The organism is Rheinheimera sp. (assembly GCF_037442345.1).
GTDB lineage: Bacteria > Pseudomonadota > Gammaproteobacteria > Enterobacterales > Alteromonadaceae > Pararheinheimera.
This window is the reverse complement of record NZ_JBBIQL010000027.1, coordinates 1-57,671: the sequence shown is the minus strand read 5'-3', so window position 1 is coordinate 57,671 and position 57,671 is coordinate 1. Positions and strand designations below refer to the sequence as shown.

Annotated in this window: 42 protein-coding genes (1 of these 42 running past the window's edge); 26 read left to right on the top strand and 16 right to left on the bottom strand. The window is 53.8% G+C overall.

Annotation, left to right across the window (positions count from 1 at the left end):
- Positions 1-1,253, bottom strand: partial view of an aminodeoxychorismate synthase component I gene (gene pabB / locus WKJ04_RS15720; RefSeq protein WP_337881279.1) — the 5' portion only. Its footprint begins 145 nt before the window's first position; only the first 1,253 of its 1,398 coding nucleotides appear in the window; it begins with the start codon at positions 1,251-1,253; its stop codon lies off the left edge, out of view.
- A gap of 170 nt (positions 1,254-1,423) precedes the next feature.
- Here pabB and WKJ04_RS15715 point away from each other — a divergent pair, with 170 nt between their 5' ends.
- The 4 genes from WKJ04_RS15715 to WKJ04_RS15700 all read left to right on the top strand — a co-directional run bounded on the left by WKJ04_RS15715 (position 1,424) and on the right by WKJ04_RS15700 (position 10,024).
- Positions 1,424-2,947 carry a fumarate hydratase gene (locus tag WKJ04_RS15715; RefSeq protein ID WP_337881278.1) on the top strand — a complete coding sequence of 508 codons (1,524 nt, stop codon included), beginning with the start codon at positions 1,424-1,426 and terminating at the stop codon, positions 2,945-2,947.
- Positions 2,948-3,004: 57 nt separating this feature from the next.
- A complete protein-coding gene (locus WKJ04_RS15710) occupies positions 3,005-5,026 on the top strand; it encodes a S9 family peptidase (RefSeq protein WP_337881277.1) in 2,022 nt (673 codons plus the stop codon).
- 79 nt (positions 5,027-5,105) lie between these two features.
- Positions 5,106-5,477, top strand: coding sequence for an MmcQ/YjbR family DNA-binding protein (locus WKJ04_RS15705; RefSeq protein ID WP_337881276.1), 372 nt, complete (start codon positions 5,106-5,108; stop codon positions 5,475-5,477).
- Positions 5,477-10,024 (top strand): EAL domain-containing protein, encoded by a 4,548-nt coding sequence (locus tag WKJ04_RS15700; RefSeq protein ID WP_337881275.1) that lies wholly within the window; start codon positions 5,477-5,479, stop codon positions 10,022-10,024. The genes WKJ04_RS15705 and WKJ04_RS15700 overlap by 1 nt, the downstream gene beginning before the upstream one ends.
- A gap of 32 nt (positions 10,025-10,056) precedes the next feature.
- On the opposite strand, the gene WKJ04_RS15695 is transcribed toward WKJ04_RS15700, so the two are convergent.
- Positions 10,057-12,018: a hypothetical protein gene (locus WKJ04_RS15695; protein WP_337881274.1), complete on the bottom strand. Its 1,962-nt coding sequence runs from the start codon at positions 12,016-12,018 to the stop codon at positions 10,057-10,059.
- Positions 12,019-12,221: 203 nt separating this feature from the next.
- Positions 12,222-13,886, bottom strand: coding sequence for an asparagine synthase B (asnB, locus tag WKJ04_RS15690; RefSeq protein WP_337881273.1), 1,665 nt, complete (start codon positions 13,884-13,886; stop codon positions 12,222-12,224).
- Between the two features lie 173 nt (positions 13,887-14,059).
- Here asnB and WKJ04_RS15685 point away from each other — a divergent pair, with 173 nt between their 5' ends.
- From WKJ04_RS15685 to WKJ04_RS15660, 6 genes are read left to right on the top strand one after another with little or no spacing between them, the layout of a single operon-like run.
- Entirely contained in the window at positions 14,060-14,902 is an 843-nt protein-coding gene (locus WKJ04_RS15685) for a DUF3025 domain-containing protein (protein ID WP_337881272.1), read from the top strand.
- Positions 14,902-15,687: an ATP-binding cassette domain-containing protein gene (locus tag WKJ04_RS15680; RefSeq protein WP_337881271.1), complete on the top strand. Its 786-nt coding sequence runs from the start codon at positions 14,902-14,904 to the stop codon at positions 15,685-15,687. The genes WKJ04_RS15685 and WKJ04_RS15680 overlap by 1 nt, the downstream gene beginning before the upstream one ends.
- Entirely contained in the window at positions 15,688-16,890 is a 1,203-nt protein-coding gene (locus tag WKJ04_RS15675) for an ABC transporter permease (protein ID WP_337881270.1), read from the top strand. It begins immediately after the preceding gene.
- Positions 16,891-16,943: 53 nt separating this feature from the next.
- Positions 16,944-17,702 carry an NUDIX domain-containing protein gene (locus tag WKJ04_RS15670; RefSeq protein WP_337881269.1) on the top strand — a complete coding sequence of 253 codons (759 nt, stop codon included), beginning with the start codon at positions 16,944-16,946 and terminating at the stop codon, positions 17,700-17,702.
- 40 nt (positions 17,703-17,742) lie between these two features.
- Complete coding sequence (locus WKJ04_RS15665; protein ID WP_337881268.1) at positions 17,743-18,282, top strand: NAD(P)H-dependent oxidoreductase; 540 nt, start codon at positions 17,743-17,745, stop codon at positions 18,280-18,282.
- A gap of 1 nt (position 18,283) precedes the next feature.
- Positions 18,284-20,071, top strand: coding sequence for a cation:proton antiporter (locus WKJ04_RS15660; RefSeq protein WP_337881267.1), 1,788 nt, complete (start codon positions 18,284-18,286; stop codon positions 20,069-20,071).
- On the opposite strand, the gene WKJ04_RS15655 is transcribed toward WKJ04_RS15660, so the two are convergent.
- A complete protein-coding gene (locus tag WKJ04_RS15655) occupies positions 20,056-20,832 on the bottom strand; it encodes a transporter substrate-binding domain-containing protein (protein WP_337881266.1) in 777 nt (258 codons plus the stop codon). The genes WKJ04_RS15660 and WKJ04_RS15655 overlap by 16 nt on opposite strands.
- 271 nt (positions 20,833-21,103) lie before the next feature.
- On the opposite strand from WKJ04_RS15655, the gene WKJ04_RS15650 reads away from it, so the two are divergent.
- The 5 genes from WKJ04_RS15650 to WKJ04_RS15630 all read left to right on the top strand — a co-directional run bounded on the left by WKJ04_RS15650 (position 21,104) and on the right by WKJ04_RS15630 (position 24,309).
- Positions 21,104-21,910, top strand: a complete 807-nt coding sequence (locus WKJ04_RS15650) for a hypothetical protein (RefSeq protein WP_337881265.1) — start codon at positions 21,104-21,106, stop codon at positions 21,908-21,910.
- Between the two features lie 83 nt (positions 21,911-21,993).
- Entirely contained in the window at positions 21,994-22,341 is a 348-nt protein-coding gene (locus tag WKJ04_RS15645) for a hypothetical protein (protein ID WP_337881264.1), read from the top strand.
- Between the two features lie 58 nt (positions 22,342-22,399).
- A complete protein-coding gene (locus WKJ04_RS15640; protein ID WP_337881263.1) occupies positions 22,400-22,780 on the top strand; it encodes a DUF1761 domain-containing protein in 381 nt (126 codons plus the stop codon).
- Entirely contained in the window at positions 22,780-23,634 is an 855-nt protein-coding gene (locus WKJ04_RS15635) for a DMT family transporter (RefSeq protein ID WP_337881262.1), read from the top strand. Before WKJ04_RS15640 ends, WKJ04_RS15635 begins: the two co-directional genes overlap by 1 nt.
- Positions 23,635-23,859: 225 nt before the next feature.
- Positions 23,860-24,309 carry an energy transducer TonB gene (locus WKJ04_RS15630; protein ID WP_337881261.1) on the top strand — a complete coding sequence of 150 codons (450 nt, stop codon included), beginning with the start codon at positions 23,860-23,862 and terminating at the stop codon, positions 24,307-24,309.
- Positions 24,310-24,366: 57 nt separating this feature from the next.
- Here WKJ04_RS15630 and WKJ04_RS15625 read toward each other — a convergent pair whose 3' ends face one another.
- The 4 genes from WKJ04_RS15625 to rimO all read right to left on the bottom strand — a co-directional run bounded on the left by WKJ04_RS15625 (position 24,367) and on the right by rimO (position 29,186).
- Positions 24,367-25,128: a gluconate 2-dehydrogenase subunit 3 family protein gene (locus WKJ04_RS15625; RefSeq protein WP_337881260.1), complete on the bottom strand. Its 762-nt coding sequence runs from the start codon at positions 25,126-25,128 to the stop codon at positions 24,367-24,369.
- The gene (locus tag WKJ04_RS15620; RefSeq protein WP_337881259.1) at positions 25,129-26,817 is read right to left on the bottom strand and encodes a GMC family oxidoreductase; all 1,689 of its coding nucleotides are present in this window, start codon (positions 26,815-26,817) and stop codon (positions 25,129-25,131) included.
- Positions 26,817-27,512, bottom strand: a complete 696-nt coding sequence (locus WKJ04_RS15615) for a DUF1080 domain-containing protein (RefSeq protein ID WP_337881258.1) — start codon at positions 27,510-27,512, stop codon at positions 26,817-26,819. The genes WKJ04_RS15620 and WKJ04_RS15615 overlap by 1 nt, the downstream gene beginning before the upstream one ends.
- A gap of 270 nt (positions 27,513-27,782) precedes the next feature.
- A complete protein-coding gene (rimO, locus tag WKJ04_RS15610) occupies positions 27,783-29,186 on the bottom strand; it encodes a 30S ribosomal protein S12 methylthiotransferase RimO (RefSeq protein ID WP_337881257.1) in 1,404 nt (467 codons plus the stop codon).
- Positions 29,187-29,411: 225 nt separating this feature from the next.
- Between rimO and WKJ04_RS15605 the strand changes: the two genes are divergently transcribed.
- The 4 genes from WKJ04_RS15605 (at position 29,412) to WKJ04_RS15590 (ending at position 35,651) form a co-directional block, all read left to right on the top strand.
- Entirely contained in the window at positions 29,412-31,061 is a 1,650-nt protein-coding gene (locus WKJ04_RS15605) for an amidohydrolase family protein (protein ID WP_337881256.1), read from the top strand.
- Positions 31,062-31,141: 80 nt separating this feature from the next.
- The gene (locus WKJ04_RS15600; protein WP_337881255.1) at positions 31,142-32,485 is read left to right on the top strand and encodes a DUF2252 family protein; all 1,344 of its coding nucleotides are present in this window, start codon (positions 31,142-31,144) and stop codon (positions 32,483-32,485) included.
- 205 nt (positions 32,486-32,690) lie between these two features.
- Positions 32,691-33,332 carry a TetR/AcrR family transcriptional regulator gene (locus tag WKJ04_RS15595; RefSeq protein WP_337843319.1) on the top strand — a complete coding sequence of 214 codons (642 nt, stop codon included), beginning with the start codon at positions 32,691-32,693 and terminating at the stop codon, positions 33,330-33,332.
- Between the two features lie 21 nt (positions 33,333-33,353).
- On the top strand, positions 33,354-35,651 hold the full coding sequence (locus tag WKJ04_RS15590) for an acyl-CoA dehydrogenase (protein WP_337881254.1): 2,298 nt from the start codon (positions 33,354-33,356) through the stop codon (positions 35,649-35,651).
- A 75-nt stretch (positions 35,652-35,726) separates the two neighbouring features.
- Here WKJ04_RS15590 and WKJ04_RS15585 read toward each other — a convergent pair whose 3' ends face one another.
- On the bottom strand, positions 35,727-36,947 hold the full coding sequence (locus tag WKJ04_RS15585; protein ID WP_337881253.1) for an alanine racemase: 1,221 nt from the start codon (positions 36,945-36,947) through the stop codon (positions 35,727-35,729).
- A gap of 171 nt (positions 36,948-37,118) precedes the next feature.
- On the opposite strand from WKJ04_RS15585, the gene WKJ04_RS15580 reads away from it, so the two are divergent.
- The 4 genes from WKJ04_RS15580 to WKJ04_RS15565 are packed head-to-tail and all read left to right on the top strand — an operon-like array spanning position 37,119 to position 41,361.
- Entirely contained in the window at positions 37,119-37,982 is an 864-nt protein-coding gene (locus WKJ04_RS15580; RefSeq protein WP_337843316.1) for a MurR/RpiR family transcriptional regulator, read from the top strand.
- 9 nt (positions 37,983-37,991) lie between these two features.
- Complete coding sequence (locus tag WKJ04_RS15575; RefSeq protein WP_337881252.1) at positions 37,992-38,384, top strand: RidA family protein; 393 nt, start codon at positions 37,992-37,994, stop codon at positions 38,382-38,384.
- A gap of 1 nt (position 38,385) precedes the next feature.
- A complete protein-coding gene (locus WKJ04_RS15570) occupies positions 38,386-39,879 on the top strand; it encodes a sodium:solute symporter family protein (RefSeq protein ID WP_337881251.1) in 1,494 nt (497 codons plus the stop codon).
- A gap of 9 nt (positions 39,880-39,888) precedes the next feature.
- Complete coding sequence (locus WKJ04_RS15565) at positions 39,889-41,361, top strand: M81 family metallopeptidase (RefSeq protein WP_337881250.1); 1,473 nt, start codon at positions 39,889-39,891, stop codon at positions 41,359-41,361.
- Here WKJ04_RS15565 and WKJ04_RS15560 read toward each other — a convergent pair.
- The 5 genes from WKJ04_RS15560 to WKJ04_RS15540 form a co-directional block, all read right to left on the bottom strand.
- Entirely contained in the window at positions 41,353-43,689 is a 2,337-nt protein-coding gene (locus tag WKJ04_RS15560; protein WP_337881249.1) for a family 20 glycosylhydrolase, read from the bottom strand. The genes WKJ04_RS15565 and WKJ04_RS15560 overlap by 9 nt on opposite strands.
- Positions 43,690-44,009: 320 nt before the next feature.
- Positions 44,010-44,666, bottom strand: a complete 657-nt coding sequence (locus tag WKJ04_RS15555) for a 3'-5' exonuclease (protein WP_337881248.1) — start codon at positions 44,664-44,666, stop codon at positions 44,010-44,012.
- A complete protein-coding gene (locus tag WKJ04_RS15550) occupies positions 44,667-46,487 on the bottom strand; it encodes a putative nucleotidyltransferase substrate binding domain-containing protein (protein WP_337881247.1) in 1,821 nt (606 codons plus the stop codon).
- Positions 46,488-46,610: 123 nt separating this feature from the next.
- Positions 46,611-48,326 carry a sodium:solute symporter family protein gene (locus WKJ04_RS15545; RefSeq protein WP_337881246.1) on the bottom strand — a complete coding sequence of 572 codons (1,716 nt, stop codon included), beginning with the start codon at positions 48,324-48,326 and terminating at the stop codon, positions 46,611-46,613.
- Between the two features lie 10 nt (positions 48,327-48,336).
- Positions 48,337-48,603, bottom strand: coding sequence for a DUF4212 domain-containing protein (locus tag WKJ04_RS15540; protein WP_337881245.1), 267 nt, complete (start codon positions 48,601-48,603; stop codon positions 48,337-48,339).
- Between the two features lie 179 nt (positions 48,604-48,782).
- Between WKJ04_RS15540 and WKJ04_RS15535 the strand changes: the two genes are divergently transcribed.
- Both WKJ04_RS15535 and WKJ04_RS15530 read left to right on the top strand, forming a co-directional pair.
- Positions 48,783-52,322: a PAS domain-containing hybrid sensor histidine kinase/response regulator gene (locus tag WKJ04_RS15535; RefSeq protein ID WP_337881244.1), complete on the top strand. Its 3,540-nt coding sequence runs from the start codon at positions 48,783-48,785 to the stop codon at positions 52,320-52,322.
- A 39-nt stretch (positions 52,323-52,361) separates the two neighbouring features.
- Positions 52,362-53,402 (top strand): AI-2E family transporter, encoded by a 1,041-nt coding sequence (locus tag WKJ04_RS15530; protein ID WP_337881243.1) that lies wholly within the window; start codon positions 52,362-52,364, stop codon positions 53,400-53,402.
- A gap of 20 nt (positions 53,403-53,422) precedes the next feature.
- On the opposite strand, the gene WKJ04_RS15525 is transcribed toward WKJ04_RS15530, so the two are convergent.
- Positions 53,423-54,094, bottom strand: a complete 672-nt coding sequence (locus WKJ04_RS15525; protein ID WP_337881242.1) for a response regulator transcription factor — start codon at positions 54,092-54,094, stop codon at positions 53,423-53,425.
- Positions 54,095-54,175: 81 nt separating this feature from the next.
- Positions 54,176-56,125, bottom strand: coding sequence for an acetate--CoA ligase (gene acs / locus WKJ04_RS15520; RefSeq protein ID WP_337881241.1), 1,950 nt, complete (start codon positions 56,123-56,125; stop codon positions 54,176-54,178).
- A gap of 185 nt (positions 56,126-56,310) precedes the next feature.
- Here acs and WKJ04_RS15515 point away from each other — a divergent pair, with 185 nt between their 5' ends.
- Positions 56,311-57,537 carry a DcaP family trimeric outer membrane transporter gene (locus WKJ04_RS15515; protein WP_337881240.1) on the top strand — a complete coding sequence of 409 codons (1,227 nt, stop codon included), beginning with the start codon at positions 56,311-56,313 and terminating at the stop codon, positions 57,535-57,537.
- The last annotated feature ends 134 nt before the right edge of the window (positions 57,538-57,671 follow it).

Here is a 57,671-nt window from a genome sequence, read left to right as displayed (position 1 = left end):
GCTTCACCTTCAGCCAGCACCAGGGTGCGTATGGCGATATTGCTGTCCATATCGCCATTCTGGTTGATATAGCCGATAGCGCCGCAATACACAGAACGGGGCTGAGGCTCCAGCTCGGCAATAATCTGCATGGCCCGTACTTTGGGCGCACCGGTAATAGAGCCCCCCGGAAAAGCGCCCCGCAGCAAGTCAAAGGCGTCAGCGTTGGGGGTGAGCTGGCCCGTCACCGTACTGACCAGATGGTGCACGGCCGGAAAGGATTCAATGGCAAACAGGGAGGGCACTTTCACCGAACCCGGCACACAGTGTTTGCCTAAATCGTTACGCAGCAAATCGACAATCATCACGTTTTCGGCGCGGTTTTTTTCTGACCGCTGCAGCTCTGCTGCATTGGCGGCATCCTGCGCCGGGTCGCTGCTGCGGGGCAACGTGCCTTTAATAGGTTTGGTCTCCACCCGGCCTTGTTTCACTTCAATAAAACGTTCAGGTGAGAGCGACAGCACACACCCTTGTGGCAGGCGCATAAACGCAGAAAAAGGCGCGCCGTTTTTGGCACGTAATTTCAGGTAAGCCTGCCATTCATCGCCCTGGTAACGGGCCGAAAACCGCTGCGCCAGGTTAATCTGGTAACAGTCGCCGCTTTTCAGGTACTGCTGCACTTTGTCGAATTTTTCGTGGTACTGCTGTGCATCCATATTGGCCGTCCAGTCGCTGCACAATGAAAATGGTGCCGCCTCAGGGGGGCTGTTAAACAGCGCTTTGCGTGCTGGCCAGCTGTGGCTGGCGTCGCCTGTGGCATCCACATACCAAAGCTCGCCCTGTTGCTGGTCCAGCACCAAAGCCCACAGATAGACCCCAACCGCTAAATCGGGCAGGGCACGGGCAGGTTCCGCCACGGCGGGCACAGGTTCCAGCAACTGGCCCAGTTCATAACCAAAAAAGCCCGCCAGTCCCCCGGCAAAAGGCAGCGCCAGCGTGGTTTGTGGCGCAGGAAAATAGTCCTGATGCAATTGCTGCAGCGTCGCAAAAGGGTCGGCACGAAATGAGCTCACTTCGCCGTTTTGGCGTAAAGTCAGCTCGCCGTCGCTGCAGGTCAGGGTGGCAACAGGTTGTGCCAGCAGAATATGGTAGCGGCTGTTGATATGGGCGGCGGCGGCGGAGTCGAACAACAGCGCCCAGGGCTGACCGGCCACAGCGGCAAAATAGCGGGTTAAATCCTGGGGCGACTCGGGTAATAACAGGGCAGTGGCCATGCGGAACTCATCTTCATCAATCGTCAATTTCCAGCAAAACGACCTGGGTCGACTAGCCGCTGGATCGGTTGCGCGGTATCATAACAGCCTGACCACTATTAGTTAATCCCGACGCTTCCGCCTGTGCAGGGGCTGAAGCGTCGTCTGAACCTGACAGAAAAGGGCACAACATGACGGTAATTCGCCAGCAAGACTTTATCGACAGCATCGAAGATGCGTTGCAGTACATCTCTTATTATCACCCGCTGGATTTTGTACAGGCGTTGGAAAAGGCCTACCACAAAGAGCAGAACCAGGCGGCCAAAGATGCAATAGCCCAAATTCTGATCAACTCACGCATGTCGGCCGAAGGCAACCGACCTATCTGTCAGGACACCGGCATTGTCACCTGTTTCGTCAAAATCGGTATGGATGTGCGCTGGGACAAAACCGACATGACAGTGCAGCAAATGGTGGACGAAGGTACCCGTCGTGCTTACCTGAACCCACACAACCCGCTGCGCGCTTCTATTGTGGCTGACCCTGCCGGGAGCCGGAAAAACACCAAAGACAACACGCCATCCGTGGTGCACATTGATATGGTGGCAGGCCACCATGTGGAAGTGATGATTGCCGCCAAAGGCGGTGGCAGTGAAAACAAAACCAAAATGGTGATGCTGAACCCGTCCGACTCTGTGGTGGAGTGGGTGCTGGAAACCCTGCCGAAAATGGGGGCGGGCTGGTGCCCGCCGGGTATGCTGGGGATTGGCATTGGTGGCACCGCCGAAAAGGCGGCTGTACTGGCCAAAGAAGCCCTGATGGAACCGGTGGATATTCAGGATCTGCTGGAAAAAGGCGCTGAAACGGCCGACGAAAAACTGCGTCTGGAACTGTACGACAAAGTCAACAAACTGGGCATTGGTGCCCAGGGTCTGGGCGGTTTAACCACAGTGGTCGATGTCAAAATTAAATCTGTCGCCACCCACGCCGCGTCCAAGCCGGTGGTGATGATCCCGAACTGTGCGGCCACCCGCCATGTGCATTTCCACCTCGATGGGTCAGGCCCGGCCCAGTTAACACCCCCCAAGCTGGAAGACTGGCCGCAGGTAACCTGGGAGCTTGGCACCAATGTGCGCCGGGTTAACCTGGACACTGTGACACCAGAGCAGGTACTGGACTGGAAAGCCGGTGAAACTGTGCTGCTGTCGGGCAAAATGCTGACCGGCCGTGATGCGGCGCACAAACGTATTGCCGATATGCTGGCCAAAGGCGAAGGCTTACCGGCTGGTGTCGACTTTAAAAACAAATTCATTTATTACGTAGGCCCGGTGGACGCCGTAGGGGATGAAGTGGTGGGCCCAGCCGGTCCGACCACAGCCACGCGGATGGATAAATTTACCGACATGATGCTGAGCCAGACCGGCTTACTTGGCATGATTGGTAAATCGGAGCGTGGTGATAAAACGGTGGACAGCATCAAAGAGCACAAGGCGGTGTACCTGATGGCGGTGGGTGGTGCAGCCTATCTGGTGTCCAAAGCTATTAAAAAAGCCCGTGTGGTCGCGTTTGAAGATTTGGGAATGGAAGCCATTTACGAGTTTGAAGTGGAAGACATGCCTGTGACTGTGGCTGTTGACAGCAACGGAAATAACGTGCATAAACAAGGACCTGCAATCTGGAAAGTGAAGATTGCCGAGCTTGAGCCAAGCGCCTGAATCTTATAATTACATCGAAAACGCCCTGATCTTCAGGGCGTTTTTTCAGGAGACTGTATGAAAGCCTTATCTTTGGTTGCTTTAGCTCTGATGAGCACTGCAGCTGTTGCCAAGTCACCACTGACCATTGAACACTTAAATAAATTCAACAAGTTATACGACGTGCATGTGTCGCCTGACGGCCGATACCTGGTGTACGGCCAGAAAAACGGCGGTTTAAACCCAGCCGATACCAGTGCTGATTTGTACCTGATGGACCTGCAGCAAGGCAATAAAGTCAGCCGTCTGACCTATAACGATGACCGTGAACACCATGTGCAGTGGTCAAAAAATTCTGACGCCTTGTATTTTATCGCAGGGCGCAGCGGTTCAGCGCAAATCTGGCGTCTGCCGTTAACCGGTGGGGAAGCCCGGCAAATCACCGAGTTACCATTGGATGTGGATGGTTTTGTGTTGTCCGGTGACGAAAACTATCTGGCACTGCAGCTGGCCAGTAAACCAGGTTGTGACACTGTGGCCTGTACAGTGGAAGCCAAACAGGTGAAAGCCGGTCAAAAAGACAGTGCCATGGTGTTTGACCAGCTGATGGTGCGGCATTGGGACACCTGGAGCGACGGTTTTCGCAGTCAGCTTTATATAGCCCGTATCGGGCAGGACAAGGTCACTGAAGCGAAAAACCTGATACCGGAGTGGAATACCGATATCGCCGGTATTGACCAGGTGGCTTTTACGCCAGACGGTAAAAACCTGGTGTTCAGCGCCAAAATTCCTGGGGTCGATCAGGCCTGGCATACCAACTTTGATATTTTTCAGGTGTCGGTCAATGGCGGCGAAAAGGTCAACTTAACCCGTGAAAACGCCGCCTGGGATGCCAGCCCGAAGTTCTCCGGCGATGGCCGTTATATGGCCTATCTGGCAATGAAAAAGCCGGTGTATGAAGCCGACCGCTTTGGCCTGATCCTGCTGGATATGGTGACAGGGGAGCGCAAGGAGCTGGCGTCTGAATGGGACCGCTCTGTCAGTGATTTCGCCTTTGGGCCGGACAGCCGCACTATTTATGTCACAGCACAGGACACAGGCCAGCACGGTATTTTTGCCATTAATACTCAGTTTGGTGATATTGCCAAAGTTTATGCCGACGGCACAGCAGGCGATTTGAATGTGCTGAAAAACAAGCTGATATTTACCAACCATAGCCTGAACAAACCGACAGACATTTACGAGCTGGCCACTGAAACCGGCATGCCCAAAGCACTGACCAACGTGAATGCCGACAACCTGAAAGACGTTCAGCTGGCCGAGTTTGCCCAGTTCAGCTTCCCCGGGGCCAATGACGAAACCGTGTTTGGCTACTGGATGAAACCCTGGAATTTCAAAGCCGGCCAGCAATACCCCATCGCCTTTATTGTGCATGGTGGCCCGCAGGGCAGCTTTGGCAATATGTTTAACTACCGCTGGAATGCCCAGCTGTGGGCGGCACAGGGCTATGGGGTGGTGATGATCGACTTCCATGGCTCTACAGGTTATGGTCAGGCCTTTACCGACTCTATCGCGCGGGATTGGGGGGGGAAACCTTTGGTTGATTTACAAAAAGGCCTGGCTTATATCACCGAAAAAGAGACCTGGCTGGATAAAAACAACGCCTGTGCATTGGGGGCCTCTTATGGCGGCTTTATGATGAACTGGATTGCCGGCAACTGGCCGGACGGCTTTAAGTGCCTGGTCAATCATGCCGGTTTGTTTGATATGCCAAGTTTTTACGGCAGTACCGAAGAGTTGTGGTTCCCAGAGCATGACATGGGCGGTATGGTCTGGACCAAAGAAGCCGACTACCATAAATTTAATCCGGCCGCTTTTACCGAGAACTGGAAAACACCTATGCTGGTGATCCATGGCTTAAAAGATTACCGTGTGCCTTATGCGCAGGGCTTGGGGGCCTTTACCACACTGCAACGCAAAGGTATTGAGTCGAAATTGGTGATTTTCCCGGATGAAAACCACTGGATCTTAAAACCGCAAAATGCCGAGCGCTGGTACAACGAAATTTTCAGCTGGATGAAGTTACAGACAGCCAAATAACGCGGGATAAGCGACGACAGGACAAAGGCTGCCCTGGGCAGCCTTTTGCATTAAACACACTTGATTTGATGGGAGCTGCATGGATTTTCTGCAGGCGCAACAGCACTGTCAGTTACAAACCGGGGCTGAGCTGGATTTTCCTTTTGGACCGGATCTCTATGTCTACAAAGTGAAAGGCAAGGTGTTTGCTATTTTATTTGCCGACAAAACACAGTGCAGCATCAACCTCAAATGCGACCCGGACCAGGCACAGGCGCTGCGCGACCTGTTCAGTGCGGTGCGCCCTGGCTACCATATGAATAAAAAACACTGGAATACTGTGGTGCTGGATGGGTCTGTACCCGCTGGTGAACTGCAACGCCAGATTGAGCATTCCTGGCAACAGGTGGTGGCGAAACTGCCACGACTGCAACAAAAGGCGCTGGCGCTGCAAGCCAGTGAACGCCTCTGATGACGAAAACCGCTTTTCCACTGACTGCCATACGTATTGTGATTCTGTACAGCCTGTTTTCGTTGCTGTGGATTTTTGGTTCTGACCGGGTATTGCACCTGATGGTGACGGACCCCTGGCTGGTGTCTGTGCTCAGTACCCTGAAAGGTTCTGCTTATGTCGCTTTAAGCGGTACTTTGCTGTACCTGCTGCTGACCAGCTGGCGCAAACAACAGTTTTACGACAATCCGGTGAATACCCGGATGAAGCAGTGGCGTCTGCTGGCAGTGGTGCTGGCCTTTATCCTGGCGTTGCCCGGCCTGACTGTGGTGACCAAAATGATGTATTCCAGTCAGTTGAAATCCCGTGCTTATGCCGATTTACACACCATCAACGAAATTAAAAAACAACAGCTGGAACAGTGGCTGGCGGAACGGCGCTATGACATCAGTGGTGTGGCCAAAGACAACGGTTTTCGTCAGCAGCTGAGTGCGTCAGAGCGCAGTGAAGAAGCCCGCCATAACCTGAGATTACGCCTGAGTAGTCTGATTGCCAGCCATGCCTTCAGCGCCATCCGTCTGTACAACCACAACCAGCAATTGCTGCTTGAAGTAGGGCAGGTGCATCCTGGTTTTCATGGGATCAACTGGTCAGGTCCGCAGCCGGTCTTTCATTGTTTCAGCGCAGAACTACAGGAGTTTTGTAGCCTGAACTGGCGTTTGCAACTGGCGGCGGATCAGCAATTGTATCGGCTGGAATTGCAGGCCGACGCCAGTCAGTTTTTGTTTCCTGTGCTGCAGACCTGGCCGGTCAGCAGCCCGACAGCAGAAGTGCTGCTGGTCAAAAAACAGGATGCACAGGTGCAGTTTCTGAACCCGTTGCGGCATGCAAAAGCCGGACAGGAGAGGCAGTTTGACCTGAACGAAGAAATATTGACCGCCAAAGCCTTGCGTCAGCGTCAGCCTGGTGCTGCTGAAATCAGCGACTACCGGGGGGCCGCAGTGCTTGGCGCTTATGCTCCCGTGGCGAACACCGACTGGATGCTGGTGACCAAGGTGGATACGGCCGAAGTGCTGGCCCCCATTGACACCCTGTTATTGTGGCTGGCCCTGGTGGCTGGCAGTTTGTTATTGGTGCTGCTCCTGCTCGTGTTGTTTTACTGGCGTGAGCTGATGCAAAACCATTATCTGGAGCTGCAAAACCGTCAGCAGATGCAGGACAAACAAGTGCGGGCTTTTTTCGATTTGCCATTTTTGGGCATGGCCGTGCTGCACCGTATTCATCAGCCTTTTTTACAGGTGAACCAGCGACTGGCTGAGATCCTGGGGTATTCGCAGGACGAGCTGCTGCAGTTGTCGTTATGGGATTTGCTTGCGGAAAACCAACTGGCCAATTTACCTATGGACCAGTTGCGGGAGGGGCAGCCCCTGACGCTGGATTTGTCCCTGAAACACAAATCGGGCCGTTTACGGGTGATCCGGCTGATGATCCAAAAGCAGCAAGGGAAAGCGCAACAGGACTGGATCCTCGCCAGTTTTGATGATGTGACCGAAAAACGCCAGCTCTATGCCGACCTGACCCAAAGCAATCAGCAGCTGCAACACAGTGCGCAGCAGCTCGACAGCATTCTCAATGCCAGCTCTGCTGTCCTGCACCGGATAGAACTGGACGGTCAACACTGCAGCACCACCTGGGTCAGTGCCAATGTCAGCCGGGTGCTGGGTTTTGAACCTGGCTTGTGTCTGGTACCGGGCTGGTGGGAGCAGCAGGTCCACCCGGACGACCTGGGGAGGGCAACCCTGGCCTTGCAGCAAACCATGGAAAAGGGGTACTACAGCCACGAATACCGCTTTTATGCCGCCGACGGTTCGCTGAAATACATTCGGGATGATTTGCGGTTGTTGCCTGCCGGGCGTGATGGCCAGCAACTGGTGCTTGGCGCCATGCTGGATCTGACAGAGCTGGTGCACAGCAGGCAACAGCAGCAAGCCACGGTCAACCGCTTGCAAACCTTATTTAACACCATGTCAGAGGGGTTAATTCTGTACGACGAGCAAGCCTGTCTGCTGGACTGTAACCCAGCAGCGGAACGTATTCTGGCCCGCAGTAAACAGCAGTTGATCGAGGAAAACAAACAGGGCGATCGCTGGATTTTTGTTGATGAAGAGGGGAATGCGGTTCCGCTTGGGTTACTGCCGAGCCGTCAGGTGCTGAGCACCGGAGCCTCAGTGCGAGACCGCGTGTTGGGCTTTTACAACGGTACTGAGCTGCGCTGGCTCAGCAGCAACGCAGAACCTTTGCTGGAAGATGGTGTGCTCAAAGGAGCACTGGTGACCATTGAAGACATCAGTCAGAGTATCAGCACCCGTCAGGAGTTAAAGCAGCGCGCACAAATCATGGCGCAACAGGCTGATTTGGCTGCTTCTTTATTGCAACACAGCGACTGGCTGAGTCTGTTGCAGCAGAGCCTGCCGGCGATGGCGCAAACCCTGGGCGCTGACGCTATGTACCTGTACCAGAACAAAAGTTCTGAACACTGTGAGCAACTGGCGTTATGGCAACAAGACACCAGTTACTGCTTCAACCCTTTACAGCTGAGCACAAAAGACAGTCAGGCCTGTGCTTACCTTGTCGCAGAGCTGAGCGCCGGACGCAGCGTTGCAGGTGCTGTGGCGCAGCTGCCGGGGCCGGTTCAGCAGCCGTGGCGTGACCTGGGGGTGACGGCCATTGCGCTGTTGCCGGTGATGCTGGACGGCCACTGGTGGGGGGTTCTTGGCGTAGAGTCTGGAGTGGCCAACAGGCAGTGGAATACGGTGGAAATGGACGCGCTGAAAATGCTGGCGTCAGCTTTGGGGTATGCGGTCAGACGCCAGCGCTTTGAATCCTCGTTGCGCCAGGCGGCCGCGGTGTTTCAGAGCACCCGCGAAGGCATTATGATCACCGACTCGGACAACCGCATTATTCAGGTGAACCAGTCATTGCTGCGGATGTTGGGTTATGAAGAACAGGAAGTGTTGGGGCAGACACCGGCTATCTTTGCTTCTGGCCGACACGATGCAGCCTTTTACCGGCAAATGTGGCAGGAGCTGAAGGAACGGGGCTACTGGCAAGGCGAAGTCTGGAACCGCCGTAAAAATGGCGAGGTGTATCCTGAGCTGCTCAGCATCAGCACCATTCGTGATCCGCAAAATACGCTGAGCCACTATGTGGCCGTATTTGCCGATATTACCCAGTTAAAGGCGTCGGAGCAGGAACTGGAGTTTCTTGCCCACCATGATGTACTGACTGGTTTGCCAAACCGGTTGCTGATGAATTCCAGGCTGCAGAATGCAGTGCAGCAGGCTAAACGTGACCAGCAGCAATTTGCCGTGCTGATGCTGGACCTGGACCGCTTTAAATACATTAACGACAGTTTCGGCCACCCAAGCGGGGACGAATTGCTGAAGCTGGTGTCGACCACCTTAAGCCAGCGGCTGCGCAGCACTGACACTGTGGCCCGGTTTGGTGGCGACGAGTTTATTATTCTGCTGGAGCGGTTGCAGCATGCGGAAGATGCCGCGCGTTTCGCCAGTGAACTGATCCAGTTGCTCAGTCAGCCCTGGTTGTTGAGCAATGATGTGGAGGTTCGTATTGGTGCCAGCATTGGTATCTCAGTCTTTCCGGATCATGGTGAAGATGGCGCCGTGCTGCTCAGCCATGCCGACGCCGCCCTGTACCGTGCCAAAGAGCAGGGCCGTGGCCGTTTTGCTTACTATTCAGACGATTTAACCCTTTATGCCAGAGAGCGCATTGCACTGGAAGGACGGCTGCGTGGCGCTTTGAAAGCCAATCAGTTCCGGGTCTATTACCAGCCTCAGGTAGAGCTGAAATCTGGCCGTATTGTCGGCGCGGAAGCGTTGATCCGCTGGCTGGACCCGGTGGAAGGCTTAATTCCGCCCGGGCGTTTTATTCCAATTGCCGAAGACACAGGCCTGATTGGCCCTATCGGCGACTGGGTGCTGGCCGAAACCTGCCGTCAGGGGGCGGCCTGGTTGGACGCCGGGTTGACGCCGGTAAAACTTGCGGTCAATTTGTCGTCTCATCAGTTCAGTCAGGGCAATATCCACGAACGCACAGCCCAAATACTGCAGCAGACAGGTTTCCCTGCACAGTGGCTGGAGCTGGAACTGACCGAAAGCGCCATTATGGACAGAGAGCTGGAAGCCTCTGTGCTGTTGACCGAATTGCACCAGATGGGGGTCAATCTGGCCATTGACGACTTTGGCACCGGTTATTCGTCCTTTGCCTACTTACAGCGTTACCGGCTGGACGTGCTGAAAATCGACAAGAGCTTTATGGACGATGTGGAATTTAACCCGGAAAGCCGGGCCATTGTCAGTGCCATTATTTCCATGGCGCATATTATGGGGCTGAAAGCGCTGGCTGAAGGGGTGGAACGCGCCAGTCAGGTCGAGTTTTTACTGGGACAGGGCTGTGATTATTACCAGGGCTACTATTGCAGTAAACCCGTTCCAGCCCAGGACTTTGCCGCTTTATTGTCTGCCACAGTCACAGAACAGCCCGCATAAAGCGGGCTGTTCTGTGATAAAACAACGAAGACTTACTGAACTGTCCCGTAGGGGCTCAGGCTGGTTTTTTGTAGGGGCCGGATCACGCCCTGGTAGTTTTCATCATCTGAACCAATGAGGAGTGCGGCTTGCTCCTGGCCTTGTGCCGGTAGTGCCATGCCTTCCACTTTCAGACCGTCCAGCCGCCAGAACACCGGGCGTTGTGCCATCAGGCTGACAGGCTGCGTCTGGGCCGGGTTGACCAGCGCCAGCGGGTAAATGACTGAATGAAAAGGACCATTGTCGCCGTTATCGGCCACTGCACTGGCCCAGAGCACATCGTTTTGTAAAAACAGGTCGGAAATTTTGCGTGGGTAGACGGCGCTGTCCACCCCTGTTGGCCCCGTGACCTGCAGTTTCTGGCTGTTCCAGCTCAGGGCTGAACTGGCTAAATTCAGCTCTCCCCATTGCAGGAACCCCGGGGTTGTAGCGCTGCCGCGTTCGCCCAGTATCAGCAGGTACTTTTGTTCAGCTTTGGCGCTGCACGCCAGGCCTTCAAAGTTATCGCCTTCCAGCTGTGGGTTATTATCCCGCTCCACCGGCAGCTCATAAAACGCCAGCACCTGAGCGTAAGACGGAAACACTTTCAGGTGAAACAGGCGGCCAAAAGCCCCTTGCCAGGTGCCGCTTTCAGCGGCCAGGTATTCACCGGGCCGGCCAGGCAAAGCACACAAAGCTTCAAGATCGCTGGCCATCTGACCGGCCGGCCAGTTGGTGACAAAAAGCGGCTGATGCACAGGGGACTGATCGGCACTCACTTGAATACTGACCAGCCGGTCGCCGGGTCGCTGGATTTTTTTATCCTGTACCGCCAGATAGCTGACGCCATCATGACTGGCTAAACCGCTGATGGCGGGCAATGCATTCTGTATTTTGTTACGCAGCGGGCTGAACCAGCGTGGGTCCAGGTTCAGCTGGAACAACAAAGGGGACATCGACTTAAATTTGTCGGCATGGGTGCCACATTGAATATTGTCGCTGTAATGCTGCTTCCAGGGGTCGTTGACCAGATACAGGGTGCCATCTGCGTAGGTTACGGCTTCGATGGCGGTTTGCACCAGCTTGTCGTAGGGCTGGCACAGGCCTGAATCGTCGGTGCTGACATAGAAACTGAGTTTCTGTACATAAGGCGGTACCCTGTTGGTCAGGTCAAACACCCAAAGCTCGTCGTCATTCCGCGCCACAGCGGCCAGATACCCCGGATGGCCCTGCAGCGGGCTTGGAATAAACTCAATGCCATTGATCGGGTGGTCAGCGTCATCCAGCGGTGGCATGGTCAGATTGGCGTCTATCACTTTGACCAGGTTGTCACGGGCCCAAAAGTCTGAGGTTAAGCGGGTTTTAAAAATACGGGGTTTATTCGCCATATCCTGCTCAACCGCCAGGTACAGGTTCAGATGGCTGTCCACCGCCAGGCCTTCCACACCGTCATTGGGGAAATTGCCCAGTTTGGCTTCAGGCGGAAACTGCACCGGCCGCACTGCGACAATCTCTGCGCGGGTCAGCGCTGGGTCCACCTGAATTTTCAGCAGCAGCGTGGGGTAGAGCGTGGAATTGGTTTTGGCAAACTTACGGCTGCAGTCCGGGCTCAGGCTGTAGTTGGACGCATCTTCGGTCACAGTGATCAGGGTTGTCTCATCAATGCGGTCCCAGGTCAGGGCTTCCAGATCCGGTTTTTCACTCAGGTACTGATAAAAACAGCTGGATTTCAGCGAATCAGCCACAGTGATCGGGATTGGCGCTGTGATCGCCTGGCCGGTTTGTGGGGTGAGCCGGAACAGTTTCATCCGGGTGCTTTCATCGGCGCTTTGATCGCCAAGAGCGACCAGCTCACCTTTGCGAAAGGTCAGGCCGGAGGTTTGTGGGTCCAGCAAAGGTTGCTGGGCTAAATCTTTAATCCAGCGCCCGGTCAGCGCGGTTTCGGCAACAGCGTGCTGGCACAGGCTTGACGCCATCACGACTGCCAGTACAACAGAAAAGCATTTCATAAACTCAAAGGCCCAATCTCAGGGGGTCATTTGGCGCTTAACATACGATCTGTACTGACTTTTCGCCAGTGCAAACCCGATGAAAAAACGAATTTAACGCTCAATATGCATTTTGTGCTGGAAAAAACAACGGCCGCAAAAGCGGCCGCTGGGGATTGGCTGAGCCAGGCTCAATAACCCTGCTCGTGCACGTCACGTACAGCACGGCCTGACGGGTCAGTCAGTTGGGCCATTTTAGCGTCCCAGGCCAGGGCTTCAGGCGTGGAGCAGGCGACTGACTTACCGCCCGGAACGCAAGCGATAGCGGCCGGGTGTGGGAAATGCTCTTCAAAAATGGTGCGGTACAGGTACCCTTCTTTGGTGTCCGGTGTGTTGACCGGGAAGCGGAAGCTGGCGGTGGCCATCTGCTGGTCTGTCACTTCTTTTTCCGCATAGGCTTTTAAGCTGTCAATCCAGCTGTAGCCCACGCCGTCGGAGAACTGCTCTTTCTGGCGCCATAAAATTTCTTTGGGCAAAGCGCCTTCAAAAGCTTCACGCAGAATGTGTTTTTCCATTTTGCCGCCACCGCACATTTTGGCCTGCGGGTTTAAGCGCATGGCGGTGTCCATAAAGTGCTTGTCGAGGAAAGGCACCCGGGCTTCAATGCCCCAGGCCGACATGGCTTTGTTGGCGCGGTTGCAGTCGAACATATGCAAACGGTCCAGCTTCCGCAGCGTTTCTTCATGGAACTCTTGGGCGTTTGGCGCTTTGTGGAAATACAGGTAACCGCCGAAGATTTCATCCGAGCCTTCGCCGGACAGCACCATTTTAATGCCCATGGCTTTGATTTTACGCGCCATCAGATACATAGGGGTGGACGCCCGGATGGTGGTGACATCGTAAGTCTCGAGGAAATACACCACGTCACGCAAAGCATCTATGCCTTCCTGCACGGTAAAATGCACTTCGTGGTGCACTGTGCCAATGGAATCTGCCACTTTGCGGGCCGCCGCCAAATCCGGTGAGCCCTGCAGGCCGACCGCAAAAGAGTGCAGCCGTGGCCACCAGGCTTCGGACTGATCGTCATCTTCGACCCGGTTACGCGCAAACTGCTGGGTAATGGCGGAGATTAAGCTGGAATCCAGACCACCAGACAGCAACACACCATAAGGCACGTCGGACATCAGGTGGCTCTTCACGCTGTGCTCCAGCGCCGCTTTCAGCTCAGCCAAATTGGCCGGGTTGTCTTTGACGGCGTCATAGCTCATCCAGTCACGCTGGTAGTACTTCACCAGTTTGCCCACTTTGCTGTCAAAAAAATGGCCTGGCGGGAATTCCTGCATTTGTTTACAGACAGGCACCAGGGCTTTGAGCTCAGACGCCACATAGAGCTGACCATGTTCGTCATAACCGTAATAAAGCGGAATAATGCCGATATGGTCACGCGCCACCAGATAACGCTGCTGCTCAGCGTCATACAGAATAAAAGCAAACATGCCCTGCAGCTGGTCGATAAAGTCGCTGCCATGCTGCAGGTACAACGGCAGAATCACCTCACAGTCCGACTTGGTCTGGAACTGATAGTCGACGGTCAGGTTTTTCTCTAAATTCTTGTGATTATAAATTTCACCATTCACTGCCAGAATGTGATTTCGATTCGGATTAATCAGGGGCTGGGCGCCATTTTCAGTATCTACAATAGCCAGACGCTCGTGCACTAAAATGGCATTGTCGTCGTTCCATACACCGGACCAGTCCGGACCACGATGGCGTAATAACTTAGATAACTGTAGCGCCTGTTGGCGCAAGGCTTTAACATCCGTCTTGATGTCAAGCACCCCAAATATCGAACACATGATAACCTCTTGTTTAATTCAATCCGATGTAAAATTCACTAGTTTTGGCAGTATGTACGTCTATACGTACCCTTTGACTCTGCCAGTTGCATCAGAAAAAGCAAGAGGTTTTTTCGGCAAAACCGGAGGTAAGGCCTGGCTGAAGTTTTCAGAGCGGGCCACAGGATAACCGCATGACCCCAACAGAAAAACCTGGCCGATTTTTGGCACCGCCTCAGTGGCAGAGCGATATTTTTCTTACAAATCCGCTGTTTAACGATCTTGCTTTACGCTTTCCCCTGGCTGACTGCCGCCAGTTTCCGGATTGCCGGCAACTGACGCAGTGGCTGCATCAACAGACCGGATTAACGGACTGGCGTTTTGTGGACCAAAGCGTGCTGGAACAGGACGGCCGTTACTACGAAGACTTTATTTTTGACACCCGGCAAATTCCGCTGCGGGCCAACAACTGGCATGACTTATTTGGTGCACTGATTTGGTGTTTGTTTCCTGCCACCAAGCAGCAGATCAACAGGCTGCACCGCACCGAACTGCAGGCGCATGGCCAGAAAGTACGCAGTAAAATCCGTCATAAGCTGACCTTGCTGGATGAATGTGGCGTGGTGTTGTGCCTGACACCAGAACAGGCTGAACTGGCGCAGTGGCTGCGGCAACATCAATGGCAAAAAGCGTTTTATCAGCAGCGGGATCTCTGGACTCAGCTAAAACCGATGATCTTCGGCCACGCCAATTATGAAATGGCCACCCGGCCCTTTATTGGCCTGACCGCCAAGCTGTGGCTGCTGGAAATAGATGCTGACCGGCAGCAAGAATTTGATACAGAGCGTTACAGTTTTGTAGATGAATTATTAGCAAAACAACTTGCCAAGCCTGAGCAACTGCTGAATCATCAGCAACTTAGCCCATTGCCTTTGTTAGGTGTACCTGGGTGGTTTGCGGGCCAGGACCTGGCGTTTTATCAGGACACCAGTTATTTCCGGCCAAAACGGCAACAGACAGAACAGGGAGTTTCCTGATGATTGAAATCAGCGGACTGGCAAAATCCTTTGCCATCAGTCGCGGCCAGAAAGTATCCGACAGTGAAAAACAGGATGTGCGTTACAGCAAAGACGCTTTTCATTCGGTGCGTCATGTCAGTTTTCACTGCGGTGCAGGGGAAGTGCTGGGCCTGCTGGGCCCCAACGGGGCGGGTAAAACCACCACCTTACGTATTTTATCTACCGCGCTGCAGCCGGATGCCGGCTCTGTGGTGATTGATGGTGCCGATGTGCTGAAAAAGCCGGTGCAGGCACGGAAGAAAATCGGCTTTTTGTCCAGCAATACCGGTTTGTATGGCCGGCTGACCGCGCTGGAAAATGTCGCCTATTTTGGCCGTTTGCATGGCATGAGCGAAGCCGCGCTGAAACAGCGGATTGACGAGTTGTTCACTCTTTTGAATATGCATGACTTTGCCAACCGCCGTGCCGACGCCATGTCGACCGGGATGAAACAAAAAACCGCCATAGCCCGGGCCGTGGTGCATTCCCCTGCCGTGGTGATTCTGGATGAACCGACGACGGGCCTCGATATTATGACGACTCAGACGGTCCTGGATTTTATCCAGTCGCTGAAACAACAGGGCACGCCGGTGATTTTTTCGACGCACCATCTGGATGAAGTGTCGTCCCTGTGCGACCGGGTGGTGGTGATTGATAAAGGCATCAGCGCTTTTGCTGACAGCCTGGATGCCTTTAAGGCATTGAGCCCAACCGGCGATTTACGTCAGTCCTTTTTGGCTGTGATTCAGAAGGAGCAGAATTAAATGTGGCAGGTGTATCTGAAAGAACTGACCGAGCTGGTCCGTGATAAAAAAACCATGTTTTTTGTGATCCTGTTGCCTATTCTGGTGTTCCCTGTGCTGTTTGGCATTATGGGGGCTGTGATGGCCAATGTGGTGAAAAAGGCCGAATCGGAAGAACACCGGTATGTGATTATCAATGCAGACAAGGCCCCTGAATTGAAGGAGGCGTTGTTTTACCACAAAAACTTTAAACAGGTGGAGTCTGAGCTGACCGAAGTCGACCAGCTGAAGCAAGCCATTCGTGACAATAAGTTTGATCTGGCCATTATGATTCCGGCTGATTTTGACCCCTCGGCGGAACAGCTGAACCAAAGCACCTGGACTGTGGTGTACAACATGTCGTCGCAGCTGGACATGATTGATAAGTACTTCAACGACCTGTTAAATGAGTACGGCAAGCAACTGCAGCTGGCCAAAATGGAAAAGCTGGGGGTGGCCAAAGAGCAGGTGAACGCCTTACTGCAGCCAGTGAAGCTGGACAAGGTGAACACCGCGGAAAGCCGGGAAAACCTGGGTGAAAAGATTGGTGGTTTTATTGCCTACATACTGATCCCGCTGTGTCTGATGGGCTGCTCCTATCCGGCCATCGATATAGGTGCCGGCGAAAAAGAGCGTGGTACGCTGGAAACCCTGCTGATTTGCCCCATCAGCCGGACGGCCATAGTGCTGGGGAAATTCTTCACTGTACTGACCACAGGGCTGGCGACGGCGATGATCACCGTGACCAGCTTTGGCGGTTGGGGTTATCTGATTGGCTCCATTATGGGCGTGGATATAGTCGAAAAAACCATGAGCACGCTGGGCCTGGCTGATTTAGTGTTGATTTTATTGATGCTGATCCCGCTGTCGTCCATTTTTGCTTCCTTGCTGCTCAGTCTGTCGATTTACGCCCGCAGCTTTAAAGAAGCGCAAAACTATGTAGGCCCGCTGAGCATGATCATCTTTATGCCGCTGGTGGTGGCGTTATTGCCTGGGGTTGAGCTGAACTGGGCCATGGCGATGCTGCCGGTGACCAATGTGGCGCTGGCGATTAAAGAGCTGATTAAAGGCACCATGGACACCGGCATGTTGCTGGCAATTCTGGGGTCGACAGTGGTGTTGGCCGGGGCTTTATTGGCATTTTGTGTCCACTGGTTCCAGAAAGAAAAAGTGTTATTCCGTTAGTAAAAGTGCAACAAACCCGGCCTGGCCGGGTTTGTTTTTAGCCGGAGCAAAGGATGTTTGAAGCCCTAGTGAATCCGTATGGTGGTTGTTTTATCGGGCCTGACCAGCTGCCGGTGTCAGCGGCTGAATTCAGTGACCGGCTGGCCCAAAGCATTGTCGCCTGGCAGTCTGATTACCGGCTGTGCTGGCTGGAGCTGCCAGCCAGCCGGGCGGATTTAGTGCCTTATGCGGTCGCCCTGGGTTTTGAGTTTCACCATTGCCAGCCGGGGATGTTGATGCTGGTAAAAAAACTGCAGGCGAATGCCTACCTTCCGCTGGCGGCTACGCACAGTATCGGGGTAGGGGCTGTGGTGCTGTCGCCAGAGGGCCGGGTGCTGCTGGTACAGGAAAAACCCCTGCCCGGCAAAACAGCAGGTTACTTTAAATTACCCGGCGGTATGGTGGACGCGAAAGAGCATTTGGCTGACGCCGTGGTGAGGGAAGTACGGGAGGAAACCGGTATCGAAGCCCGTTTTGATAGCATGCTGGCGCTGCGCCACCATCACCAGGGGCAATTTGGGGCGTCCAATATTTATTTTGTCTGCCGCCTGCATGCGGATGAAAAAACACCAGTGGCCGACGTCAACGAGATACTGCAGGCGCGCTGGTTTGATGTGGACGCTTATCTGCAGGATGACAACGCCAATCCGTACAATAAATTGCTGCTAAAAACTGCCCTGAATGGGGTGGTGTTGTACCCGCACAAAGTTGCAGGCTATATGCAGTCGCCTGAGGCTTATGAAATTTTTTCTGCGTTAACACCCCAAAGCTGAGCCACTCCTATGGAATCGAGGCTCTTGGCAGGGAGGAAGGATGATTAGTTTGTTGTATGCACACCCGTATTCCCTGCATGCCAGGGAAGACCAATGGCTGCTGAATGCGGTGCAGCATTGGCCGGGCCTTGAACTGCGCGATTTATACCAGCTGTATCCGGATTTTTATATTGATGTGGCGACCGAACAGAAAATGCTGAGCCACAGCAATGCCATCATCCTGCATTACCCGCTGCAATGGGGATTGCCACCGGCTCTGCTGGTGCAGTATCTGCACAAAGTTTTTGTCAAAGGTTGGGCTTTTGGTCAGAACAGCAAAGGCGAAGTCAGCTCGGCGGTACAAGGATTGGGGTTCTGGCTGGTTGCTCAAATGGTCGGTCAGGGCAAGGACCCGGACTGCTGCGATCCCCACAGCCTGTTTAAACCCATGCAGCAACTGGCAGAAGCCTGTGGTATGCACTGGCACAGTCCTTTGATCCTGCCCCCATTGGCCGACACAACCACGGCGGCAGAGGCCGCGGAGCGATACCGCAGTGGTCTGCAGCAACTGGCCCTTGTCAGTCACACAGAGCGGAGCTGATATGCACCTGAACATTCTGACTTACCTGATGATTTATCTGGCCGCTATGGTGCTGGTGGTGCCGCTTGCCAAAAGGCTTGGTCTTGGCGTGGTGCTGGGCTATTTGCTGGCTGGTTTGGCTTTAGGACCTGCGGGTCTGGCACTGGCGGAAAATACCGCAGATATTGCGCTGCTCGCTGAATTGGGTGTGGTGCTGATGTTATTCAGTATTGGCCTGGAACTGGATGCGAAAAAGCTGTGGGCCATGCGCCATCGCGTATTTTTATTTGGCTCTTTGCAAGTGATTGCCTGCGCAGTGGGTATTGCGCTGTGCAGTCAGTTGCTGGGGTTGTCCTGGGGGTTATCGGTGTTTATCGGTCTGGCCCTGGCGTTGTCCTCGACGGCGGTCGCGGTGCAGTTGATGAAAGACCGCAATCTGATGGGCACACAAACAGGGCAGACGGTGTTCAGTGCGTTGCTGCTGCAGGATATGGTCGCCATTCCGTTCCTGATTGCTGTATCCGTACTGGCGCCGTCAGAAGGTGCTAAAAGCTTTGAGCCTTTGTGGGCACTGGCCGCGGTTGCCGCGTTACTGCTGGCCGGGCGTTACCTGATTGGTTATTTGCTGCATTGGGTGGCGCATTATGGTTCACGCGAGCTCTTTGTGGGTCTGGCACTGCTGTTGGTGATAGGGGTGATGGAGCTGATGACTGCGGTTGGAGTTTCTGCGGGCCTGGGTGCTTTTATGGCCGGTGTGCTGCTTGCCAGTTCCGAGTTCCGCCATCAGCTGGAGGCCGACCTGGAACCTTTTAAAGGGCTGTTTTTAGGCCTGTTTTTTATCACTATTGGCAGCGCCATCAATTTGGCTTTATTGCTGGAACAATGGCCGCTGATCCTGCTGTTATTGCTGTTGTTTTTAGTGGTGAAATTAGCGCTGTTGTATGCTGTGGCCATACTGCTGAAGCTGGCCAGGCCGGAGCGTCTGGGCTATGCGCTGCTGTTGGGGCAAGGCAGTGAATTTGCTTTTGTGCTGGCGGCGCTGGCCACTGCAGGGGCTTTGCTCAGTGCCACCGAAGGCGCCATGCTGAACCTGGTGATTGCGTTGTCGATGGCGGTGTCTCCCTTGTTGATGACCTTGTATGACCACTGGTTGTACCGCGGTGCAGCCCAACCCTCCGGCAGCAGTGATGTGCAGGACAACGACAGCCCGGTGATTATCGCCGGTTTTGGCCGTTATGGTCAGATTGTCGGCCGTTTGCTGTTGTCCAATGGCCTGGTCCCCACAGTGCTGGATCACGACTCCGATACGATTCAGAACATGCGTAAATTCGGCTTTCATGTGTATTACGGTGACGCCAGCCGGATGGATGTGCTGGAAGCTGCAGGGGCCGCCAAAGCCAAAGTGCTGGTGGTGGCGGTGGATGAAGTGGACGCCATCAACCGTATTGTTGCGGCGGCACGTGAACACTTTCCACACCTGACCCTGATGGCCAGAGCCAAGGACGTTGCCCATCTGTATCAGCTGCGCGCGCTTGGTGTGCAGTTTATCGAGCGGGAGCTGTTTGAAGCTTCGTTGCATCAGGGCCGCGCTGTCTTAACGCAATTGGGGCTGGGGCAGTACGAAGCCAAAGAGCTGGCGGACCGCTTTCGGGCCGCCAATTATGACCTGATTGATAAAATGCAGCTCATTCGCCAGCAGCAGGATGAAAAAAGCTACCTGCAGTTGCTGAAACAAAGCCGTGAAGAACTGCAACGCCAGCTGGAACGTGAAAGCCGCGAAACGCCGCAGCGTTATCAGAGCGGCGGTTGAATCTCAGGGGTTGGTGCGGCCGCATCGGTGGGCGGGCATGCGGTCAGGTAGTGGCACTGATGCCTGGCTGCATACTGAGCCACAGCCTGGATGATACGCTCCTTATAGGCTGAGCGGGCTGACACCACCAGCTGGGCGTCCACTGTCATCAGATGCTGTTGCCTTATCTGACTCTGGGGGGCGGCGTCGTGTTGTTGCAGATAATGCAAAAAGGGCTCTTGGTAGCTGATCAGGTGCTGAGCCCTTTGGTGCAAAAAGAAGTTGATGGCGCTGACCGCATCGGGCATCTCTATAAATTCAAAGCCTTGCTGAATCAGCTTCAGCCGCTGCCCCTGGTATTCAAAGCCTCGTATCGCAACTACAGAGTTCGTGGCGGCACCTGTTGCTGACTCCGGGTGGCTGTAGAGCATTAAGACCAGTTGGGTGTAAGGCGGTGTGAGGAACAGATGGGAGTGATTGACCAGCGGGTTGGTGATGGTACTGATGCCAATATCCAGGTCGCCGCTGTCCAACTGGCGATAAATACGGGCCGGTGTGCCACATTGGGGGACTATTTGTAAGCCCACAGGATTGAGGATCCGATCCAGAATGTCGACAGCACGGCCTGAGCAGGTCTTGCCATCCCCGGACATCACAAAACCGGGCGGAAAATTGTGGATGCCTAACCGGACTTTGCCGGTTTTGTTGGCTGACTCTGCAGCCAGGCCGATGGAAGTGGACAGGACGATGAACAGTGCAAAAAAGTGTAGCCTCAAAGGCATTCGTTTCCTCCCGGCAAATGGTAAAGGCGGCATGTCAGTATGGGTCACCAGGACAAACCGGGCAAAGCGGGGCACTAAATAATCAGCTGGCGTTGTTGGCTGTCCCTGAAAAAATACAGGGTTGCCCACTAAAAGCCATTGATTTTCTTTGTAAATGCCTGATGATGGATAGCTTCTGCTGCTGACTGAGAGTCGAATTCACCAGCAAAGTGCCGATGGAAGCGCCTCAGGCTAGCCGTTGAGCGCAGGTTCATTCAAACAAGGAGCATTAATGATGAGGACATCGTTAGTCGCGTTGACGTTTTTAGTGGCTGGTCCCGTAATTGCGGATCATCGCTTTCGGGGGGAGGAAGAATATCGGTTGCTTATCCCTCATCTGATGGACGCTTGTGAAGTGGTTCGGGCCAATCCGGCCATCTTTCCTTATCGCACTTTTACTTTTGGTCCGCTTGGATTGGAAGTTCGCAAAGCCAGCAACGCTACAGAAGCGAACGAGTTGAGAAACCTGCACCTGGGGGCAACAGCTCACGCATGCAAACTTCAGGCGGAACGGATCACTGACTACTTTTTTTGTGGCCCGCTCTGCGCGCCCAGTCGTAAAGCTCATTTGATCCGCCAGCCTGAAAGGCTGCGCACGCTGGCCCAGAGTTTTCGGGAGATTAACGGGTTACAGCTCCTTTCTATTTGGGCACCGAAAGACGAGAGCAGGGTGAATGATCTCTTCGTCTTATCTGGGACAGCCAAAGAAGCTATCCCCAGCGCCGAGATGGGGTTTGTGCCGTCTGGAGTCTGGAAAACATGGCCGAGCCGGGCAGCCTATCTGGACAGTATTGCTGTCACTGAAACACAAATTGATGAGCTGACTGCACAAATGCGTGATATTGGCCTGAGTGCGCTTAGACGGGAGCCTGAGGGTATTCGTCTGGTTGGGGTTGGGGTAGGAGATAATGAATCCGGTGTTCTGTTGCTGAACGCTGGTGCCAGCCGACCTAAATTAAGTCAGCCACTGACCGATTTTAAACAGCTGTCCATATTGGATAGGGTGGCGGATGACCTTTATTACTATGAAACCAATTGAGCTAATGGTGCTTAGCAACGCGCTGGCACTCAGTCCGCCTGATAGTGAATAACCTAAGTTGATCCCTCAATAAGGAAATGATGATGAAACTGACCACTCTGTTAATCAGCACGGCGCTGTTAACGACTTTATCTTGTGCTGCAGAAGAGCTGTACAAAGTATCCACTTCGATTTACGACCATGGCGAGCTGATTGCCTCACCTGTGCTGGTGGTTGAGGCTGGTAAAACGGCCACAGTGAGGGAAGACGACAAGTTCAGTTACCAGCTGACCATAACTCCGGAGCAAAACGACCGGGCGAAACTGGTGACTGTATTGACCTTAAATGGCGAAACGCTGCAACCTGAGCTGCTGGTGGCCTATGGCCAGGAAGCGAGCATTGAGATAGGTAACCGCAAACTGCGGTTGTTGGTGGATAAACACGCGGGCTAAGCCGGCGACTGTCTGAGCATTCAGCCCGCACCAGAGTGCGGGTGTTACAGGAGGCAAAATGCCAATATGGGTCATAGTGTTGGCCGCAGTGTCCAGTTTTATGCTGGGTGGCTTGTGGTATTCCCCCTTGCTGTTTGGCAAGGTATGGAATGATGAAAACGGCGGCGTGCCGCAAACCGGTCATCCGGCCAGGGTGTTTGGGGTCAGTTTTTTATTTTCGCTGCTGGCCGCGACCTGTTTTGCCCATTTGGTTGGCCCGGCGCCTGCATTGCACCATGCATTGCATATGGGGCTGCTGGTTGGTTTAGGGCTGGTCGGCGCCAGCTTTGGCATTAATTATCAGTTTGCGCAGCGCTCGGTGAAGTTATGGCTGATTGATGGTGGCTACCACACAGTGCAGTTTGTGGTATTTGCACTGGTGTTTTGGCTTTGTAGCTGATGCCTGTATGGAAAGTTGTTGGTCTGACTTGTCTGGCATTACTGGCTTTTGCCGGTAATTCCTTGTTGTGCCGCGCCGCCTTGCTGAACGGCACTATTGACCCTGCCAGTTTTACCAGCCTGCGTTTGTTGTCGGGCACAGTCACACTGGCGCTGTTGGTTGCACTGCGCACTGGGCTGGCCCCGCTGAGGGCTCGGGGAACATTGTCCGGTAGTTGGCTTTCTGCCCTGTCGTTGTTTGTATACGCTGCCGGTTTCTCGTTTTCTTATCTGCAGCTGACGACTGCGACTGGTGCCTTGATCCTGTTTGGTGCTGTGCAAATTTCAATGATTGGCTACGGCTTTTACCGGGGGGAGCGCTTCAGTCTGCTTCAGTGGGCCGGCCTGTTGCTGGCCGGGGCTGGCTTGCTGGCGTTATTGCTGCCAGGCGCTTCAGCGCCGCCTTTGCTGGCTGCGGTACTGATGCTCGGTGCCGGTGTGGCCTGGGCTTTGTATTCGATACGTGGCAAAGGGGCCGGCGACCCGCTGCACCATACCGCGGGTAATTTTATCCGCACCTTGCCGCTTTGTCTGCTGCTGAGCCTGTGGTACTGGCAGGCTCAGTCGTTCGAGGCTGTCGGTGTCGTCTATGCCTTGGTATCGGGGGCTGTGACGTCGGGCCTGGGTTATGCACTATGGTATGCGGTGTTGCCTTTGCTCAAAGCCACGACGGCTGCCACAGTGCAGTTGAGTGTGCCTGTGATTGCAGCCTTTGCCGCCGTGCTGTTTTTGCAGGAGGCTATTAGTCTGCGTCTGGCGCTGGCTTCTTGCGCCGTATTGGGGGGTGTTGGCCTGGTGTTAAGAAGCAAAACCTGAGCCTCAACGAGCAACGGATACGCTTATTTTTTTACGCTTTCAGGCGCTGCATGACTGAAAATCCGCAGCCTGTCGATCCGGCGTCGCTTCCTGCCGAATCTGTTGCTTCTTTGGTTCAGCCCATCTGGACGACGCTATTTTCGCCCATGTAATCTGCTGATATAAAAAAGGTTCTGCCCGTTAAGAAGGCAGAGTGATAAATCAGTGTTCCTCCAGGAGAATGTGATGAAATTAAGCAGCTGCTTGCTGATACTGCCTGCATTGTGCAGTGGTCTGGCTGTGTCGGCCAATTCGCCCAGCAAAGGCAGTGGTACTGTGGTTTACAGTGCGGTGAATGCAGAAGGGAGTCGCCAGCTCTGGAGCAGAGCAGACGTCAGCCCGCCCAAATACCCGGTAGAGATGGCCAAAAATGGCTGGGTCGGTTGTGGTGTGTTCAAAGTCAGCATTGATGCCGAAGGCAAGACAGGGGATGTGAATGTGCTGAGTGCCATCCCAGTCAACCATCAAATTCGCCCGGCGGTGAAAGTGATTAAAGGCTGGCGCTGGACTGCAGCGGATGGACAGACAGCTCAGCCAGCACAGCAGTTAGTCAGGCTTGATTTTTGTATGGCAAACGCGGCACCAGAGCAAGTGCAGGCGGCTTGTGAAGTGCAGGCGAAGTACCCTTGTCAGTAACAGAATGCGGGTAGATAGGAGAAAGGCGGCTATCAAGCCGCCTTTTTTATGCTGGATCTAGCTGACCGGGTAGGCGTAGTCTGTGAGCCCAAGCTGGCTCAGCACCGAGTTCAGATGGCTGTAAGCCTCGGCACTGGGGCCTGGGTAGTCACCGGCGATGGCGGTATTGCCCAGATAACCAATGTCTTTCATGCCTTCAGGGGTGCAGAAAAACGCGGCCAGCACCAGGCTGCGTAAGCGGTTAAAAGCACCGGCTATGCGTTTAAACTGCGGTTTCGTCTGGGCATTGTCGTAGGCAATGTCATCCATAATGCTCAGTTGTTCGGCTTTAGCCAGGCTGGTAAAGCTTTGGCCATACCGCTGGGTTGATTCATCATCGATCCAGGCCAAGGCGCTCAGAATGGTGACACGGTCCTGTTGCTGCGTTTCATAAGGCGCGCTGACCCATTCGTCCACCACGGCCGGCACATGCACTTCGGAGGCTGAAGGCACTGCACCTTCCCGCGGAACCAGAATATCAGCCACCACAGCAAGCAGGGTCAGCTGACTGGCGGTCATGGTCAGTGGCCAGGGCGACTCAGGGGGCATAATCAGGTTGGGGTCTTTGCCGTAACCTTTGGCTGTAATGGGTTCTAATTTCAGCTCTGGCCAGTGTTCACCGGTCGCTTTGGCGGCGGCAGGGCCCGCAGCTGCTTTACGGCTGTCTTCGCAGCCTGCCAGTCCAGGCAATAAGGCGGTGGTGGTCAGCGCCAGCATCAGTTTCAACGACTCACGGCGGGTCAGACCGGAGCGGTACTGTTGTTGGTGTTCGTTGCTCATTTACAGCGCTCCTTTGGCAAGTTGTCCGGCCAACCAGGACGAGTTGCGCATGGCCAGGGTTAGAATAGTCAGGGTGCAGTTTTTGTGTGGGTTCGATGCAAAGACGCCGCCGTCCATGACAAAGAGGTTCGGACAATCCCAGCTCTGGCCCCATTGGTTGGTCACTGAATCTTTGGCGGACTCGCCCATCCGGGTGGTGCCCACTTCGTGAATGATCTGGCCACCTTTGAGAATGGCCTCTTCAGCTTTAGGCAGTTCACCCACTGTCGCGCCCATGGTTTCAAAAATGGCTTTGGCGGTTTTTAAGCCATGTTCGACCTGTTTCAGTTCATGCTCAGACCATTTCCAGTGGAAGCGCGCCACCGGAATGCCCCATTTGTCTGTCAGTGTTGGGTCGATATCCATGTAACAATCGTCATTCGGCAGCATTTCGCCCCGCAGTGCAAAGCCGACTGAGGCACCGTAGTGCTGGCGGACCTGTTGTTTTAAGTCCTTACCATATCCCTGAAACTGACCGCTGAGATAAGCGCCAGGCTCAGAAAAACGCCCACCAATTTCAAAATGGTAACCGCGCGGGAAATCCAGTTCTTTGTTGGCATGCGCCTTGTGGCCCCACCAGGGAATAAATAAGTGGTTGGCGGTATGACCGTCTTCGTTGTAGCGTGGCCGTCCTTGCAGCGCCGGGATCATGGCGCTGAGATTGGCACCGGTGGAATCCATCAGGTTCCTGCCGACCTGACCACTGGAGTTGGCGAGGCCTTGCGGGTGCTTGTCGGTTTTGGAGTTCAGCAGTAAACGTGCGGTTTCACAAGCGCTGGCGGCCAGGATCACCACCTTGGCATTCAGTGTCACGTCCGCCCCTGTGGTTTTATCAACGTAAGTGACGCCTGTCACCTGGCCATTCGCGTTGGTGTCTACCCGTCTTACCATGGCATTGGTGCGTACCTCCAGTAAACCTGTGGCTTTGGCCATAGGAATAAGCGAGGTGGTGGTCTGAAAGGCGGCGCCAATGGAACAGCCGTGGCCGCATGGTGTGGCATAAAAACAGGCGGCTCTGTTATCCAAAGGTTTGGTCAAAACGGCCCTGTGCATAGGCGCGGCAGCAATGCCCAGTTTTTTCGCCGCGGCGGCGACCAGCAGTTCTGGGATCCGGGGTTTAGGGGGCGGCTGCAGTACTCCTTCCGGCGAGGGCGGCATATCATCCAGCCCGGTATTGGTGCCGCAGACCCCTACCAGAGCCTCAGTTTTATCGTACCAGGGCGCAATGTCGTCGTAGGTAAAAGGCCAGTCGGCGCCTAAACCGTCACGGCTTTTGCCTTTAAAGTCATGTTCACTGAACCGCAGCGAATAGCGGCCCCAATGGTTGGTGCGGCCACCCAGCATCCGGGCCCGCCACCATAAAAACTCCGAGCCTTCTGCGGAGCTATAAGGCTCATTCGGCACTGTCCAGCCGCCGTCTATGGTGGAGTCGTAATAACCAAAGTCTTTGTCAACTGTCGATGCCCCCATCAGCGGAGCGGCGTGATTGGGTTTAAACATCGGCGTTTCAGTTTTTGGGTCGTAATCCCGGCCTGCTTCCAGCAGCAGCACTTTGCGGCCCTGTCGGGTCAGCTCGTAGGCGGCCATAGCGCCACCGGCGCCAGAACCGACCACAATAATTTCATGGGTACTTTGTTGTTCTGCGCTCATCAGTTCAGCTCTTTGATTTTGATGTTTTTAAACCATACCGGGTCGCCATGGTCCTGCAGGCCAATATGGCCTGTTTTATTGGCGGCAAAACCAGGCCATGTGGCAAATTTGCTGCCTGCAACCAGTTTTTTCCACTCGGCGCTGCCAATCAGAATGTCGGTTACCGCTATGCCGTTCTGCCAGACCTGCAGGCGGGAATTTTCCAGCCGGATGCGGGCTGTGTTCCACTCGCCAGCTTTTTTCTGTGAAGCGACAGGGGAGGCGACCATATCGTATAAGGAACCGGACAAATGGGTGGCCAGTTTGTTGTCCGGATGGCGCTCGTTATCAAGGATTTGAATTTCCGGCGCATGGGAATAGATATACTTGCCGCTTTCATCGGCCATAATCAGCACGCCGCTGTTGCCGACTTCTGAGATTTTCCAGTCCAGCATCAGCTCATAATTGCTGTAGGTTTTTTTGGTCAGAATATCGCCACCACCTTGGCCCGTCAGTTTCATGGCGTTGTCTTCAATCACCCACAGAGGGTTTAAACTGTCACTTTTAAAATTGCGCCATTGCTGCATATCCTGGCCGTTAAACAGCAATGTCCAGCCCGCATTTTGTTCTTCTTTTGTCAGCTGGTTATCCGCGGCCACTGCTGGTAAAGCCAGAGCCGAGCAGAATAAAAGAGTGGAGAACATTCGTCGTTGCATCACAAGACCCCATCGTTTTCTGTAGTTTGTTGTAATTTGTTTTCAGTGCATTGGTTGGTTTTACCACAGGCCGCCTCAGGGAAGCGAACTCGTTTGCGCTGTTATGTTTTAATACGACAAAACACCCATCAGAACAAGCCTGTGCTCAGGCTGCAAGCTGCAGAGAAGGGATTTGAGTTGTACAGGCGCGAACTCAGGATAAAGTGCAGCAGAGCGGAAACAAAAAAGCCAGAGTAAAACTCTGGCTTTTCGCGGATCGGTTTCAGCTGTTCAGACGACCAGGCTGGCCCATAAATCGTATTCGTCAGCCTCTTCCACCAAGGCGCTGACCAGATCCCCTGGTTTGAGTTGAGTTTCACCATTCAGGTACACAGCACCGTCAATTTCCGGGGCGTCACCGAAACTGCGGCCAATGGCGCCTTCTTCGTCCACCTCGTCAATCAGTACGGCAATAGTGCGACCGATTTTACGCTGCAGGCGCTCAGCGCTGATACGCTGCTGAGTTTGCATAAAGCGGTGGTAACGGTCTTCTTTCACCTCTTCCGGCACCGGGTCTGGCAAGTCGTTGGCTTTGGCGCCTTCCACCGGGCTGTATTTAAAGCAGCCGACACGGTCCAGCTGGGCTTCTTCCAGCCAGTCCAGCAATTCCTGGAATTCGTCTTCGGTTTCGCCAGGGAAGCCGACGATAAAGGTGGAGCGGATGGTTAAATCCGGGCAGATCGCACGCCATTTTTTGATACGTTCCAATACGCGGTCGGACTGGCCTGGGCGTTTCATTAACTTCAGAATACGCGGGCTGGCGTGCTGGAACGGAATATCCAGGTAAGGCAGAAGTTTACCCTCGGCCATCAGCGGGATCAGATCGTCCACATGAGGGTAGGGATACACATAATGCAGGCGTACCCAAATGCCTAAATCGGCCAGAGCTTCACAGAGTGACTGCATCGACGTTTTCACCGGCTGACCATTCCAGAAACCGGTGCGGTGTTTCACATCCACACCATAAGCGCTGGTGTCCTGTGAAATAATCAACAGCTCTTTCACCCCGGCTTTTTGCAGGCGGGCCGCTTCGTCCAGCACTTCGCCTATAGGGCGGCTGACCAAATCACCCCGCATCGACGGGATAATGCAGAAGGTGCAGCGGTGGTTACAGCCTTCGGAAATTTTCAGGTACGCGTAGTGCTTGGGTGTCAGTTTGACACCATGGTCCGGCACCAGCTGAATAAAAGGGTCGTATTTGGGTTTCGGCACAAAATCATGCACTTGTTTCAGCACGTTTTCATAGGCATGTGGGCCAGTGATCCCCAGCACATTGGGGTGTACTTCACGGATTTCATCTTCACGTGCACCTAAACAGCCTGTCACTATCACTTTGCCGTTTTCCACCAGGGCTTCGCCTATGGTGTCCAGCGATTCCTGCACTGCACTGTCAATAAAACCGCAGGTGTTGACGATGACCAGTTCAGCGTCATTGTAGGTGGGGACTATCTGATAACCTTCAGTTTTCAGCTGAGTCAGAATACGTTCGGAGTCCACCAGGTTTTTCGGACAGCCCAAACTCACAAACCCGATTTTTGCGCCTGTGCCATTGGCCACGGCGGCCTGCTCAGTCAGGCTTTTCACTGGCGTGTCCAGTGTGGTGGTTTGTTTCGGGTCAAAGGTTTCGACTGTCATGGAATTCCTGCAAAGTTAGGGGCGGAAAAAAGTGCGCGCGATTATACCTGAACCAAAGCAAAGGTACAGGGCCTTCTGGTTAAAAAATGCGCAGCCCCGAGGTGAGGGGCGAGGTTAGGCCGGGTGGGGAACAGGAAAAGCCAAACCTGAAGGGCACTGTGTGCTGGTGTATTGCAGGCCGCTTGGGTATAAAAACAGCAGGATCACAATAACAACAGGTTCATCATGAAGATAAATCCTTTCGTACTGCTGCAGGCCGGCCTGGCATTACTGGCGGTCGCTCCTGCTGTCCTGGCGCAACCCCTGCTGCTGAGCAATGTCAATCTGGTGGATGTGAACGCGCTGAAAATTATTCCGGCACAAACTGTCGAAATTGAAGGCGGGCAGATCACCGCTATTTATCCGGCTGGAAGTCGCCAGGGGGCCAAAGCTGCCACAGTGGTGGATTTAACTGATCAGTACCTGTTGCCCGGGCTGATTGATGCCCATGTGCATAACGCCACTGAACCAGAAGGTGCTGATCACGCGCAGCTGGTAGAGCAGCGCATGCGGTTCTTGTTGCGCGGCGGCGTCACCACGGTGCGGGATATGGGCGGCGATGTGCGGGTGCTGGCTGGCCTCAAACGTCAGGCGGAGCTGGATCTCATTCAGGCACCCGATATTTATTATTCGGTGATTATCGGCGGGCCGGAGTTTTTTGCCGATCCCCGCACCATAGCGTCTGCGCGGGGACGTGAGCCGGGCAACACCGATTGGATGCGTGCGGTCACAGCTGCCACTGCCATGGATGAAGTGATGTTGCGCACTCTGGGTACTGGTGCCACAGGTATCAAGATTTACGCCAAAGTGCCGGCAGAGCTGATGCCCAAACTGGCAGATGCGGCCAAACGTCATGGCGTGAAGGTATGGGCCCATGCTTATGTAGGCCCGGCCAAACCCGAAGATGCAGTGCAGGCGGGTGTTGACGTGATATCCCATGCGCCGGATTTAGCCGCCACCGTGATTTCACCATTTGAGCTGTGGCGGCGCAATGATCAGCCGATCAGCGCTGAGGTGAAACAAGCCTCTTTTAACCCGGAACGTTACCAGGGGTTGCTGCAGCAAATGAAAGCCAAAAGCACCATGCTGGACGCGACCCTGACTATTTTCTATCAGCTGCAACGGCGTAATCTCAATGCTCCCACTATTTACCAGCACGGTATTCTGCTGACCAAACTGGCGCATCAGCAGGGTATCCCTATTGTGGCTGGCACGGATTATCAAAGTGAAATGGCAGGCTTGCCATACCCTATGCTGCATCAGGAACTGCAGCTGTTGGTGGAACAGGCCGGGCTCACTCCTTTGCAGGCTATTCAGGCGGCCACGCTCAATGGCGCCAAAGCCATTGGTGTTGAGCAGCAACTGGGCAGTATTGAGGTGGGCAAAAAGGCCAACCTGCTGGTGCTTGCTGCCAACCCGGCGGAGGATATTCAGCGAACCACCCAGATCCGTCATGTGCTGAAAAATGGCCGTTTTGTTTACCGCGGCGACGATCCGAAGCTGCCGTTCAGCAGCGCTAAAGCGGTCAATGGCGTGTTGTATCTGTCGGGCCAACTGGGCAATTTGCCCGGCACTATGACGCTGAACGGCACCGGTATTGACAGCCAGATGCATCAGGCGATGCAGAATATTGGTGCTGTGTTGCAGGAGCACGGGCTGGGGTATGCAAAGCTGTTTAAATGCACCCTGATGCTGGCGGACATTAAGGACTGGCCAGCGGCAAACAAGGTGTATCTGCAGTACGTGCAAGCGCCGCTGCCAGCCCGCAGTGCTTTCGCCGCCAGCGGCCTTGCTTTAGGGGCCAGGGTGGAAGTGGAATGCATGGCAGCTGTGTAACCTACGTTTGCTTACAAAGTTTAATGGTGTCTGTTCATCACTGGCGCTAGGATAAAGCCGTACTTTTACAGGAGGTGAAGATGGCAAAGACAGTATCCCGCAGCGCAGTGGTTCGCGCTGAGTTAGTAAGAACGGATCAGGCCGATCCGGCGCAGCGACCTGCACTGGCGAAACACCAGAAAATGGCGCAGCAGCCGTTTCGTTTTTTACGGGGCAGTGCGGGCCTGTTTTATCTGGATATTAAATCCGGTGTTTTGGCATTACCAGAGGCAATACAGCACTGGCCTCTGACCACTGTGGTGGGCGATTGCCATCTGTCGAATTTTGGTTTTTTTACCGAAGAAGGTTCCAGCGGTGACAGGGTGATTTTTGCACCCAATGATTTTGACGATGCCTGTGTTGGCATGGCTGGCTGGGATCTCAGCCGTTTTATGGTCAGTGTGTTGCTGGCCGCGGACTACTGCCGTGGTGTGCTCAGTGGTGCTTACCCGAATGACGAAGGGGTGGACCTTGAAGGGCTGGCAGCGGCGACAGAATCTGACGCTGCAGCCGCGCTGCGGGCATTCTTAAAAGCCTATCGCCAGCAGTGCAAAGCCATTTTGGCGGAGCCTGAGCTGCGTTACAGTGCGCTGGACGATTTCCCCAAATCTCATGTGTTAAAGCCTCTGCTGAAAAAGGCCATTAAACGCTCAGCCAAAGGCGAAGACTTTTTGCGTAAAAGTACTTTGGCGAAGCTGGCTGATCTGTCGGTGCAGCCGCTGCAATTTAAGCAGGATGCCCGTAAATTTACCCGCTTACCGGCAGAGGAGTACCAGGCGGTCAGTCATAGTTTCAGGCCCTATCTGAACGACAGCATCCTGGATCTGGTGACACGGCAGGGCGCAGGCACAGGTTCGTTGAATATGCAGCGTTATTATTTTCTGGTTGGCCCAGAGCGTATCGAAAACGCGGATGACTTTAGTTTGTGCCATGTGGTGGAAGCCAAGCAGCAGCGGGATGCGGCCCCTTTGCATCATTTCCCTGAGCTCAGCCCGGTTAACCGGCTGAATGCCGCCCATTTAACAGTGGACTGTCAGCGTCAGATGCAGCGCCGGCCAGACTTAGTGCTGGATGAACATTATTTTAACGGCGCCCATTTTTTAGTACGTTCGTTGCACCACGCCAATGTGGATGTGGACCCGGAAACCGTTTGTCTGGCCGCAAAAGATGTCGCAACACAGTTGGCCGATTACGCCACGGCCTGTGGTCAGGCGCTGGCGCTCTGTCATAGCAGGGGAGACCGGCGTTCATTCCGCTTTGAACAGGCCGTAGTGGATAGCCTGGAACAGGCAGGCGAGGAGCTGATTGACAGTTGCCTGGCTTATGCCAGACAGCAGGCGGACGATTGCAAGCTGTTGCAGCAGCTGTTGGACCAGGCCACTTAACGAGTCAGTGGCCAGCACAAAGGAGCCACCCGGCTCCTTTGTTGTTTTTTAAGCAAGGTTTTATTGTGCCGTGACGGCGACAGCGGCTGATTTTTCCACAACATCAAAACAAGTCCGACCAGAAGCGCTTTTTTGCGTTTTGGCGGCTTGACAGTGCCTGGTTTCAAACGTACATTTCAAACAGGTGTTTTAATCTGGTGTTTGCATGTCGGCGAAACTCAATACCCAACAAAAAATTCTTGATGCGGCGGAGCAGCTGTTTGCAGGCAGTGGTTTTGCCGATACCTCATTGCGGCAGATCACCAGCGAAGCGGAAGTGAATCTGGCAGCGGTGAACTATCATTTTGGTTCAAAAAAAGAGCTGATCCAGTCGGTGTTGCAGCGGTATTTGTCGGTGCTGATGCCAAGGTTGGATCAGGAGTTCAGCCGGTTATTGGCCCAGACCAAAGCCCATGATCTGCATACGGTGCTGACAGTGTTTGTTAAACCTTTGCTGGAACTCAATACCGTCAAGCCGCAGGGCACGCGAATTTTTCTGCAGTTGCTGGGGCGCGGCTACACCGACGTGCAAGGCCATTTGCGCTGGTTTTTTAACCATCATCACGGCCGGGTGCTGGATAAATTTGTGCTGCTGGTGCAACAGGCCTGTCCACAGTTACCAGCCAGTGAAATTTTCTGGCGGCTGCATTTTTCGTTGGGCACCATCGTGTTTACCATGGCGTCCAACCAGGCGTTGCAGGAAATTGCTGCAGCAGATTTTAATGAAAACGTAGAAATTGAAGGCGTGATCCAGCGGCTGATCCCATACCTGGCTGCTGGTATTGCCTCACCTTTAAACCCTAACTAAGCTCGCGGAAGGATAAAACTTATGTCCATTGTGATCCTGCTACTGGTCGCACTGATTGTGGTGCTGGGTGTGGCCGATATCCGGCGTAACCTCGTTACCAAGCCTATTTTTGCTGTGTTTAAAAAGATCCTGCCGCCGCTGTCGGACACCGAACGTGAGGCGATGGAAGCGGGCGATGTGTGGTGGGACGGCGAGTTGTTTAAGGGCAAACCCGACTGGCACAAGCTGCACGCCATTCCAAAAGCGGAGTTGTCGGCTGAAGAGCAGGCCTTTATGGACAATGAAGTCGAAACCCTGCTGAAAATGCTGGATGACTACAAGATTGTGCAGGAACAACGCGACCTGCCTGCTGAAGTCTGGAGCTATATCAAAGGCAACGGTTTCTTTGCGATGATTATTCCAAAGAGCTATGGCGGCCGTGAATTCTCTGCCATTGCCAACTCCACTATTGTGTCGCGCATTGCCACCCGCAGCTTAACGGCCGCTGTGACCATTATGGTGCCCAACTCCTTAGGCCCGGGTGAGCTGTTAATGCATTACGGTACCCAGGAACAGAAAGACCGTTGGTTACCTGGTCTGGCAGCCGGTAAAGAAGTGCCTTGTTTTGCGCTGACTGGCCCGGAAGCGGGTTCAGACGCCGGCGGTATTCCGGATACCGGCGTGGTCTGTAAAGGTGAGTTCGAAGGCAAAGAAGTGGTCGGGATCCGGCTGAACTGGGACAAGCGTTACATTACGCTGGCGCCTGTGGCCACTGTACTGGGCCTGGCCTTTAAACTGTACGACCCGGACAACCTGCTGGGTGAAAAGACGGAGCTGGGCATTACCTGTGCGCTGATCCCAACCAGCCATCAGGGCGTGGAAATTGGCGACCGTCACTTCCCGATGAATATGGCTTTTATGAACGGCACCACCTACGGTAAAGACGTGTTTATTCCGCTGGACTGGATTATCGGTGGTCCGGATTACGCCGGTCGTGGCTGGCGTATGCTGGTGGAATGTCTGTCCGCAGGCCGTGGTATTTCACTGCCGGCACTGGCGACCGCCACGGGCCATTTAGCCACCCGGATGACAGGCGCTTATTCCTATGTCCGTCAGCAGTTCGGTATGTCGATTGGTAAATTTGAAGGCGTGCAGGAAGCACTGGGCCGTATTGGTGCTTACACCTACAGCCTGGAAGCCATGCGGGTGATGACGGCAGGTGCCATTGATCTGAACCTGAGCCCGTCGGTGGTGACGGCTATTGCCAAGTTCCATATGACCGAAATGTCGCGCACCCTGCTGAACGACGCCTTTGATATTCACTCAGGCCGCGCTATTCAGGTGGGTCCGAAAAACTACCTGGCGCACGGTTACATGGGCATGCCCATTTCCATCACAGTGGAAGGGGCCAACATTCTGACCCGTAACCTGATGATCTTCGGTCAGGGCGCTACGCGTTGCCACCCGTACGTATTGCAGGAACTGGAAGCCGCCGCTAATCCGAATGCGGAAGAAGGCTTAAAACAATTCGACAGCCTGCTGATGAAGCATATTGGTTTTGCCATGGGCAACACCTTTGGCGCGCTGTTCCAGGGCTTAACTGCCGGTGCCTTTAATTCAAGCCCGGTGGCTGGCGAAACGGCTAAGTACTACAAGCAATTAAGCCGCATGAGCCGTGCTTTGGCTTTGTGCGCTGATTTCTCCATGCTGATGCTGGGAGGCGATTTAAAACGCAAGGAAATGCTGTCAGCCCGTTTAGGTGACGTATTAAGCCACCTGTATATCGCGTCCGCTGTGCTGAAGTTCTATGAAGACAATGGCCGTCAGGTCGCTGATTTGCCTTTCGTGCGTTACGCCGTAGAACGTAACCTGTTTGAAATTGGCAAAGCGCTGGATGGTTTCTTACAGAACTTCCCAAGCCGTGTGGTGGCGCGTGTACTGAAGACCCTGGTGTTCCCTTTTGGTATTGGCTACAAAATGCCGGCCGATGAAACGGCACAGGATATCTGTGACGCCCTGCTGAAACCTGGGGTGATCCGTGACCGCCTGACTCACCTGTGCTTTATCGGTGAAGGTGAAAACGACCCGACAGGTTTAATGGAATCGGCCTTTATGGCGGTGCACGAAGCGCAGCCTGTGATGAAGAAAATCTACGCGGCACAGAAGCAAGGCACTATTGCCCGCAAACTGCCGATGGATATTCTGATTGAAAAAGCGCTGGAAGCCAGTGTGATCAGCAGCGACGAAGCACAACAACTGCGGGTGATGAATAAACTGCGGTTTGAGTCCATCAGCGTGGACAGCTTTAAGCCAGGTGTGTTGTCTGACAACGCTATCTAAGCCCTGACTTTTAACCTGAACACCAAGCCCGCCTTATGGCGGGCTTTTTTTGCTGTTCTGTTGACGCTGTCGCGGTTAAAAACAGGTCGGCAATGCTTCGAGCAGATTGTAGTCGTCATCGACCAACCAGATTTGCCGCCATTTATCAAAGGTCAGGCAGGGATGGGAGGTGCCGAGTAGCAGTAAATCCCCCACGTGCACGTCCAGTTCACCAAAATGCCAGAACGCATGCTGGTCCATCATTTTGCTGAGTGGATTCGCTGTATCAGGCCGGGTCAGCAACTGACCATCCCGGTACTGTGCCAGCACCAGGGGCAGGCCTGCATCAAAAGCGGCGTCACGTTTTCCCAGGTTCAGCACGGCAAAACCAGGCTCTGGTACTGACTGCACATAACAGGCGATTTCCAGCGCATTTTGCAAGGCGCCGTTTTGCATGCAGGCGGTGCTGCTGCGCTGTACTACCTGCTGCTGGCTTTGCTGATAAATGCCAACATCCAGGCTGATGTAACAGCCGGGACGCAGCAGCAAATCGGTGCTGTCGGACAACCCGGTACGCTGAAATTCTTCGGCCACCACGTCATACCAGACTGAGCCGGCGCCAGTTAACACTGCTCTTGGTGCAGTAAGCGCACCGCTCTGGCGTAACTGCTGCAGTAACGCCGCTGCGCTGCGGCAGAACTGGCGAATTTGCTGTTCGCTGTTGTCGCCTTTGATCACGCCTTCATAAAACTCAATACCTGCCAGCTGCAAAGCGGGGGAGTGCTGCAGCTCAGCAGCCAGTTGCAGTGCCTGCTCCGGGCTGCGACAGCCACAGCGTCCGCCGGCAACGCCCAGTTCAATCAGCACCGGCAATACCAGCCCTTCAGAGGCAAAAAACTGATCCAATTGCCTGAGTTGGGAGCTGTGGTCCAGACAAACAAAGACCTCAATGCCCTGCGCCAGCAGGCGGGCAATGACGGCCATATTGGCGGCACCCGTCAGTTGGTTGGCCAGCAGAATGCGTGTTGCGCCTTGTTCGGCGGCAACTTGTGCCTGATAAGCGGTGGCGACGGTCAGGCCCCAGACACCGGATCTGAGCAGTTGTTGCATCAATGCTGGCATCATGGCGGTTTTGCAGTGTGGTGCCAGCTGCACCTGATGAGCGGCGGCAAAACTGTTCATCCAGCGGATATTTTGCTCCAGCTGTGTTTTTTTCAGCACTGCCGCTGGCAGGCACAACGATTCCCGCAGCACATTGGCTTTGGCAGAAGGCGGAAAAGGGGAGCCGGATTTTTCGAAGATTTTTTGGTACTTCATAACATTTTTCCTTCTGATGTCAGCCGGGCCTGGTGGCAGGGTTTTAGTGTAAAGCATTGTAATCAGGCAGTGTAGATATTTACATTTTGAGCTTTATGGTACAAAGTATCTTTGTTTTTTGATTTTATGTTAGTTTTTTCATGTGACATTGTAACTTGGGCTGTTGACGTTATGACCTATGAAATTGATGTGCTGTCACGTATATCTGAACGTTTTGTTGAAATGAGTGAGTCGGAACAGCGGGTGGCGCAGTTGATCCTCGACAATGTAAAAGCGGCCACTGAAATGAGCATTGCACTCTTGGCTGAGCATGCCGGTGTCAGTCAGGCCACTGTTACCCGCTTTGCCCGTACAGTGGATTGCAAAGATGTGCGGCAACTGAAAGTGAAGCTGGCACAGTCGCTGGCCGTGGGGCAGCGTTTCGTGGAAGAGCCGGCCGATTTGGATGGCATTCATGGTGTGTACGAAGCCATTAAAAATACGCTGGATTTAAGCCGTAAATTGCTGGTGGAGGCGGATATCCGCCAGGCGGTCAGTTATCTGCTCAATGCCCGGATGATCTTTTGTATCGGCATGGGGGGCGGTTCCTCCATTGGGTCGCAGGAATTGCAGTACCGGCTGTTCCGCTTTGGTATGCCGGTCTGCAGTTATCAGGATGGTTTGCTGACACGGATGGTGGCTGCGTCCGTCGAACCACAGGATGTGATGGTCGCCATTTCACTGACTGGGAATACAGGTGAAATTATTGATTCAGCGGCGATGGCCCGGCACTACGGCGCCAAAGTGATCGCCATTACCAAACCTGATTCTGCTTTGGCCAAAAATGCCGACATCGTACTGGGCCTGCAGGCACCGGAAACCGATTTTATCTACAAACCTTCGGCATCCCGTTACGCCATGCTGGCGGTGATTGATGTGTTGGCCACCGAAGTGGCCAAACAGAACAAACGCAAGTCACGCGACAAATTGCGGCGGGTCAAGTTGTCGCTCGACAGCAGCCGTGGCGGTGATGAGCGTCAGCCATTGGGGGATTAAGGAAAAGTCATGACGATTAAACGCTACGGTGTGGATGAAAGCAAAGGCACTGGCGGGCAGAGACTGCCTTTTGCCAAAGCGGTAGAGGCCGGCGGATGGTTGTATGTGTCGGGCCAGACGCCGATGCGGGATGGTGAAGTGGTGGAAGGCGGTATTGTCGAACAGTCCCGCCTTGCCATTCAAAACTGTGTCGACATTATGCAGCTGGCCGGTTATCGCCTGAATGACGTCGTGCATGTCAAAGTGTATTTAACAGACGCCCGTTATTTCTCCAGCTTTAATCAGGTGTTCCGCGAGTTTTTTGCTGACGCGCCGCCAGCCCGTATTTGTGCTGTGACGGATCTGGTGGTTGACTGCAAAGTGGAAGTCGACCTGACCTGTTACCGCGCAGACCGGGCCTGAGATGAACCCGCTGTATTTTCTGGCCGGATTTGGTGGTTACCTGCTGCTGATGACAGCACTCAGTGTCTGGGTTTCCCGCGGTCAGCGCAGCCAGGACGATTTTTTACTGGCGGGCCGGAAAGTCAGTGGGGGCCTGACTTTTGGCACCACCATAGCCACCATGATTGGCACGGGCACCAGTATGGGAGCGGTGGGCTACGCCTACGGTCATGGCTGGACCGGTATGATGTACGGAGTGGGCGGGGCTTTGGGCATTTTGCTGCTGGCCTGCTGCTTTGCCCAGGTACGGGATTTAAAGTTTTCCACCATGAGTGAAGAGCTGAGTTATTACACAGGCGCCAGCCGTTGGGTGAAACAAGGCAGTGCCGTGCTTATTTTCCTTGCGTCGCTGGGGTGGTTAGGCGCGCATATTATTGGTGGGGCTTTGTATCTGTCCTGGATGACAGGGCTTGATATGCTAAGCGCCAAACTTTTGATCACTTTAGCTTTTACCATTTATGTTGCCATAGGCGGTTATAAAGCCGTGATCTGGACTGACAGCCTGATGGCGTTGATTCTATTCAGTGGCTTTTTAGTTATGGGCTACAGTGCTGTGCAGGCCAGCGGCGGCTGGCAGTCACTGACACAGTTCTGGCAGCAGGCCAGTCAGCAGCATCTGTTTAAGCCGTTACCTGGTTTGGCGGCTGTCTCATTAGCCGTTGCTGTGGCTGTTGGCGTGCTGGCCACCCCGTCTTTCCGCCAGCGTATTTATTCAGGCCGCTCTGTGCAGAGCGTACGCCGCTCATTTTTGTTTGCCGGCTGTTTATATCTGGGGTTCGCGTTTTTACCGGCTTTAATAGGCGTCAGCGCCCGCCTGCTGTTGCCTGAACTGACGAATCCGCAATTCGCCTTTACTTCTGTCGCGGTCTTGGTGCTGCCTGCTGTGGCCGCCATGCTGGTACTGCTGGCCGGGCTGTCGGCCACGCTTTCATCCGCCAGTTCAGACTCCATTGCGGCTGTCACTGTCATTATGCATGACTTGCAGCAAGGGGTGGGCCGGTCGCCATTGCAGGGCCAGAAGGCGGTCTGGGTGTCGCGGCTGGCCGTATTGCTGGTCTCGGTGTCGGCTTTTGCGCTGGCGCTGTTGTCGAATAACCTGGTCGGTTATATCACCGCCATGATTGCCACCCTGATGTCCGGACTTTGTGTGGTGGCTGTGCTGGGACGTTTCTGGCATCGGCTGACCTGGCAAGGCGCTGTGGCGGCTTTGCTGGCGGCTGTGGGCACTTCATTGTCTGTGTTAAGCCAGCCTGACTGGCTGAATTTATGGGGCAACCCCTGTATGCCGGCTTTAGCTGTCGCCTGCATGGCTGCCGTGCTGGTCAGCCTCTGCACTAAACCCGGTCTGAACCGGCAGCAGGCGCTGCAACAAATACAGCAGCAAGCCGCACCCACCAACAGCACAGTAGGTGGTGATAACGCCTTATTCACCAGTTCTGATCCAAAGTTATCCTGACGGGGATTTATGCGAATTTTTACGGCGTCCTTAGCCACAGAAACCAATACCTTTTCGCCGATGTACACCGATCTGCAGTCGTTTTATCAAAGCTTTTATGCAGCACCGGGGGAACACCCTGCCACGCCGACTTTATGCAGTGCGCCGCTGGTGGCCTGCCGTGATTATGCCGCCTTGCACCCAACAGAAGTGACGCTGATTGAAGGCACCTGCACCTGGGCCGAACCCGGTGGTTTATTAAACCGGGCGGCTTATGAGCAGTTGCGGGATGAAATTTTGCTGCAATTACAGGCCGCTTTGCCGGTGGATCTGGTGATGCTGGGTCTGCATGGCGCTATGGTGGCGCAGGGCTATGACGACTGTGAAGGGGATTTGCTGCAACGGGTGCGTCTGTTGGTTGGGCCAACCGCCATAGTGGCGGCCACGCTGGATCCACACAGCCATCTGACCGCTCTGCGCCAGCAGCAGGCCGATTTGTTAATTGCGTTTAAAGAGTTTCCGCATCTTGACTTTATGCAGCGCGCAGAGGAATTGCTGCAGCTTGCCGTGCGGGCGGTGAAAGGGGACATCCGGCCTGTCATGAGCAGCTTTGATTGCCGGATGATTGACGTCTTTCCAACCAGCCATGAGCCGATGAAGTCTTTTGTACATAAGTTGATGCAACTGGAGCAGCAGGCGCCAGTGTTATCTGTTTCGGTGATCCATGGTTTTATGGCCGGTGACGTGCCGGATATGGGCGCTAAGTTGCTGGTGATCACCGACAATGCACCAGAGCTGGGGGCTGCTTTGGCTCAGCAGCTGGGGCTGGAACTGTTTTCATTTCGTGGCCGCACCTTGCCACAGTTTTACACCATTCCCGACGCGTTGCAGCACTTGCAGGACCAAAGCGTCCAGGCTGGCCCTGTGGTGCTGGCCGATGTCTGGGACAACCCGGGCGGCGGGGTGGCCGGCGATGGCACCCTGATTTTGCACGAGCTGATCCGCCAGCAGGTATCCGGTGTTGCGGTGGGGACTTTATGGGACCCGATGGCGGTGCGTTTATGTCAGGCCGCCGGTGAAGGCGCGGACATTGAATTGCGTTTTGGGGGCAAAAGCTGCGCAAGCGCCGGCGCTCCTGTCGATAAACGGGTCAAAGTTGTACGGCTGAAACAGAATGCACAACAGGAGTTTGCCGGCAGCCTGGTGCCGATGGGCGATTGTGCCTTGATCCGTTTTGATGGCATCGATCTGATTTTAAACAGCAACAGATGCCAGTCTTTTGACCCCAGCCTGTTCAGGGCGCTTGGGCTGGACCCGCTGAGCTACCGGGTGCTGCTGATTAAGTCCACCAACCATTTCTACCAGGGATTTGTCGGGATCGCGGGCAAGATCATGTATGTAGACGCCGGAGCGCCATACCCCAGTAACCCGGTGACGAACCAATACCACAAGTTGCAGCGGCCTGTCTGGCCGCGCCATCCGGCACCTTTTGATTTAACCTGAATGGCGCTGCGCTTGCCTGAACAATAACTGGATGGGGCGGTGCAGCGCTATCACCATTTCCTGCTGTATTTGCGCAGCCTGCTGCAATTGTTTTTCAGCGAGCTGCAGCTGCTCAGCTGAAAACGGCTGCTGCCCGCTGAGTTGGTGCAGCCATTGAATTGCCATTTGGCTTAGCGCTTTTATCTGCAACACCAGAGGTGCAAATTCCAGACCCTGGATTTGCTCAAGCTGAGTGGCTGCTTGTTGCCACTGCGTCAGTTGCTGCAGCAATTCGGCCTGCAGCTCAGGCCTGGGGTTTTGCAACCAGCGTTGCAGCTGCTGTTCAAATTGCCTTAACTGCTGCTGTTCCGCCGGTAAAAAATCCACCAGTTGCTGCAAAGGCTGGCGGTAATAGCGGCCTGCCACCGATTTTTCATGCAACCTGTGGTAATAGTGGGCTGGCTCCAGGGTTTGTGCCAGCAGAGCCAAGGCGTTCAGATCTTTGGCTGGCACCAGACGGCTGAAGCCATCCTGTTGCTGTTGCTGCAGTTGCAGACTGTTGTAGCGTTCAGCCCATTCTAACCAGTGCGACTGACGCTGATAGAAAAAGGCCTCATCCTGCACACTTTGTGCTGACCATAAGCGTTCTGCGACAGCGATGGCATTGGGCCATAAGCGGATATCAATCAATTCAGGCGTAATGAGTTCGCTCCATAACGCAATTTCTCCGCCCAGTACTTTGCCTGCGGCCTGCCCGGATAACTGACTGGGGCTAAAGCCCGCAGGCAGGGCAGTGCTGCTGTTGGCTGTCATACGCTGACCGCTGGCCTGATAAGGGGCATTGCCTACCACAAACTGGCCTGTCAGACGCTCCGACAACGCCAGTTCAGCGCGGACCGGTCCCATCCAGCTGTCAAACGTCAGCGCCACCTGACCATCCGCCAAATGGCTGAGCTGAGCCTGGATCAGCGGTTTGCCGTCAAAATTCAGCAGGGCCTGCATTGGTTTGCTGTGCAGTTCAAGCAGCAGCAACCGGCCAGTGACTGGCGAGCCGCGTTTGCGGGGAAACTCAAAGCTATATTCTGACCAGTGGCGAATACTGGCCGGGTCGGGCAGCTGCACTGTGGCAGGCAGCGGGTCTGTTCTGTAATGATAAGCGGCACTTTGTGGCTGATCGAGGTAATAACCGGTTGACAGGATAGCCGGATGGCCCAGATTGGCGGCGTGGTACAAGGATTCTGTACCACGCCAGGATTGCACTGTCACCTCTGTGGGCAAGGGATGGTCTATCACTTCATCCCAGCCAATCATGGTTTTTCCCAGTTTCCTGAGGATTTGGTGCACACGGCGGTTGAAATAAGCCTGCAAAGCAGCGGCATTTTCCAGCTGATGCTGCTGCATAAAAGCACGGATAGACGGACTGGCCAACCAATGATCCGGTAACACCTCGTCGCCGCCTATGTGCAGATGACTGTCCGGAAACACACTGGCCACTTCGGCCAGCAGCTGTTCCAAAAACTGATAAACCTGTTCATTGCTGGGGTCCAGCACTGCTTTGTGCACACCCCAATGGGTTTCGGCGCGGGTGGGAGCTGGTGCGGCCATCAGATGCGGATAGGCCAGCCCCAGAGCCGTGGTATGCCCCGGCAAGTCGATTTCCGGCACAAGGCGAATGGCCCGTTGCCTGGCGTAATCGACCAGCTCTGTTAATTCGGTCTGGCTGTAAAAACCGTCCCGGCCTCCTCGTTGTTGCAGCAGTGGAAATTTTTTTGATTCAAAACGCCAGCCCTGATCGTCGGTCAGATGCAAATGCAGCACATTGAGTTTGACTGACGCCATCAAATCCAGCTGCCGTTTCAGCAGTGGCAAAGGCAGAAACTGACGGGCGCTGTCCAGCAATAAACCGCGCCAGGCAAAACGGGGGTAGTCGGTGATCGTCAGGGCCGGTACCTGGGTCACTTGTCTGGTTGGGCGCTGCACCAGTTGTTGCAGGCTCTGTAACGCATAAAAAAAGCCGTCCTCGTCAGAGGCCAATACCCGGATCTGCTCCGGCTTGATCTGAAGCTGATAAGCGCCCCGGTTTTTCGTTGCCGCATTGCTGAGCGAAGCCGGCTGAGGTTCCAGCCAGTCAAACCTGAGTTGTGCCTGTTCGGGAGAGACGTAACTCAGCGTGCTGCTCAGTTGATTGCGCTGAACAAAAAGCTTGAGTTGGGTTTTTAACAGTACCGCATCGGCTGGCACCGAGGTGGCCAGCCGGGCAGGAAACACAAAAACGCCGGGCTGCTGTTGAAGCTGCACAGGTGCTGGAATTAGTGGCAAAGGTTCAGCAGTGACAGGGACCGACAGCATCAGCCCAAACAAGACAAAGGCAAATGAGTGCATAACAGAATAAGTTGGTTACTTGGTAACATATTGATATTCGATTGCGTCTGAGAAGTCTATCTAAAATGTCATTTTTTGTGCGTTTTTTTAGCGATTTAAGCTTTACATTTGTTACTTGTTGGTACAAAGTAACATTGTTTCCTGGTTTTTTTGCCTTTATCTCTGGTCAGAGGCCAACAAAAGCCAGGCAAAGTTCGTCACGGAGGCTGGGAATGCACGTTTTCAATCCGGCGCGGGGTGCGAGCCGCGCCATGTCCTGAAACATCCTGGCCTCCGTTTTTTCTGCCTTAACGGCTTTGGGCCAGCAAATCAGCCAAAGTGCTGCCGCTGTCACGTTCTTTCAGCTGGGCCAGAAACAGCTGGGCACAACCAAAGGCATCCGACAACGCCTGATGTTCGGTGATCGCAGGCAACTGACGGCGTTCCAGGCAAGCGGCCAGTGTCAGTTTATCCTGTGCCACCAGGCGGCCCTGCAATTGGAGCCTGAACAACTCCAGTCGCAGGGTATCCAACATTCGAAAGCGTGCCGGCCGGCCATAACAATACAGGCAGGCCTGACGCAGAAAATTCAGCTCCAGAGTGCTGTGATGACTGACCAGTACCCGGCCCTGCGCTTGCTGCAACAGCAGGTCCAGTAATTCATGCAGTTCCATCCCCTGCTGCAGCTCTGGGGTGTGCAGGCCATGGATCAGTGCACTTTGCCCAACCGACGTCTGGGTGCGGACAAGCTGGTACCGGGCTGAATTCAGCAAAATGCGCTGCTGCTCAATACAAACCCAGCCTGCACTGACAATATGGTGCCTGGCCGGATCCAACCCTGTGGTTTCAAAATCCAGCACCAGATAACTGCAATCCAGCGCCCGCGCCGATTTGTCCGGCCGCACGGCTTCGTACTGACGGATTTTCTGGTGCACAGGTTGTGCCTGACGAAACCAGGACCACATTTAATACTCCCGGCAAAAACGTTGCCGCAAAATTTGCTGTTCGTCGCTGATCACGGCAAAAGCGTCTTTCAGCTGGTGCCGTTGCAGTAAATTCAGCGTGGTTGGATCCAGCAGATTGCTCAGATGGCGGCCACGCTGTAAATCCTGCCATTGCACTTGCCAGCGCAGATTAGCCAGCACCTCATAGGCGCCTGACAAATTCTGCTGCTGAGTCTGGCTGATCGCATCCAGTTGCTCCAGTTGGGCCAGACGCTCCTTGGTATTGACCGCATGAATGCCATGAGCCAATGCATAAACCCGCACCAGATCGGTCACCAGGCTGACGCCACGTTTTTTGATATCCAGGCCTTTGCGCTGGCGGCCATCCTGCTCCAGCAGAAAATGTTTGAAGAAACCCAGGGGAGGCTGACGCTCGGTGGCGTTTCTGGCCAGATGAAATAAAAACAGCTCCGTGCCCTGGGCTTTCACCAACACGTCCTGCTGCAGGGCGTTAAACAACCCCTTGCTGCCATGCACCAGACGCAGGTCAAAAAAAATGCTGCTGTCGAGCAGTGCCTGAGGATCCGGGCTTTGCAGATAGTGGGCAAAGCGGGCCGACCAGCCTTTCAGGCTCAGGCGCAATTTTGGCTGATTGGCCATAATAAGGCCCGGACACAAGGCCTGACCGGATTGGGCCAGCCCCTGACAGACAAACTCTGCCAACGCGCTGAAGTAGTCGGCGACAGCGCCAGTTGGTTCCTTCTCCAGCAGCAGGGCATTGTCCTGATCGGCGCTCGGTAACATGTCACGCCGGGCCTGTGAACCAAAACAGAGCCAGCTGTAGACACAAGGTGCCGGGCCCAGCCGCTGCTCAGCGAGGCGCAGCCAGCTTTGGGTCAGGGCGTCCATAATGCTGGTCAGTATGCTGCTGACTTCAAAGGCCGGTAATTTCTGTTGGCCCAGATTGACCATCAAGTCGCGGATCTGTGTCTGACTATCGGCAAGAGCCGCTGGGCTTTGCTGGCGGTGAATATGGCTGATTAAAAAGACCGGGTGTTCCTGCTGACTGCGGATCAGATCGGTGGTGGTTAGCACACCAATGGCTTTGCCATCACGTTCTACTGCCAAATGATGAATATTGTGTTGGCTCATCAACTGAATCGCTTCAAAAGCGTAGCGGTCCGGTTCGATTTTATGTGGATTTTTGGTCATCACCTGCAGGACCTGGGTGGAGGCTGGCAGGTTTTTCGCCAGCACCCGGCTGCGCAAATCCCTGTCGGTCAGAATACCCACCAGCTCATTCTGCTGTTCTATCAATAAACAGGACACCCGCTGTTCGGTCATCAACTCTGCAGCCTGCTGAATGCTCTGTTCCGGGGCTATGGTCACCACCCGGCGGGTCAGCAGATCCGCCACTTTTAAGGTTGAAGTGCTGTGTTCCTGACTGCGCTGGTACAGATGCAAGCGGCGGCCAAACAGGCGCTGGAAAAACAAATCAAAATTTTTGTACTGGTAACGCAACTGGTCAAAGCGGCTCTGGCTCAGAAAATACAGCAAACCATCTTCTTCACAAATCAGCCGGTCCGGGTCCGCCAGCCCTGTCAGCAGCAATTGGTAGCCGTAAAAATCACCGCTTTGCAGATGGCTCAGCTGTTGTTGGTCGGTATGCAGTGCAAAGAGGCCCGACCGGACCAGCAGCAACTCGTTTTTGGGGGCGAGCGTTTCGCCCTGACTGGCGTAATACACCTGCAGATCACGGCATAGTTCCTCCAGCACATGAAGCGCAAGATCATCAAATGGGGGAGTCTGGTGTAAAAAACGGACAACATCCTGAACTGGCATTGCGTCTGTCCTGTGCTTAGCAAAGAGGTTTCAATTTTGGCGGTCAGGTATAGCCAACAGACAAAAGTCAAAGCTCTGAAACAGACAAGGCGTGTTGCCACGCCTTGTCTGGCCTTAAGGATATTAGTGCGCCTGCGCTGCACCTGCCCCTTTGGGATAGCGGATTTGTTCAACAATGTCCTGCACATCCTGCGGTACTTCTTTGGTCACTTTGCTGACGGCAAAGGCCACTACAAAGTTCACCAGCATGCCGATGGTGCCAATGCCTTCAGGCGAGATACCAAACAGCCAGTTGTCTGCTTTGTTCTCAGCCAACGGAGTGATAAAGATCCCTTTGAAGTACAGGATATAACCTACAGTGAACACAATACCTGCCACCATACCGGCAATAGCTCCTTCTTTATTCATCTTCTTATAGAAGATCCCCATAATAATGGCCGGGAAGAAGCTGGCTGCGGCAAGGCCGAAGGCAAATGCCACCACCTCCGCCACAAAACCCGGTGGGTTAATGCCGAGGTAACCTGCCACCATAATGGCTACGGCGGCGGCCAACCGGGCGGCCAGCAATTCCTGTTTATCGCTGATTTTCGGCATCAGGTTTCGTTTGAGTAAGTCATGCGAAATCGAGGTTGAAATCACCAGCAATAAACCCGCAGCGGTCGACAATGCGGCCGCAATACCACCCGCTGCCACCAAGGCGATAACCCAATCCGGTAACTGGGCAATTTCCGGGTTGGCCAGTACCATAATGTCACGGTCAATGGTCATCTCGTTGCGCTCGTCACCTGAATAGAACATGCGACCATCACCGTTTTTATCTTCATGTTTAATCAGGCCTGTTTTTGACCAGTTTTCCACCCATTGTGGGGCTTCTGTCACTAAGGTCCCCTGAGCATCCGGGCCATTGATGGTATTGATCATATTGTAACGGGCAAAAGCACCAATGGCAGGGGCTGTGGTGTACAGGATCATAATGAAGACCAAAGCCCAGCCGGCGGAAATACGGGCATCCCGCACTTTAGGTACGGTGAAGAAACGCACAATCACATGAGGTAAACCTGCAGTACCCACCATCAGAGCGGCCGTAATAGCAAAGACATCGGCCATTGATTTGGTGCCTTCGGTGTAGGCGGCAAAACCTAACTCAGCGGATAAACCGTCCAGCTTGGCCAGCAGGTAGGTATCAGAGCCATCGGTCAGGGTGGCGCCTAAGCCCAGCTGTGGCAGCACGTGGCCTGTGATCATCAGGGAAATAAAAATCGCAGGAACCATATAAGCAAAAATCAGCACACAGTACTGAGCAACCTGAGTGTAGGTAATGCCTTTCATCCCGCCTAACACAGCATAAAAGAACACCACTGCCATCCCAATAATAACCCCGGTATCAATGTCGACTTCCAGGAAACGGGAAAACACCACACCGACCCCACGCATCTGGCCAGCCACATAAGTGAAGGACACCAGAATGGCGCAGACCACGGCTACTGTGCGGGCCGTTTGCGAGTAATAGCGGTCACCGATAAAGTCCGGCACGGTAAATTTGCCGAATTTACGCAGGTAGGGGGCGAGGCAGAGCGCCAGCAATACATAACCGCCCGTCCAGCCCATCAGGTAGACGGAGCCATCGTAACCCATAAAGGCGATAATACCGGCCATTGAAATAAAGGAGGCGGCAGACATCCAGTCAGCAGCTGTGGCCATACCGTTGGCCAAAGGCGAAATGCCACCACCGGCGACATAAAACTCCTGGGTAGAACCGGCACGGGCCCAGATGGCGATGCCAATATAAAGCGCAAAGGTTGCGCCAACAATAATGTAAGTTAAAGTCTGTAAATCCATGGCGGGCCTCTTAGTCTTCGTGCACGTTGTACTTACGGTCCAGCGCATTCATTTTCGTCACATACACGAAAATCAGCGCCACGAAGGTGTAAATAGAACCTTGTTGGGCAAACCAGAACCCAAGTTTAAAACCGAACAACGGGATTTGGTTGAGCACATCGACCAGCAGGATGCCTGCACCAAAAGATACGGCAAACCAGATGACGAGCAGCTTGAGCATCAGCGAGATATTCTCCCGCCAATAGGCCTGCGCCTGTTCAGAGCTTTGAAAAGCCATGTTGTCTTCCTCTTGTTGTTTATTGTGGTTGTTATAAAAATCTGTTGACTTGCTTGTTTACCATAGCAGGGGCTTTATTCAGCGATAGCCCGACTTTAGTCGAAGGTGAAGGGCCCGCAGATTGACTTTCAGCGGCTGGCACACAACAGTAGGCGTATAAAAATAAAAAGGAGAACGCTTTGTCTGCGTGGATTGTCGCTGTATTGGCATTGCTTTATGTCGGGTTGCTGTTTTTTATTGCCAACTGGGGCGAGCGGCATGCCGGTGATCATCTGCTACGAAAGTATGGGGGCTTGCTCTATAGTCTGGCACTGGCGGTGTACTGCACTTCCTGGACTTATTATGGTGCAGTGGGCACAGCGGTGACTCAGGGCTGGGACTATATTCCGATTTACCTGGGCCCCATCCTGATTTTTGTTTTCGCCCAGCCTTTTTTATTTAAGCTGCTCTATGTGGCGAAAAAACAGAATATTGGGTCCATTACCGACTTTATCAGCGCCCGCTATGGCAAACGTAAAAATATGGCGCTGGTCACGGCTTTGTTGTGTCTGGTGGTCGTGATCCCCTATATCGCCCTTCAGCTCAAAGCTGTTGCCAGCTCGTACCAGGTGTTATTAGGGGCTGGTATGGCGGACCATGACGTGCCCTGGTGGCAGGATACGGCCTGGTTTTGTGCAGTGACCATGATGATTTTTGCGATTTTGTTTGGCACCCGCAAAGTCACGCTGACGGAGCAGAATCGTGGTGTGATGGTGGCCATTGCCTTTGAATCCCTGGTTAAACTTTTTGCGTTAAGCTGTCTGGCGTTGATGGCGTATTGGTTGTTGTTGCCAGAGCAGGTGCCCTTGTCCAGTTTCAGTGGACATGCCACAGCGTTGAAAACAGACCATGAAGAACAAAGCTGGCTGGCTTTTATTACCAAAACAGTGCTGGCGATGGCTGCAATTTTTTTATTGCCAAGGCAGTTTCATGTTGGTTTTGTCGAAAATGTCGATCACCGGCACTTGCGCCATGCCAGACGCTGGTTCAGCAGTTACCTGCTGATTGTGACGCTGGTCGTGATCCCTATTGCGCTGACCGGCATGATGATGTTTCCGGAGCAGCGTCAATTGGCAGACAGTTTTGTTTTGCTGATCCCGGAACAGTCCGGCTGGCACACCTTAAGTGTGCTGGTGTTTATCGGTGGTTTTTCCGCCGCAACCTCGATGATTATTATTTCTACCCTGGCGCTTTCGACCATGATCAGTAATGACGTGGTGATGCCGACCATCCTGCGCCGTCCGTCCAGCCAGCAACTGAAAAAGGATTACAGCAGCCTTATTTTACTGGTGCGTCGTGCGATGATCATCACAGTGATGATGCTGTCTTACGGCTATTACGCCTTATTTGCCCGCAATTACGAGCTGGCGGAAACGGGTCTGCTGGCCTTTGCGCTGGCGATTCAGCTGGCGCCTGCTGTGGTTGGTGGCCTGTACTGGCGACACGGCAATGCCTTTGGCGTGTACGCCGGTCTGGCTGTTGGTTTTTTGCTGTGGTTTTATTGCCTGATGGTGCCGCAGTTGTCGGCCGTCGGGGTGTTGCCGGATTCCATAGTCCAGTACGGGTTATTTGGTGTCGACCTGCTCAGGCCCACAGCATTGTTCGGGCTTGAACTCGATACCTTAAGTCACGGCGTGTTCTGGTCATTGGGGTTGAATCTGTTCTGTTACCTGCTGGGCTCGATGCTGGTCAAAGTTAATTTCAAAGACCGGCTGCAGGCCGCTGCGTTTGTAAAACCAACCTTGCCGCTGGAACATCGTGAGAATCCGGTCAAAAAGCTGCGTATTCGTCGCACCGATGTGGTGATGTTGCTGGAGCGCTTTATTGGTGCTCAGCGCACGGCCGAAGCCATTGCCGATTTTCGCCGCCGTTATCCGGAACCTGACGATCAGGGGGCGTGGGCCAGCCCGGAGCTGGTGGCTTTTGTTGAACGTGAGCTGGCAGGGGTTATAGGTGCGGCTTCAGCGCTGGCGGTGGTCAGCGCGGCCACCGAAGGCCGGCAGCTGGAACTGGAGGATGTGGTAACCCTGTTTGATGACACTACGCAGGCTATTCAGTTTTCCCGCAAAATTCTGTTTTCCACGCTGGAACACCTGAGCCAGGGCATCAGTGTGGTGGACCGGGATTTGAAACTGGTGGCCTGGAACAAGGCTTACCTGGCGCTGTTTGATTACCCGGACGGTATGATCCGCATTGGCCGGCCCGTGGCAGACATAGTGCGGTTTAATGCTGAACGTGGGCTTTTTGGTGAGGGAGCCCCCGAAGAGCATGTAGCCAAACGCATAGGCCATATGCAAAAAGGCACTCCCCACGTGTTTCAGCGGGTCCGGCCAGATGGCAGCGTGATAGAAATGCGCGGCAATCCTATTCCGGGGGGAGGCTTTGTCACCAGCTTTACTGATATTACCGACCATGTGCGGGCTGTGCAACAACTGGCTGAAGCCAAACAGCATCTGGAACAGCGGGTGCAGGAACGCACACAGCGGATCAGTGAAATTAACCAGGAGTTGCTGCAGGAAGTGGAGCGTCGTGGCCAGACAGAGTTGCAGCTGTTACAGGCCAAAGCGGAAGCCGAAGCGGCAAATGCTTCCAAAACGCGCTTTTTAGCGCTGGCCAGTCACGACATTCTGCAGCCATTGAACGCGGCCCGATTATTTACCGCAGCCTTGCAGGATGGCAGCCTGTCGGACAAACAGCAGACAGTCGTCAGCCAGCTGGATAATTCTCTGAAAGCCACCGAAGAGCTGATTGGCACCTTGCTGGATATAGCCCGGCTGGACGATGGCCGGTTGCTGCCGAAAAAACAGACCGTGCAAATCCGGCAGTTGTTAACCCCACTGCTGGATGAATTCAGCCTGCTCGCCAGTCAGAAACAGCTGGAGATCCGCCGGTATTTTTCCGACTGGCAGGTGGAAAGTGACAGCACCTATTTACGCCGCATCGTGCAGAATATTCTGTCCAATGCGGTTAAATACACGGCAAAAGGCAAAGTGCTGGTCAGTTGTCGCCGGCGCTCAGGGCAGCTGCTGTTGCAGATCTGGGATTCCGGCCCCGGAATTGCAGAGCAGGAGTTGCAGCATATTTTTGCTGATTTTTACCGGGTGGACAGTACGGCCAGAGGGCAGCAGGGCGTAGGATTGGGGCTTGGAGTTGTGCAGCGGATGGCACGGCTGTTGGGGCATAAAATAGAAGTGCGTTCCACAGTTGGTAAAGGCACTGTCTTTAGCCTTTGGTTGCCGCTAAGCCCGCAGCGGCGTGAGCAGGTGGCCGCTGAGCTGGTCAATACAAGCACGGTGTTGCCGGACTGGACTGTGTGCTGCGTGGATGATGACAGCTCCAATCTGGCCGCGCTGCAACTGCTGCTGGAGCAGTGGAAGTTGGGGCAGGTGCGTTGTTATGTCCGGGCAGAACAACTGCTGGAACAAGCATCGCAACTGAACAAACCTGATTTACTGATCCTGGATTACCAGCTGGGCCAGGATTTCAACGGCCTGCAGCTGTATCATCAGTTGCTGCAGATTTGGGGGCGCGTCCCTGGTATTTTAGTGTCAGCAGCACCTGAACCCGATTTGGCGCAGCGCGCCAAAGATGCGGGCCTGCTGTTCCTGGCCAAACCCATTAAACCAGCAGCGCTGAGGGCAGGGATTAATCATTTGAAAACCAAAGGAACGGCCTCGTAGAATAGAGGCGAACCGCTAAAACCTCAGACAAGGATGAGTATGCAAGCCAAACTGGAACAACGTTTTTTCTTACTGATGCTGGTGCTGGTCAGCTTGGCTTTTGGCTGGGTACTGGAACCGTTTTGGGGCAGTATTTTCTGGGCCTGTGCCATTACCGTCATTTTTTACCCGGTGCAACGGTTGTTACTGGGCTGGATAGGAGACAGACCAAACACGGCAGCGCTGCTTACCTTAGTTATGTGTGTCTTGGTGGTGGTCTTGCCTGTGCTGGCCATCAGCACCGCTTTTATTCAGGAAGGGGCGCTGTTTTACGACAAAATCAAAAGTGGAGAAATTAACCCCGCCGAATTTATTGAAACCATTCGTCAGGCCTTTCCTGCATTCACTGAGCTGTTAAACCGGTTTGGCATTGAAACCGGTGAGTTAAGGGAGCGTGTTTCGTCCGCTGCAGTGGAGGCCAGCCGTATGCTGGCCAAAGAGGCCCTGGCCATTGGGCAAAATACCTTTGGTTTTGTGCTGGATTTGTGCCTGATGCTGTATCTGGCCTTTTTCCTGCTGCGTGAAGGCCACCATCTGGTGGAATTAATGGTGAAGGCGCTGCCACTGGGGGATCAACGCGAACGTTTGTTGTTTGCCAAATTTGCTGAAGTAACCAGAGCCACAGTCAAAGGCAATCTGGTGGTGGCCGTGGTGCAGGGGGCTTTGGGTGGTTTTATTTTCTGGCTGCTGGAATTGCCTGCCCCTGTGCTGTGGGGGGTGGTGATGGCCTTCTTATCACTGCTGCCGGCGGTAGGTGCTGCGCTGGTCTGGGCGCCAGTATCCCTGTATTTGTATGGCACAGGCGAATGGGTGGTCGGCAGTATTCTGCTGGCTTATGGTGCGTTGGTGATTGGTCTGGCCGACAATATACTGCGGCCTTTATTGGTGGGGCGAGACACTAAATTACCGGATTACCTGGTGTTATTTTCCACTTTGGGTGGCCTGTCGCTGATGGGCATTAATGGATTTGTTCTGGGCCCTATGGTGGCGGCATTGTTTCTGGCGTTCTGGCAGATTTTTATGGAAGAGTTTAACCCCTGATACCGCAGCAGGTTCAGGGGTCAGAAGGATGTCGTCAGCAACTTGTCTGCAGGGGGTTCCAGTTGCAGACGCTGAGCCTGGATCACCACCTGGGTTCTGTTGGTCACTCCAAGTTTACGGAATATAGCCGTAATATGGGCTTTCACCGTGGCTTCAGAAATATGCAGATCATAGGCGATTTGTTTATTCAGCCAGCCCTCGGTCAGATAAAACAACACCTTGTATTGTTGTGGCGTCAGCTCGGCGACTTTTGCAGCCAAATCAAGGTCTGTCTGGTTATGGTGATCCAATACCTGAGCGCGCAAAGCCGGTTGCACCCAAAGTTCACCGTCCATCACGGCACTGAGCGCTTTGCCAATTTCGGCCGGATGGGCCGATTTGGGAATAAAAGCTGAAGCGCCAAAAGACATCACGCGCCGGATCACATCCGTGTCTTCGCTGGCAGAAATAACCACAATGGGCAGAGTAGGGTATTGTTTACGCAGTTGGATCAATCCAAGGAAACCGCAGTTGCCCGGCATATGCAGGTCCAGCAATAACAAATCGGCGTCAGGGTGTTGCTCCAGCGCTGTACAGGTAGCCTCAAAGCTATCGGTTTCAATGGTGGCCTTGGTGACAAAGGTATTACTGATGGCGTGGATCAGCGCATTACGAAACAAAGGGTGATCGTCAGCGACAATGAGTTTGGCCATTTAAACTCCTAACCCGGCCGTGACCGGGTTTAGCTAAGATATTGCCACCATTTAAAAAATGGTGGCATTAGTACGGGGAGCTTAACGGTTTAACCTGTTTTGGATCAAGTGTTCAACCACAGACGGATCGGCCAGGGTCGAGATATCACCCAATTGATCGTACTCATTGGCGGCAATTTTACGCAAAATGCGGCGCATTATTTTGCCTGAACGTGTTTTGGGTAACGCCGGTGTCCATTGCACCAGATCCGGCGACGCAATAGGGGATATTTCTTTACGTACCCAGTCCCGTACCGCTTTGGTTAAATCATCACTTGGCTCCACACCGACCCGAGGTGCCACAAAGACATAAATGCCCTGGCCTTTGATGTCATGCGGGTAACCCACCACAGCTGCTTCAGCAATGGCTTCATGAGCCACCAGGCAGCTTTCGATTTCTGCAGTGCCTAAACGGTGGCCGGAAATATTCAGTACATCGTCCACTCGCCCTGTCAGCCAGTAATAACCGTCTTCGTCCCGTTTGGCGCCATCTCCGGTAAAGTACATGCCTTTATAGGTGCTGAAGTAAGTTTGTTCGAAACGTTCATGATCGCCAAAGACGCTGCGCATCTGACCAGGCCAGCTATCCAGTAACACCAGGTTGCCTTCAGCTGCGCCTTCGAGAATTTCGCCCTCATTACTGACAATGGCTGGTTTTACACCAAAAAATGGTCGTGTTGCGGAGCCCGGTTTCAGGTCAGTAGCGCCAGGTAATGGTGTGATCAGGATGCCGCCGGTTTCCGTTTGCCACCAGGTGTCGACGATCGGGCACTGGCCTTTGCCGTATTTATCGTGGTACCAGGTCCATGCTTCCGGGTTAATAGGTTCGCCGACACTGCCAAGTATTTTGAGCGAGGATAAATCTGCACCTTCAACAGGCACAGTGCCATGTGCCATCAAAGCACGAATAGCAGTTGGCGCCGTATAAAGAATGTTGACTTTGTATTTGTCGATGACCTGTGCAATACGTTTTACACTTGGGTAGGTTGGTACCCCTTCAAATAACACGCTGGTCGCGCCGTTAGCCAAAGGGCCATAGACAATATAGGTGTGGCCTGTCACCCAGCCCACGTCAGCGGCACACCAGTAAATGTCGCCTTGCTGATAGTTAAATACATACTGGTGGGTCATTGAGGCCCACACCATATACCCCCCTGTGGTATGCAGCACACCTTTGGGTTTGCCTGTGGAGCCTGAGGTATAGAGAATAAACAGCGGGTCTTCGGCGTTCATCACTTCAGGTTCGCACTGCTTCGGTTCTGCGGCAATAAGCTCGTGGTACCACAGATCGCGGCCCGGGTGCAGGTCAATATTCTCGCCGACATGTTTTACCACAATGACATGTTGCACCGGATTGCTGTCACCCAGATGGCTGAGTGCCTGATCGGTGTTGTCTTTTAAATAGGTTAAGCGACTGCCGCGGGCAGCCTGATCGGAAGTGATCACCAGTTTGGAGTTGCAATCCACTATACGACTGCCCAGTGCATCCGGCGAGAAGCCGGCAAAGACCACCGAATGCACAGCACCAATGCGGGCACAGGCGAGCAGGGCGACAGCCGCTTGTGGGATCATCGGCAGATAGACAGTGACACGATCCCCTTTGCCTACACCCAGCTTGCGCATGGAATTGGCAAGCTGACAGACTTCGTCATAAAGCTCCTGATATGTGACGGCCTTTTGCACACCAGGCTCATCCCCCTCCCAATAATAAGCCACCTGATTGGCTCGTTCTGGCAAGTGGCGGTCGAGGCAGTTGTAGCTTGCATTCAGGCTGCCGTCACTGAACCAATTCACATGCACCTTACCCAACTCAAAGCTGGTGTCCTTAACCTTGGTAAAAGGTGTAAACCAGTGAATGCGCTGACCCTGTTTAGCCCAAAACTGCTCCGGTTGTTCAACGGATTCCTGATACATCGCCAGATATTGCTCGTGAGTGACCAGGGCGCTGGCCTTGGCCTTTGCGGGCACTGGATAAAGCTGGGCTTGAGTCATAAATAAGTTCCCCTGTTGTGGTGACGTGATAAAAAGTCACGTTCTGATAAGTCATGGTCTTCGTTCTACCTGTTTCGCTACAGCGGCCATATTAGACATTAGTCTAGCCAAAACTGCTGTAGCGGCTGCCGGTCAAGGATAAAAATACATCTGCGACTAAAGGCTAATTGTTGGAAGCGTTTTTAGTGACCAGAGTTGAAACGCCATATTTACAAAAACAAATCAATCAGGACCTGGAGACAACAACAATGCTTACAAAAAACACTCTGGCAGTAGCTGTGGGGCTGAGCCTCGCCACCTTAAGTGCCCCAACTCAGGCGGCAGTCACCTTTGGTGATACTGAATTTACCTATGGCGGTTACATTAAGCTTGATTTCTTATACACAGATACACCGGATGGTGACCTGGCTACCGGGATCGGTCGTGAATTTTATGTCCCTAGCCTGACTCCGGTAGGAGGGGAGGGCGAATCCGGTAAGTTTGATGCGCATGCCCGTCAGTCCCGTTTCTTCTTTAACAGTGCAACCAAACTGGATAATGGTAAAACCATTACTGGCCGCATTGAGTTTGACATGATGACCACACCTATAGGTGATGAGCGGATCACCAACGGTTATTCGCCGGAAGTCCGCCATGCGTTTATTAGCTACGATGGTTGGATTTTCGGTCAGACCTGGTCGAACTTTATGGATGTCGCATCTTTACCTGACAGTTTGGACTTTGTGGGGAACACGGACGGTTCTGTGTTTAACCGTCAGGCACAAGTGCGTTATACCTCGGGCAGCTGGTCGGTGTCGGCAGAAAACCCGGAAAGCACTATTACACCTTTTGGTGGCGGTGCCCGTATTGTCACAGATGATAATAGTATTCCGGATCTGACCTTAAAGTATAACTTCGCTGATACCTGGGGCTCAGTTGCTGTTGCTGTGCTGGCCCGCGAAATTGCTTATGAAAATATGGCTGCGGGGATCGACGATCAGACCAATGGGTATGGTGTGTCCATCTCCGGTAAGTACAACCTGTCAGCCAAAGACGACATTCGCTTCACGGTGAATACAGGGGAGGGCATTGGTCGTTATATTGGCCTGAATACCAGTAACGATGCCGTGATAGCTGCTGACGGGACTCTGGATGCTATTCCGGTAACCGCCTATGCGCTGGCGTACCGACATATGTGGGATGACAAATGGCGTTCAAGCTTCATTTATTCGGCACAGAGTATCGACAATGACTCAGCTTTGACTGGGGGGACTGTCACTGACAAGACCAGTAGTATTGCCGTGAACCTGATTTATCAGGCTGCCAGCAAATTGATGTACGGCGTTGAATTGCGTCATGCCACCCGCGAAGTGGTGTCAGGGGCTGATGGTGACTTAAACCGGGTGCAGTTCAGCGCTATGTATACCTTCTGATTGCGCTTTTCAGAGCAAACTCAGGGCCGCTGCTGCGGCCTTTTCTGCTGTTTTGTGGTTTATTTCTCCGCTTTGCTTGTTTATTGAGCGGTTGAGCGTGGTTATCATCAAAATGTCATTTTAGCGCTTGCGTA

What these genes read in the sequence shown, in the direction of transcription:
- WKJ04_RS15555 (WP_337881248.1), bottom strand. Translation starts at nt 44,666, where the DNA reads ATGTGGTCCTGGTTTCGTCAGGCACAACCTGTGCACCAGAAAATCCGT.
- WKJ04_RS15710 (WP_337881277.1), top strand. Translation starts at nt 3,005, where the DNA reads ATGAAAGCCTTATCTTTGGTTGCTTTAGCTCTGATGAGCACTGCAGCT.
- WKJ04_RS15640 (WP_337881263.1), top strand. Translation starts at nt 22,400, where the DNA reads ATGCCAATATGGGTCATAGTGTTGGCCGCAGTGTCCAGTTTTATGCTG.
- WKJ04_RS15670 (WP_337881269.1), top strand. Translation starts at nt 16,944, where the DNA reads ATGTTTGAAGCCCTAGTGAATCCGTATGGTGGTTGTTTTATCGGGCCT.
- rimO (WP_337881257.1), bottom strand. Translation starts at nt 29,186, where the DNA reads ATGACAGTCGAAACCTTTGACCCGAAACAAACCACCACACTGGACACG.
- WKJ04_RS15590 (WP_337881254.1), top strand. Translation starts at nt 33,354, where the DNA reads ATGTCCATTGTGATCCTGCTACTGGTCGCACTGATTGTGGTGCTGGGT.
- WKJ04_RS15675 (WP_337881270.1), top strand. Translation starts at nt 15,688, where the DNA reads ATGTGGCAGGTGTATCTGAAAGAACTGACCGAGCTGGTCCGTGATAAA.
- WKJ04_RS15685 (WP_337881272.1), top strand. Translation starts at nt 14,060, where the DNA reads ATGACCCCAACAGAAAAACCTGGCCGATTTTTGGCACCGCCTCAGTGG.
- acs (WP_337881241.1), bottom strand. Translation starts at nt 56,125, where the DNA reads ATGACTCAAGCCCAGCTTTATCCAGTGCCCGCAAAGGCCAAGGCCAGC.
- WKJ04_RS15715 (WP_337881278.1), top strand. Translation starts at nt 1,424, where the DNA reads ATGACGGTAATTCGCCAGCAAGACTTTATCGACAGCATCGAAGATGCG.
- WKJ04_RS15620 (WP_337881259.1), bottom strand. Translation starts at nt 26,817, where the DNA reads ATGAGCGCAGAACAACAAAGTACCCATGAAATTATTGTGGTCGGTTCT.
- WKJ04_RS15630 (WP_337881261.1), top strand. Translation starts at nt 23,860, where the DNA reads ATGAAATTAAGCAGCTGCTTGCTGATACTGCCTGCATTGTGCAGTGGT.
- WKJ04_RS15655 (WP_337881266.1), bottom strand. Translation starts at nt 20,832, where the DNA reads ATGCCTTTGAGGCTACACTTTTTTGCACTGTTCATCGTCCTGTCCACT.
- WKJ04_RS15705 (WP_337881276.1), top strand. Translation starts at nt 5,106, where the DNA reads ATGGATTTTCTGCAGGCGCAACAGCACTGTCAGTTACAAACCGGGGCT.
- WKJ04_RS15595 (WP_337843319.1), top strand. Translation starts at nt 32,691, where the DNA reads ATGTCGGCGAAACTCAATACCCAACAAAAAATTCTTGATGCGGCGGAG.
- WKJ04_RS15605 (WP_337881256.1), top strand. Translation starts at nt 29,412, where the DNA reads ATGAAGATAAATCCTTTCGTACTGCTGCAGGCCGGCCTGGCATTACTG.
- WKJ04_RS15525 (WP_337881242.1), bottom strand. Translation starts at nt 54,094, where the DNA reads ATGGCCAAACTCATTGTCGCTGACGATCACCCTTTGTTTCGTAATGCG.
- WKJ04_RS15695 (WP_337881274.1), bottom strand. Translation starts at nt 12,018, where the DNA reads ATGGCGTCAAGCCTGTGCCAGCACGCTGTTGCCGAAACCGCGCTGACC.
- WKJ04_RS15550 (WP_337881247.1), bottom strand. Translation starts at nt 46,487, where the DNA reads ATGCCAGTTCAGGATGTTGTCCGTTTTTTACACCAGACTCCCCCATTT.
- WKJ04_RS15600 (WP_337881255.1), top strand. Translation starts at nt 31,142, where the DNA reads ATGGCAAAGACAGTATCCCGCAGCGCAGTGGTTCGCGCTGAGTTAGTA.
- WKJ04_RS15545 (WP_337881246.1), bottom strand. Translation starts at nt 48,326, where the DNA reads ATGGATTTACAGACTTTAACTTACATTATTGTTGGCGCAACCTTTGCG.
- WKJ04_RS15585 (WP_337881253.1), bottom strand. Translation starts at nt 36,947, where the DNA reads ATGAAGTACCAAAAAATCTTCGAAAAATCCGGCTCCCCTTTTCCGCCT.
- WKJ04_RS15665 (WP_337881268.1), top strand. Translation starts at nt 17,743, where the DNA reads ATGATTAGTTTGTTGTATGCACACCCGTATTCCCTGCATGCCAGGGAA.
- WKJ04_RS15680 (WP_337881271.1), top strand. Translation starts at nt 14,902, where the DNA reads ATGATTGAAATCAGCGGACTGGCAAAATCCTTTGCCATCAGTCGCGGC.
- WKJ04_RS15580 (WP_337843316.1), top strand. Translation starts at nt 37,119, where the DNA reads ATGACCTATGAAATTGATGTGCTGTCACGTATATCTGAACGTTTTGTT.
- WKJ04_RS15570 (WP_337881251.1), top strand. Translation starts at nt 38,386, where the DNA reads ATGAACCCGCTGTATTTTCTGGCCGGATTTGGTGGTTACCTGCTGCTG.
- WKJ04_RS15660 (WP_337881267.1), top strand. Translation starts at nt 18,284, where the DNA reads ATGCACCTGAACATTCTGACTTACCTGATGATTTATCTGGCCGCTATG.
- WKJ04_RS15700 (WP_337881275.1), top strand. Translation starts at nt 5,477, where the DNA reads ATGACGAAAACCGCTTTTCCACTGACTGCCATACGTATTGTGATTCTG.
- WKJ04_RS15560 (WP_337881249.1), bottom strand. Translation starts at nt 43,689, where the DNA reads ATGCTGTCGGTCCCTGTCACTGCTGAACCTTTGCCACTAATTCCAGCA.
- WKJ04_RS15575 (WP_337881252.1), top strand. Translation starts at nt 37,992, where the DNA reads ATGACGATTAAACGCTACGGTGTGGATGAAAGCAAAGGCACTGGCGGG.
- WKJ04_RS15645 (WP_337881264.1), top strand. Translation starts at nt 21,994, where the DNA reads ATGAAACTGACCACTCTGTTAATCAGCACGGCGCTGTTAACGACTTTA.
- asnB (WP_337881273.1), bottom strand. Translation starts at nt 13,886, where the DNA reads ATGTGTTCGATATTTGGGGTGCTTGACATCAAGACGGATGTTAAAGCC.
- WKJ04_RS15625 (WP_337881260.1), bottom strand. Translation starts at nt 25,128, where the DNA reads ATGAGCAACGAACACCAACAACAGTACCGCTCCGGTCTGACCCGCCGT.
- WKJ04_RS15530 (WP_337881243.1), top strand. Translation starts at nt 52,362, where the DNA reads ATGCAAGCCAAACTGGAACAACGTTTTTTCTTACTGATGCTGGTGCTG.
- WKJ04_RS15615 (WP_337881258.1), bottom strand. Translation starts at nt 27,512, where the DNA reads ATGCAACGACGAATGTTCTCCACTCTTTTATTCTGCTCGGCTCTGGCT.
- WKJ04_RS15635 (WP_337881262.1), top strand. Translation starts at nt 22,780, where the DNA reads ATGCCTGTATGGAAAGTTGTTGGTCTGACTTGTCTGGCATTACTGGCT.
- WKJ04_RS15540 (WP_337881245.1), bottom strand. Translation starts at nt 48,603, where the DNA reads ATGGCTTTTCAAAGCTCTGAACAGGCGCAGGCCTATTGGCGGGAGAAT.
- WKJ04_RS15565 (WP_337881250.1), top strand. Translation starts at nt 39,889, where the DNA reads ATGCGAATTTTTACGGCGTCCTTAGCCACAGAAACCAATACCTTTTCG.
- WKJ04_RS15650 (WP_337881265.1), top strand. Translation starts at nt 21,104, where the DNA reads ATGATGAGGACATCGTTAGTCGCGTTGACGTTTTTAGTGGCTGGTCCC.